We start from the raw sequence: 54,130 nt of genomic DNA, 5'->3' as shown, positions 1-54,130 counted from the left end.
CTTTCACTTGCCTCATTCCGGGGGGGACGCGTAGCCTTTCGCTAGCATCTGAAGCTGGCCAATGAAAGCGATCCGACCATGAAGGGCGCCCTTTTTGTTCTTACGATGTTCCTGTGCCTGCCGGGTGGGGCCCGGGCGGCGGATTGGGTCGCCTTCAACGATTACGACGGCGCAGGGGTCAGCAGCTGCCCCCTGCCCGCCGGCGGCGAGGACCCGTTCTTCTGCCTGTTCCTGACCTGCGCCGCCCCCGGCGCGCCGATGGAATGGATCGTGCGGTATCAGGGCACGGCCCTTGGCGAGGGCGCGTTGCCCATGACCCTGTCCGTCGATCACGGGCCCGGCCAGCGGATCGGGTTGCACAAACGCGACGAGGGGACGGGGGTGCAGGTCTACGCCGCACCTTTTGACCGCAAGGCCGAGGGGCTGTTGCTGGCCCGGCTGGCCAAGGGGCTGCGCGCCCGGCTGACACTGGGCGAAGGGGCGGGGGCGGTGACCCATGCGCTTGGCCTGCGCGGCTCGAACGCGGCGATTTCCCAGCTGGGCACGCTCTGCCCCGACCCGCTGGCCCAGGCGGCACCCGCCCCGGGTGCCGCGCCGGTGCCCTACCGGGCGCAGCCACCGGGCGAACCGGCGCCCTATAACCTGGGCGCGGCCGAGGTGCAGGCGCGGCTGATCGACCGCCCGCTGCGCTGGCGCAACGGTGGCGGCGAAAGCCGGATGCTGTTTCGCGGCGACGGCACGCTGGTCGGCTCGACAGCGCTGAACGGCAGCGAAACGGCCCTGTCGGGCAGCTGGCAGCTTGGCGCCGACGGGCAGCTGTGCTGGACCACCCATGCGGCGGGCTGTTTCCGGTTCCGCCAGACCCCGACGGGGCTGCGGGTGCTGCGCAGCGACGGCGGGCGCGCCCTGGATCTGGGGGCGGTGATCCTCGACCCGATGTAGACCCCGGCAGGGCGCATCAGGGCGGGAAAAACTGCGCCATTAACGCGGCGGCAAGGGGAATCCCTTATCGGCTGAACCGGTAAGGAGGGCCGCTGCCGTGCAGGTCTTGCAGATCGTTGTGATAGTCCTGGGCCTCGCCCTTGGCGGGCCCGTGGCGGCGCTTCTGTCGCTTCCGGCGGTGGATCACGGGCTGGTGCTGGTGATCTCGCCCCCCTGGGCCGACCGCGACGGGCAGATTGCCCGGGCGGGCGGGCGCGGGCTGGGCCCGCGCGACCGCCTGATGGGCAGCCTGGCCCAGGCCGACAGCCCCGGTTTCGGCCCCCGGCTGCGCGCCGCAGGCCCCTTTCTTGTCCTCGACGGACGCCGCCTTGCGTCCCTGTGCGGAGTAGCCGGATGACCCCGATGAAGACCGAGTTTCAGGACGCCCGCCACCGGGCCGCCACCCGGATCACCCTGCTCAGCTTTGCGCTGCTGCCGCTGACGCCGATCGCGGCGCTTTGGGCCGGGAACGGCTGGCTGCCGGTGACGCTGTTTGCCCTGGCGATGGCGGGGCTGGCGGCCCTGGGCCTGCGCGACAGCGCGGGCTGGACCGGGCGGGCGATGATCGGTCTGGGGCTGGTCGGCCAGGCCATGGCCTGTTCTGCCGCGCTGACCGGCCACCCCTGGCAAATGGACAGCCACATGCTCTATTTCGCGCTGCTGGCGGTCACCCTGTCGATGGCCGATGCCCGCGTCGTTCTGGTGGCGGCCCTGGCCATCGCGGTGCAGCACCTGGGGCTGAGCCTGGCCATGCCCGCGCTGATCTACCCCGAGGCCGACCTGATGCAGGCCCTGGGCCGCACCGCCCTGCACGGCGCGGTGGTGGCGCTGGAGGCGGCGGTGCTGATCCTGTCGATCCGCGAACGCCGCCTGCTGGATTCCCACGTGGCCGAGGCGACCGAGGCCAGCGCCCGGGCCCACAGGCGCGAACAGCAGATGCAGCAAGACGCGGTGCGGATGCAAGAACAGGTGGTGCACCAGCTGGGCGATGCCCTGACCCGGCTGGCGCGGCGCGACCTGTCGGTCTCGATCAGTACGGAATTCGACCCGTCCCACGACACGCTGCGCCAGAACTTCAACAATGCCATCAGTGAGTTGCGCGCCACGGTCCAGCAGGTGATCCGCAACGCCCGCTCGGTCTCGGAAGACGCCGATTCCATCGCCAATGCCTCGAATTCTCTGGCCCACCGGACCGAACGCCAGGCCCATTCGCTGCAAGAAACCGCCAATGCCATCCAGGAGATCAACCAGAACGTCCGCGCCACCGCCGAGGCGGCGCGCAGCGCCTCGGACGTTGCGGATGAGGCCCAGGCGCGCTCTGCCGCCTCGGACGAGGTGGTGCGCCGCACGGTCAATGCCATGGCGGCCATCGAATCCTCTTCGTCAGAGATCCACAAGATCATCCAGGTGATCGAGGATATCGCCTTTCAGACCAACCTTCTGGCCCTGAACGCCGGGGTCGAGGCCGCCCGCGCGGGCGAGGCCGGGCGCGGGTTCTCGGTCGTGGCCACCGAGGTGCGGGCCCTGGCGGCGCGGTCCTCGACCTCGGCGCGCGAAATCTCGGAACTGATCCAGAAATCCTCGGAACAGGTGCAATCGGGCGTCGCCCTGGTGAACGAGACCGGCGGCGCGCTGAAAAGCATCTCCGAGGCAGTCTCGGGCGTGGCCGAACTGGTGGCCCAGATCGCCTCCTCGGCGAATGAGCAATCGGGCTCCATCGCGCTGATCGACCAGACGATGAAGGAACTCGACCAGGTCACCCAGCAGAACGCCGCCATGTTCGAGGAAACCAACGCCGCCTCCTCGGCCCTGAACCGCGAGGCGGAAGAGCTGTCGACCCTGATGCTGCGCTTCCAGACCGGCGAGGAACAGTCATTGGAGGACGGCAGCATGGGCATCTTCGCCCCGCTGGACAGCGGCCCGGTGGCGGCGCCGAAGGCCGCCCCGCGCCCGGCGGCAAAACAGGCGGTCAATGCCCCATCCCCCGCGCCCGGCGACGACTGGGCCGAATTCTGACCTTGCACGCCCGCCCTCGCGCCTCCGTGAACCAGGCAGACGGCGCCGCGCCGCACGTACCGGGGGCACCAGATCCCGCCGCGCCGGGGCGACATCGGCCCGCACAAGGCTAAGGAAAAGACTGAAGGGCCAGACTCCTGCCAAGCGCAGGCCAGGGCACCGGACAGAAAAAAGCCCGGGCAAAGCCCGGGCCAGTCCAACAGGGAGGTACATATCAAACCCGGATATGTGCGGGTCGGTTCCCGGGAACCTTCCCCTTCCTACGCGGCACCGCCACAAGGAGAAAGTCCGGAATTCCTTACACCCCTGGCGCGATCACGCGACCAGCCGGTATCCGCCGCTTTCGGTGACCAGAAGACGGGCATTCGAGGGATCGGGCTCAATTTTCTGGCGCAAGCGATAGATATGCGTCTCCAGCGTGTGGGTGGTGACCCCGGCGTTATAGCCCCAGACCTCGTGCAGCAGCACATCGCGCGGCACCACGCTCTCGGTCGAGCGATAGAGGAATTTCAGGATATTGGTTTCCTTCTCGGTCAGCCGGATCTTCTTGTCGTCCTCGGTCACAAGCAGCTTCATCGACGGGCGGAAGCTGTAGGGCCCTAATTGGAACACCGCATCCTCGCTTTGCTCGTGCTGGCGCAGCTGCGCCCGGATGCGGGCCAGCAGGACGGGGAACTTGAAGGGCTTGGTGACGTAATCATTGGCGCCCGAGTCGAGGCCCAGGATCGTGTCGGCATCGCTGTCATGGCCGGTCAGCATCAGCACCGGGCTTTTGACCCCCTGCTTGCGCATCAACCGGCACAGCTCGCGCCCGTCGGTATCGGGCAGGCCCACGTCCAGGATGATCAGCTCGAAAAGGCCTTCCTTGACCTTCTGCATCCCCTCGGCGCCCGATCCGGCCTCGAAGACGTCGAAATCCTCGGTCATCACCAGCTGCTCGCTCAGCGCTTCGCGCAGATCGTCATCGTCATCGACCAGCAGGATCTTCTTCAGTTGTGCCATTGCGCGCGCCTCCGCTGCGTTTCATTCGTCTTGTCAGGCAGATGGAAGGCTCACGGCAGAGTGACAAGATTTGCTGCAAATTTCTCACGCATCCGTGTCCCCCCTGCGGGGATTGTTTCAAACCTCGGCAAGTCGGTCTATGACAGGCGCCACATCCAAGGAACCGCGGCATGAGTCTTACCCCCGACATCACCGAACGCCTGGCCCGCGCCCGGACCGACCTGCGCCTGGGGGTGCCGGTGGTACTGGCGGGTGCGGGCGGCGGCGCCCTGGTGCTGGCGGCGGAAACCCTGACGCCCGCCCGCCTGGCACAGATGCGCGCCCTGCCCGGCCAGGCCGAGCTGGCCCTGACCGCGCGCCGGGCCGAGACGCTGAAGGCGCGCCCCTATGACGGCGACCTGGCCCGCCTGCCCCTGCCCGAGGGCGCGGAAACCGGCTGGGTCCGGGCACTGGCCGATCCGGCCGACGATCTGCGCCACCCGATGAAGGGCCCGCTGATGGCCCGGCGCGCGGGCGACGCCACCCTGCACCGCATCGCGCTGAAGCTGGCGAAATCCGCCCGCCTGCTGCCCGCCGCCCTGCTCTCGCCGCTGGAGGCGCCCGAAGATCTGGCCCGCCAGCACAACCTGACCCTGCTCGGGGCCGAAGAGGCGGCGCAGCATCTCGACCGGTTCAGCCCGATGCGCCCCGTGGTCTCGGCCCGGCTGCCGATCGAGGTCTCCGAGGCCGGGCGGCTGCACATCTTCCGCCCCGAGGATGGTGGCGAGGAACATTACGCGGTGGAAATCGGCCGCCCGCCCCGCGACGAACCGGTGCTGGCGCGGCTGCATTCGGCCTGTTTCACCGGCGACGTGCTGGGCTCTCTGAAATGCGACTGCGGCCCGCAGCTGCACGCGGCGCTGGCCCAGATGGGCCGCCAGGGCGCGGGCGTGCTGCTCTACCTCAACCAGGAGGGGCGCGGCATCGGCCTGGCCAACAAGATGCGCGCCTATTCCCTTCAGGATCAGGGCTTCGACACGGTCGAGGCCAACCACCGCCTCGGCTTCGAGGATGACGAGCGCGACTTCCGCCTGGGCGCCGAACTGCTGCAACGGCTGGGCTTCTCCTCGGTGCGGCTGCTGACGAACAACCCGCGCAAGATCGCCATGATGCAGAAAAACGGGGTCGAGGTGACGGAACGGGTGGCGCTGAAAGTGGGCGAAAACGCCCATAACCGCGCCTACCTGGCCACCAAGGCGTCGAAATCCGGGCACCTGCTGTGACCGCCCCTGTCGCCCGGCTGACCCCCCAGGGCCTGCGGATCGGCCCACGCCTCTACCCCTGCGCCATCGGCCGTGGCGGGCTCAGCCAGGCGAAACGCGAAGGCGACGGCGCCACCCCCGTAGCCACCCTGCGCGTGGGCGAGCTGTGGTATCGCGCCGACCGCCTGGCCCGCCCCGCCCCCTGGGCGCGGCCCATCGGACCGGGCGATCTGTGGTGCGACGCCCCCAACCATCCGGCCTACAACCACCACGTCTGCGCCCCCTTCGCGCCCAGCCACGAAAGGCTGCGTCGTGCCGATCCGCTTTACGACCTGATCTTCGTGCTCGACTGGAACTGGCCCCGCGCCACGCCGGGGCGCGGCTCGGCCATCTTCCTGCACCAGTGGCGCCGCCCGCGCTACCCGACCGAGGGCTGCCTGGCCCTGCGCCGCGACCACCTGCACGCCCTGGCCCGCGCCCTGCCCCCCGGCGCCGCAATCGCCATACCGCCCCTCTCGGGCCTCTGACGCCCCACCGGACCAAAGCGCACCCCACCCTTGGCGGACTTTTCAGCCAGGGCGCGCTCAAGGCTTTGCCGAGCCCCGCCCCTCTCTTCTCATTGCCCAAAATATCCCGGGGGGAATTGAGCCGAAGGCGAAAGGGGGGCAGAGCCCCCGCCCCCTCCCTATCGCCCCGCACCACCCTTGCCAGACAGGGCGTTTTCCGCCAAACCCGACAGGACGAAACAAGGGGGCAGGAATGAGCCGTATCGACGCGAAATTCGCCGATCTGAAGGCGCAGGGGAAGAAGGGCTTTGTCGCCTACATCATGGCCGGGGATCCGGACGAGGCGCGTTCGCTCGCGGTGATGAAGGGGATGCCCGCCGCCGGTGTCGACGTGATCGAACTGGGCCTGCCCTTCACCGACCCGATGGCCGACGGCCCGACCATCCAGCTGGCCGGCCAACGCGCGCTGGAGGCGGGGATGACCCTGGACCGCACCCTGGCCATGGCCCGCGCCTTCCGCGAAGAGGACGACACGACCCCGATCGTCCTGATGGGCTATTACAACCCGATCTATTCGCGCGGCGTCGACACCTTCCTGAGCCAGGCCAAGGAGGCCGGGATCGACGGGCTGATCGTCGTCGACCTGCCTCCCGAAGAGGATGACGAGCTGTGCCTGCCCGCCCAGGCGCAGGGTCTGAACTTCATCCGCCTGGCCACGCCGACCACCGATGACAAGCGCCTGCCCAAGGTGCTGACCAATACCTCGGGCTTCGTCTACTACGTCTCGATCACCGGCATCACCGGCGCCGCCGAGGCCTCGGCCGATACGGTGGCGCCCGATGTGGCGCGGATCAAGGCGGGCACCGACCTGCCGGTCGTGGTGGGCTTCGGCGTCAAGACCCCCGAGACCGCAAAGAACATCGCCGGTGTCGCCGATGGCTGCGTCGTGGGCTCGGCCATCGTAACCGAGGTCGCCTCGGGCAAGCCGGTGGAAGAGGTCCTGGCCTTCATCAAGACCCTGGCCGACGGCGCCCATAGCGCCTGAGCGCCGCGCCGGGGCCACTGGCCCCGCGCCAGGCGGGCCGCCTGAGACAGACAGGCCCAAGACAGACCAAAGGCCGCCCCCGGGCGGCCTTTTGCGTTCTCTCCACCCTGTCCCGCGCCCCACCCCGTGTGGCGGGCGCACGGGCCTTAGCCGCAGGTGCAATACTGCTGATAGGACGGGCCTTCGGGGTTCAGATGGCGGCACAGCAACCCGTTGTCGACCACCTTGTTGCAGGCATCCAGCCCGCCCAGGACCAGCGGCCCCTGGGGGATCGTGCCCGGCACACGCGACGGCACACCCGGCGTGCCTGGATCGGGATTGCCCATGCCGCGGCGATACAGCTCCTGCATCTCGCTCAGCTGATCGAAGGTCAGAGCCGAGACCGACCGCGACAGTTCCTCATAGCGCAACAGCTCGGCGGGCGAGAGATCCAGCAGCGGGTCGCCGCCGCCCAGCTCCGCCACATTGCCCGACAGCGAGGTCAGCGGATTGCTCTCCAGCCGGTAGTCGTCGATGACAGACCGCGCCTCGATGGTCAGCTGCCCGGTGAACCCCACCCCCAGCGGACCGGCCGAGGTTTCCCGTTGGGCCCGCAGCACGGCGGTGCGCTGGTAGGGATCGACATCGTTGGAATGGATGGAATAGCCGGTGATCTCAGGCGGCAGGATGCTGCGCCCGGACAGGACGCCGACCGCGCCCATGGCCATGTTGCCGTAATCGTGCTGCGTGATGGCCGAGGTATCGACGCGCACGTCGAAGCCCTGGGGCACCAGCACATCAAGCCCGATCTGGGCCCGTGCCCCCCCGGCCAGGGTGCCGAAAACGGCCAGAGAAAGAATCAGAAGAAACGTCGAAAATCTATAAATCATCCCAGGCTTCCACAGCAGACACACAGACCACCGATGCCCGCCCCGGAGGCTGCCCCACCCCGAACGGGGGAACAGCCGGGCAGCCGGGCGACATCGGTCCTGGGCGAAGTCTAGCACGCCCGGATCGCCGGGTCAGCGCTGCAATGGCCCCGGGGGCACCCCCTAATTAGGTGAAAATAGATGGAAAACCGGCGGTTTTGCGCCCAAATGGCCGCCCCGGCGCCCGCCTCAGCCCTCGACCCGGGCCCGCGCCCAGCGTTGCGCCAGAAGCGAGCTGAGCAGCAGTTGCGACAGGTGGAACAGCATGGTCGGCAGCACGATGGCCCCCACCGTGGCCGCCGGGAACAGGGCCGAGGCAATGGGCAGGCCGCTGGCCAGGCTTTTGGTCGAGCCGCAGAACAGCAGCACGATCCGGTCCTCGCCGGGCAACCCGCAGCGCCGCCCCATCCCCGCCATCAGCCCGAAGGCCAGCGCCAGGAACAGCCAGACCACCGCCAGCAGGACCACAAGGCTGGCCGCCGGGATCTGCGTCCACAGCCCCGCCACAGTGCCCGCGCTAAAGGCGGAATAGACGATCAGCAGGATCGCGCCCCGGTCCACCAGCATTGTCAGCATCTTGTGCCGCGCCACGAAGCCGCCGATCCAGCGGCGCAGCAGCTGGCCCACCACGAAGGGCAGCACGATCTGCTGGCCAATCCGCACCACGGCGTCCAGCGACACGCCGCCGCCCTCCTGATGCAGCACCAGCGCCGCCAGAAGCGGCGTCAGCACCACCCCCACCATGTTGGACACAGAGGCGGCACAGATCGCCGCGGGCACATTGCCCCCGGCGATAGAGGTGAAGGCGATCGAGCTTTGCACCGTCGAGGGCAGGATGGCCAGGAACAGCAGGCCGGTCGACATCTCTTCGCCCAGCACCCCGCCGAACAGCGCCACCAGCAGCAGCCCCAGGGCGGGAAACAGCAGGTAGGTGGCGGCGAAGGTCAGCCCCTGAAGGCGCCAGTTCAGAAAGCCCGCCTTCACCGCGCCCGGATCCAGTTTCGCCCCGTAGAGGAAGAACAGCAGCGTCACCGCCCAATAGCTGGCATGGCGCAGCCCCTCGGCGGCGATGCCCCGTGCGGGCAGCAGGGCCCCGGCCAGCACCATGACGAAAAGCAGGATCATATAGCCGTCGACGCCGAAGCGTTTCAGATAGTGCACGTGCCGTCTCCCTGTGGTTCCGGCCTCGACTGCGGCATCGCGGCGGCGCTGTCAATCGCCACGCGCCCCCTCTGCGCCCCTGCGCGCCCCTGCTGCCTTGTCGCCCGCCCCGCAGATTGGTAAGAAAACCTGACCACCCACCCGGGAGCCTGCCCATGCCTGTCATCACCTGCATCGACGACCTGAAACGCCTGCACAAGCGGCGCACGCCCAAGATGTTCTACGACTACTGCGAAAGCGGCTCCTGGACCGAGCAGACCTTCCGCGAGAACACCACCGACTTTCAGCAGATCCGCCTGAAACAGCGGGTCGCGGTCGATATGTCGAACCGCAGCCTGGAGACCCGGATGATCGGCCAGAAGGTGGCCATGCCCGTGGCCCTGGCGCCCGTGGGCCTGACCGGGATGCAGCACGCCGATGGCGAGATCCTGGCGGCCCAGGCGGCCGAGAAGTTCGGCGTGCCCTTCACCCTGTCGACCATGTCGATCTGTTCCATCGAGGACGTGGCCGAGAACACCTCGACCCCCTTCTGGTTCCAGCTTTACACGATGAACGACCAGGACTACGTGCGCCGGCTGATCGAGCGCGCCAAGGCGGCGAACTGTTCGGCGCTGGTGATCACCCTGGATCTGCAAATCCTGGGCCAGCGGCACAAGGACCTGAAGAACGGCCTGTCCGCCCCGCCGAAACTGACACCCAAGACCCTGGCCGATCTGGCCACCCGCTGGTCCTGGGGCCTGAAGATGCTGCAAACCCAGCGGCGCAGCTTCGGCAATATCGTCGGCCATGTGGACGGGATCACCGATCCCTCGTCGCTGATGTCCTGGACCTCGGAACAGTTCGATCCGCGGCTGGACTGGAAGAAGATCGAGCAGATCAAGGAGATGTGGGGCGGCAAGGTGATCCTGAAGGGGATCCTCGACCCCGAGGATGCCAAGATGGCCGCCAAGGTGGGCTGCGACGCCATCCTGGTGTCGAACCACGGCGGCCGCCAGCAGGACGGCGCGCTGTCCTCGATCCGGGCGCTGGATCCGATCCTTCAGGCCGTGGGCGGCGAGGTCGAGGTGCATCTGGACAGCGGCATCCGCTCTGGCCAGGACGTGCTGAAGGCCGTGGCCATGGGCGCCACCGGCACCTTCATCGGCCGCGCCTTCGTGCATGGCCTGGGCGCCATGGGCCGCGAAGGGGTGACCAAGGCGCTGGAGGTGCTGGCCAAGGAGATGGACATCTCGATGGCCCTTTGCGGCAAGCGGCGGATCACCGACATGACCCGCGACGACCTGCTGATCCCCGAGGGCTTCTCGGGGCGCTGGACGGCCTGAGACCGCGCGCGGGGCGCAAGAAAAGGGGGGGCTCTGCCCCCCTTGAGCCTTCGGCTCAACTCCCCCCGGGATATTTTCGGCAATGAGAATCAGGGGGCCGAGGCGTTGACCCGGCGCTGGCGCGACGGGGGCCCAGGCGTGTTCAGCCCTGTTGCGCGGCGCGGATCACCTCGCAGGCGCGGGCGACGGCCTCTTCGATGCTCATCTCCGAGGTATCCAGCAGCACCGCATCGGCGGCGGGTTTCAGCGGCGCGGTGGCCCGCGCGCTGTCGCGGGCGTCGCGTTCGCGCAGATCGGCTAGCACCTCTTCCAGGGTGGTCACCGCCCCCTTGCCGACCAGCTCGCGCCAGCGTCGCTCGGCGCGGACGGAATCGCTGGCGGTCACGAAGAGCTTCACCTGGGCCTCGGGGCAGATCACCGTGCCGATGTCGCGCCCGTCCAGGACGGCGCCGCCCTGACGCTGGGCGAAGGCGCGCTGGAAATCCACCAGGGCGGCGCGCACCTCGGGGATGGCGGCCACCTCTGACGCGGCGCGGGCCACGTCGGGGCTGCGCAGGTCGTCGCGGTCGAGGTCGGTGGCCCGCAGGGCGCGGGCGGCCTCTAGCGGCGCCATGCCGTCCAGGCGGCGGGCGCCGGTGGCACGGTAGAGCAGCCCGGTATCCAGATGGGCCAGGCCGAAGATCCGCGCGACCTCTTTCGAAATCGTGCCCTTGCCGGCGGCGGCCGGCCCGTCAATGGCGATGGTGAAGCTCATGACCCTCTCCCGCATGGTGGAGCATCGTTCTAGCGGGGATGCGGGTATGAGGCCAGAGGGGGCGTCAGCGGTCGGCGGAAGGGCGTGCATGACGCAGGGCGCGCGCCCCGGCGCGGATCAGCAGCGCGGTCATCACCAGGGCCGAGACGGTCACGGACAGGGTCTTGGTGACGGTGGCGGCCTGCAAGGCCTGGAGCAGCGCACGGCTGGGCCATTCAGCGCTAAGCGCAAGGCGCACCATGAGGTTTTCGGCATAGTCGGCCAGCAGTCCCGTGGCCACGGGGATCAGCGCCAGGTGCAGCCAGCGGCCCGCCAGCTGCGCCCGGAACCCTGCCGCAAAGGCCCCGGCCAGCAGCGCCGGATAGATCAGGTCCATCAGGTGTTGCGGCCCGAGGTAGAGCGCGCGCTGATCGTCGGACAGCAGCGCCACGTAGCCCAGGGCATCGCGCACCGAATAGCCGAAGGGCCGCATGTCGAAGGGCGGCATGGTCGCCCCGTAAAGATGCGGGATGGTCCAGATGTGCATGGCGGCGAAGAGCGCCGCCGAGGCCGCAAGCAGGATCCAGAAGAGCCGCATCAGGCGGCTTCGAGCGTGGCGCCCAGCCCGGTCATCAGATCCATGAAGATGGGGAAAGAGGTGGCGATCGGCCCCGCGTCATCCACCGTCACAGGTGCCTGGGTCGACAGGCCCAGGCAGAGGAAGGACATGGCGATGCGGTGATCGAGGAAGGTTTCGCAGGTGAAGCCGCCGGGCACGTTGCCCGCGCCCATCCCGTCGACCTCCCACCAGTCCTCGCCGTCGCGCACCGTCACGCCATTGCCGCGCAGCCCCCGTGCCATGGCGTCGATCCGGTCGCTTTCCTTCACCCGCAGTTCCTTCACCCCGGTCATCCGGGTGGTGCCCGTGGCATTGGCGGCCACGACCGACAGCACCGGGTATTCGTCGATCATCGAGGCGGCGCGGGCAGGGGGCACGTCGATGCCCTGCATCGCCGGCGAGTAGCGGGCGCGCAGATCGGCCACCGGCTCGCCCCCCTCTTCGCGCAGGTTCTCGAAGGTCAGGTCGGCGCCCATCTCTTGCAGCGTGGTGAAAAGGCCTGCGCGGGTCGGGTTCAGCCCGATATTGGGCACCAGCACGTCCGAGCCCGGGGTGATCAGCGCGGCGCAGACCGGGAAGGCGGCCGAGGAGGGATCGCGCGGGACGACGATGGTCTGCGGCTTCAGCTCTGGCTGGCCGGTCAGGGTGATCACCCGGCCCTCGTCGGTCTCTTCGGTGGTGATCTGGGCGCCGAAACCGGCCAGCATCCGCTCGGTATGGTCGCGGGTGGCCTCTTTCTCGATCACCACGGTTTCGCCAGGGGTGTTCAGGCCGGCCAGCAGCACGGCGGATTTCACCTGGGCCGAGGGAACGGGGGTGGTATAGCGCACCGGCACCGGGTTTTCCGCGCCCACGAGCGTCAGCGGCAGGCGCCCGCCCGCGCGGCCCACAGCCCGCGTGCCAAAGAGGGCCAGCGGATCGGTGACCCGCGCCATGGGGCGCGAATTCAGCGAGGCATCGCCCGTGAAGGTGACCGAGATCGGGCAGGTGGCCACCGCCCCCATGATCAGCCGCACCCCGGTCCCCGAGTTGCCGCAGTCGATCACATGGTCGGGCTCGGCAAAGCCGCCGGTGCCCACCCCATGCACCCGCCAGTTGCCATCCCCGAGGTTTTCGACCGTGGCGCCGAAGCTTTGCATCGCCTTGGCGGTATCCAGCACGTCCTGGCCTTCCAGCAGGCCCGAGATATTGGTCTCTCCCACGGCCATGGCGCCGAAGATCAGCGCGCGGTGGCTGATGGATTTGTCGCCGGGCACATGGGCCTCGCCTTGCAGCGGGCCCGAGGCGCGGGCGGTCATCGGTTTGGGGGCACCGTGAGCGGACATGGGATCTCCTCGCATCTTGCGCCGGTCTGATAGCAGGGGGCGGGAAGCGGGTCACGCCAATTCAGAGGGTGCGGGGCGCACGGGGTCAGAAGGGCACGGGCGCCCCGTGCTGGTCGAAGAAACCGCCCGAGTCCTCCGGGGTCAGGCCCGCCAGCACGGCGATCAACCGTTCTGCGGCCTCTTCCGGGGCGACCGAGGGGTGGCGGCCCAGGTACTTGCGGGTCAGATCCGTGGCCACCGTGCCCGGATGCAGGGCCACGCAAGCCGCCCCGGGGTGCGTGCGCCCCAGCTCGACCGCGGCGCAGCGGATCACCTGGTTCAGCGCCGCCTTGGCCGCGCGGTAGCTGGTCCAGCCGCCCAGGCGGTTGTCGCCGATGGATCCCACCCGGGCCGACAGCGCGGCGAAGCGCGCGGGCCGGTCGCGGGGCAGAAGACGCGGGACGTGTTTCAGCACCAGGGCCGGGCCGATGCAGTTCAGCGCGAATTGCGCCGCCATCGCCGGGGCCGTGATCTGCGACAGGGCCTTTTCCGGGCCATGGGTACCGATCTGCAAGCCGCCGGTGGCGCAGAGGACCAGGTCGAAACCGGGATCGAGCGCGCCCAGGTGCGCGGCCACCGAGGCCTCGTCGGTCACCTTCAGCCCGTCCGCGCGGCGCGACAGGCGGGTGACCCGGGCGCCCGACCGCTCCAACGCGGTGGCCAGGGCCGCGCCGATCCCGCCCGAGGCGCCGATGATCAGGGCATTTTCCATGGCAGGGATACGCGCCCCGCCGCACGGCAGATCACTCGGCCCTTGCGATGCGTGGGGCGGACGGATACGTGATGTTATATAGTAACATGATTCGGGAGCCCCCCATGCCGCGTGACCATTCCACCCCTTCCTCCGATCCGCGCCTGCCGGTCACCGTGCTGTCGGGCTTTCTTGGCGCGGGCAAGACGACCCTGCTGAACGACGTGCTGAGCAATCGCGACGGGCGCCGCGTCGCCGTCATCGTCAACGACATGTCCGAGGTGAACATCGACGCCGACCTGGTGCGCGGCGGCGAGGCGGCGCTGAGCCATACCGAGGAAAAGCTGGTCGAGATGACCAACGGCTGCATCTGCTGCACCCTGCGCGACGATCTGCTGGCCGAGGTGCGCCGCCTGGCCGCCGAGGGCCGCTTTGACTACCTGCTGATCGAATCGACCGGCATTGCCGAGCCCCTGCCGGTCGCCGCCACCTTCGAGTTCCGCGACGAGGCCGGGGACAGCCTGTCGGACGTGGCGCGGCTGGATACCATGGTGACCGTGGTCGATACGGTGAACCTGCTGAACGACTATTCCAGCCATGATTTCATCCGCGACCGGGGCGAAAGCCTGGGCGAGGCGGACGACCGCACCCTGGTCGACCTGCTGGTCGATCAGATCGAGTTTGCCGATGTGGTGGTGCTGAACAAGGTCAGCGACGCGGGCCCCGACCGGCTGGCGGCGGCGCGGGCCATCGTCACCGCCCTGAACCCCGACGCGCAGATCCTGGAAACGGATTTCGGCCGGGTCGACCAGGGGCGGATCTTCGACACCGGGCTGTTTGATTTCGAGACGGCCCATGATCACCCCCTTTGGGCGAAAGAGCTTTACGGTTTCACCGACCATGTGCCCGAGACCGAGGAATACGGGGTCAGCAGCTTTGTCTACCGCGCCCGGCGGCCCTTCCACCCGGAACGCCTGCACGCTGTGCTGAACGGGCCGCTGCCGGGGGTGATCCGCGCCAAGGGGCATTTCTGGATCGCCACGCGGCCCGACTGGTTGGCCGAGTTCTCGCTGGCCGGCGCCCTTAGCCGCGTGGCGCCGCTTGGTCAGTGGTGGGCCACGGTGCCCGAGGCGCGGCGCCCCGATCACCCCCAGGCCCGCGCCTATCTGGCACAGCACTGGGCCGAGCCCTGGGGCGACCGCCGGCAGGAACTGGTCTTTATCGGTGCGGGCCTGGACCGGGCGGCGATCACCGCCGCGCTGGATAGCGCCCTGATGCCCGACGAGGGCTTCACGCCCGAAGACTGGGCGGGCCTGCCCGACCCCTTCCCCGGCTGGCGCCGGGCGGCGTGATGGGCGGGGGCGTAATACGCGCCGCGCGCGGCGCCAACCTGCGCTCGGCCCTGCCAAGACGGCGGCGCGGCGGCGATCCGATGGCCGAGTTCGACCGGCTGCCTGCGCCCCTGCGCGGCTGGCTGGCAGGCGCCGCCCTGCCCTGGTCCGCCCGCTCGGCCCGGCGCCTGTACCAGCGGGCGCTGCGCGAGGTCGGCGGCGACGAAACTGCGGCCCTGGCCCGGCTCAGCGCCGCCGAACACCGCCAGCTGCACCGAGACGCCCCGCGGATCTGGGGCGGGACGGGCGCCGGAATCCCGCCCAGAGCGGCCCCGGAGTCGCTTTTTCCTTGATTTACAGGCCCGGCTTGGCTAGTTCCGCCCGCGTCGACAGGCGTAAACGCCGCGCAACGAAGGATCGAGCAGGGGTCGGAACTTAACCGGCCCTCTTTGTTTTGCGGTGACCCAAATGACCAACCCCAAGACCGGCGGAGACAACCGCTCGGCCAGCATAGCGATATACGTTAGGACACCAGAGACCACATGGCTCAGAACACATCGATGGAGGAATTCGAAGCCCTCCTGAACGAAAGCTTCGAAATGGACACCCCGAACGAGGGTTCGGTTGTCAAAGGCAAGGTCATCGCGATCGAAGCGGGCCAAGCCATCATCGACGTCGGCTACAAGATGGAAGGCCGCGTTGATCTGAAAGAATTCGCGAACCCCGGTGAAGCGCCCGAGATCTCTGTCGGTGACGAGGTCGAAGTCTACCTGCGCGCCGCCGAGAACGCCCGTGGCGAAGCCGTCATCTCGCGCGAGATGGCCCGCCGCGAAGAAGCCTGGGACCGCCTGGAAAAAGCCTATGCCGACGACCAGCGCGTCGAAGGGGCGATCTTCGGTCGCGTCAAGGGCGGCTTCACCGTCGACCTGGGCGGTGCCGTGGCCTTCCTGCCCGGCTCCCAAGTCGATGTGCGCCCCGTGCGCGATGCCGGCCCGCTGATGGGTCTGAAGCAGCCGTTCCAGATCCTGAAGATGGACCGTCGCCGTGGCAACATCGTGGTGTCGCGTCGTGCGATCCTCGAAGAGTCCCGTGCCGAGCAGCGTGCCGAGGTCATCTCGAACCTGCAAGAAGGTCAGGCCGTGGAAGGCGTGGTCAAGAACATCACCGAGTACGGCGCCTTCGTCGACCTGGGCGGTGTGGACGGCCTGCTGCACGTCACCGACATGGCATGGCGCCGCGTCAACCACCCCTCCGAGATCCTGTCGATCGGCGAGACCGTCAAGGTCCAGGTCATCAAGATCAACAAGGAAACCCACCGTATCAGCCTGGGCATGAAGCAGCTTCAGGAAGATCCGTGGGATCTGGTTGCCGCCAAGTACCCGCTGTCTTCGGTGCACACCGGCCGCGTCACGAACATCACCGACTACGGTGCATTCGTCGAGCTGGAGCCCGGTGTCGAAGGTCTGGTTCACGTCTCGGAAATGTCCTGGACCAAGAAGAACGTGCACCCCGGCAAGATCGTCTCCACCTCGCAAGAGGTCGACGTCATGGTTCTGGAAATCGACCAGGCCAAGCGCCGCGTTTCGCTGGGTCTCAAGCAGACCATGCGCAACCCGTGGGAAGTCTTCTCTGAGACCCACCCCGAGGGCACCGTTGTCGAAGGCGAAGTCAAGAACATCACCGAATTCGGTCTGTTCGTCGGCCTGCCGGGCGACATCGACGGCATGGTTCACCTGTCCGACCTGTCGTGGGACGAGCGTGGCGAAGACGCCATCCAGAACTACCGCAAGGGCGACATGGTTCAGGCCGTGGTCTCCGAAGTCGACATCGACAAAGAGCGTATCTCGCTGTCGATCAAGAACGTCGGCGGCGACAAGTTCGCCGAAGCGGTTGGTGGCGTGAAGCGTGGCTCGGTCATCACCGTGGCCGTCACCGCCATCGAAGACGGCGGCATCGAAGTGGAATACGAAGGCATGAAGTCCTTCATCCGCCGCTCCGACCTGTCGCGTGACCGTGCCGAACAGCGCCCCGAGCGCTTCTCGGTCGGTGACCACGTCGACGTGCGCGTGACCAACGTGGACAGCAAGACCCGCCGTCTGGGCCTGTCCATCAAGGCCCGCGAGATCGCCGAAGAGAAAGAGGCCGTGGAACAGTACGGTTCCTCCGACTCCGGTGCATCGCTGGGCGACATCCTGGGTGCCGCGCTGAAGGGCGACGAGTAATCCCGGACCGCCCGTTTCGGGCGCGCCAAGATCACAGGAAAGGCCCCGTGCGCTGCGCGGGGCCTTTTCGCATTCCGGGGCGCGGGATCGCGGGGGTGGGGCGCAGAATCGCCTCCGGTCAATATCGGTTGCGAATCAATCCCTTGGCTGCGGTGCAGCATCGGTTGCCGCACCGCTTTGCCGGTGAAAGCGGCGCCATCGACGCGGGGAAACCCGCCCAAGGGCCGGATTTCTGCGGAAATTGCCCCGTGCTGACACGTGGTTGTTGTTCCCGTATCGCAGGAAAGCTCTTATATTCCCGGAACATGGTGTGAAAAAAAGACCATTGCTCGGGGAGATGTAATCAAATGATCCGCTCGGAATTGATCCAGAAAATCGCAGACGAGAATCCGCATCTCTATCAACGGGATGTAGAGCGGATCGTGAACACGATCTTCGAGGAGATCACCGAGGCCATGGCGCGCGGCAACCGCGTGGAACTGCGCGGCTTCGGCGCCTTCTCGGTCAAGAAGCGCGAGGCGCGCACCGGACGGAACCCGCGCACCGGGGATGCCGTCGAGGTCGAGGAAAAGCATGTGCCCTTCTTCAAGACCGGCAAGCTGCTGCGCGATCGCCTGAATGGGAATGCCGACGCATGAAATACATCCGCTACGCCATCTGGGCGGTGATCGCCATCGCGCTGGTCGCCGTCGCCCTGGGCAACCGCCAGCCGGTGGAACTGACCCTGCTGCCCGAGGGGCTGGCCGATATCTTTGCCTTCAATACCGGGATCACCCTGCCGCTTTATGCGGTGATCTTCGGCGGCATCGTCGTGGGCCTGCTGATCGGGTTCCTCTGGGAATGGATGCGCGAGCACAAGCACCGCGCCGAGGCGCGCCGCCAGTCGCGCGAGGCGCACAAGCTGAAGCGCGAGGTGAAGCGTCTGAAGGGCGAGAAACACGGCCAGGACGAGGTTCTGGCGCTTCTGGAATAACCCCCACGCTGGCGCCGAGACGCGCCGGGGTGTAGGACCGGACCGCCGGCGCCGCGCGCGCCCGGCGGTCTTTTCTTTTCGCCCGTCCGCCTGCGAGGTGCCCCATGCCCGTTCTTGTCCAGCCCAACCGCGCCCCCGCTGTCCGCGTGAAGATCTGCGGGCTGACCCGCCCCGCGGATGTCGAGGCCGCGGCCCAGGCAGGCGCGGTTTATGGCGGCTTCGTCTTCTTCCCGAAAAGCCCCCGCCACGTCGAGATCGACACCGCCCGCGCCCTGGCCCTTGCCGCGCCCCTGGGCCTGGCCAAGGTGGCGCTGATGGTGAACCCCGACGATGCGCTGGTGCAGGCGGTCAATGACGCGGTGCCCCTGGACATGATCCAGCTGCACGGCAAGGAAAGCCCCGAGCGGGTGGCCCAGGTGCGCGCCCTGACCGGCCTGCCGGTGATGAAGGCCGTGGGCGTGGCCGAGGTGGCCGACCTGGCGGCCCTGGCCGATTACGAAGAGGTGGCCGATCAGGTGCTGGTCGATGCCAAGGCGCCCAAGGGCGCCGATCTGCCCGGCGGCAACGGCCTCAGCTTCGACTGGCGGCTGATCGCCGGGCGCAGCTGGAAGGCGCCCTGGATGCTGGCCGGCGGGTTGACCCCCGACAATGTGGCCGAGGCGATCCGCCTGACCGGTGCGCGCCAGGTTGATGTCAGCTCTGGCGTGGAAAGCGCGCCGGGGGTGAAGGACGCCGGCAAGATCGCCGCCTTCACCGCCGCCGCCCTGGCCGCCGTCTGACGGCGCGCGCGCCGGGCGCTCAGACCACCGCGTCTTCCTGGAAACGGCGGATCCAGTCCTGGCCTTCGGCATCGGCGCCTTCGGCCTCGGCGTCGGCCTCGGGCGCCACGCGATCGGCGGCGGCGGGGTCCAGGCCCAGGTCTGACAGCAGCCCGGCCAGAACGGCCCTGGGATCGGCGACAAGGTCGTCATAGTCGAGAATCAGGGGCTCGATGCGCTCGGCCTCGAACCAGCCTTCCCAGGCCGCATCCATCTCGGCGAACTGCTCCATCTTTCCGGCGATCTCGGTCCGGTCATAGACCGGGATCGCCCCCTCTGCGGCGCCGTCGGTCTCGTTGCCATCGGCATCCTCGTACCAATAGCCGGTTTGCAGGGTGCGCAGCATCGACACCGCACGCCCCAGCAGGTCGGGGCGCCGCAGATAGATCACCCGGTGGCGGCCCAGCTCGGCGGCCATACGGGCGGCATCGTCGGGCAGGTCCGGTTGCAGGGCGTGCATGGCCTTGCGGAAGGTCGCCAGGCTGCTGGGTTGCAGGCGCAGGGCAAAGATGCCGTCGCGGGTGCCCTTGGCCCGGGCCAGCGCATAGCCCTCGCGCGCCACATCGCCCAGGGAGACCTCGCCGGGGATCTCGGCCTCCATGCTGTGCAGGCGCGCCCGCATCCCCGCGCCGCGCACATAGGCGCCGGGCCAGCCCGCCACGCCGGTTTCGCGCAGCATGTTGGTCAGCAGGGTCGCGCCGCTGCGCGGAGAGGAACACAGAATGTAGCTGTCGATCATCGAACCAACCTCGTCGCTGAAACATCACAAATCGTATGTTTCGCAACCTGAGGGGGGCTTGTGGCCGTTTTGTGGCAAACTGACCCGCAAGACAGCAGGCGCGCAGGCCAGGGCGAGGGAGGCGCCGGGCCGCCGGTGCGCCCCGGCGGATCCTCAGCTGACCGGGCGGGCGCCTTCGGTGCGGAACCGCTGGATCCACGCCGCGCTTTCGTCATCGCGCAGCTGGCGGGTCGAGGGCAGGATGCCGCGCGCCGCCGCCGGGTCCAGCCCGAGGAAGGACAGCACCCGCACCAGCGTGCCGTTCGGATCGGCGGCCAGCGCGTCATAGTCCAGCCGCAGCGGCGAAATGCCCTGGCTGGCGAACCAGTCATCCCAGGCGCGATCCATCGCCGCGAAGGCCGCGACCTGGGCGGCGATGGCGCGGGCGTCGTAAACGGGCCGGGCCGGGGGCGCCAGACGTTCGATCTCGGTCCCGTCGGCGCCCATGTGCCACAGCCCGCTTTGCTGGGCGCGCAGCAGCGACACGGCGCGGGCCACCAGATCGTCGCGGTGCAGATAGATCACCCGGGTGCGCCCCAGTTCCGCCTGAAGACGGGCGCCGTCATTGGGTTCCCCGGGGTGCAGCAGCCCCAGGGCCTGGCGGAAGGTGCCGAGGCTGTGGCCCTGAAGGCGCAGGGCAAAGATCCCGTCCCGGGTGCCCAGGTCGCGCGCGGCGGCACAGCAGCGCTGCGCCAGCTCCAGCGCGCCGATCTCGGCGGGGGCGGCCAGGTCCAGCGCCTCGGTCCAGGCGGTCAGGCTGGCGCCGTGCAGGTGCGATCCCGGCCAGCCTGCCACCCCGCTGTCGCGCAGCATCCGGGTCAAAAGGGTCGAGCCGCTGCGCGGCGAGGTACATATGATGTAGCTGTCAATCATCTTCATGTTGGTCGGGCTAGAGAGAGACTGCGACGATTTCATGACGGGCGGACGCTTCCGTAGCGAGCGCCAGGGGTGCGCGCGTGCCGTGCCCACCTGGGTTTGGGGCCTCTGCCCCCACCGGTCGCCGGCGGGCGACAAATGGGGAAGACAAGGGGGGGCTCTGCCCCCCTTGAGCCCTGACGGGCTCAATTCCCCCCGGGATATTTGGGGCAATGAGAAACATGGGCCGCGGTGCCCTTGGGCGGGCGGGGGCGCAACGGGCCTGAGGGGGCGCGACAGGGCTGTGATAACGGCCCTTTCACTTGCCCGGTGCAGGCCTTCCGGCTACATCAGGCGGGACCCGCAGCCCGGAGGAGCCATCCATGGACGATTTCATCAACAGCTTCATGACCGGCCCGGACGAGAAGGGGCGTTTCGGCCTGCATGGCGGACGCTTTGTCAGCGAGACCTTGATGCCGCTGATCCTCGACCTGGAGGCCGAGTACGAGAAGGCCAAGACCGACGACGATTTCTGGGCCGAGATGCGGGAACTCTGGACCCATTACGTGGGCCGGCCCTCGCCGCTGTATTTCGCCGAGCGGATGACCGAAGAGCTTGGCGGTGCCAAGATCTACATGAAGCGCGAAGAGCTGAACCATACCGGCGCGCATAAGATCAACAACGTGCTGGGCCAGATCCTGCTGGCGCGGCGCATGGGCAAGACCCGGATCATCGCCGAGACCGGCGCGGGCCAGCACGGGGTGGCCACCGCCACCGTCTGCGCCAAGTTCGGGCTGAAGTGCATCGTCTACATGGGTGCCCATGACGTGCGTCGCCAGGCGCCCAACGTCTTCCGGATGCGCCTGCTGGGCGCCGAGGTGGTGCCCGTGCAATCGGGCCGCGGCACCCTGAAGGACGCGATGAACGACGCGCTGCGCGACTGGGTGACCAACGTGCATGACACCTTCTATTGCATCGGCACCGTCGCGGGGCCGCACCCCTATCCGGCCATGGTCCGCGATTTCCAGTCCGTCATCGGCAAGGAGACCCGCTGGCAGCTGGAAGAGCAGGAAGGCAAGGGCCGCCTGCCCGACACCGTGGTCGCCGCCGTGGGCGGCGGGTCCAACGCCATGGGCCTCTTCTACCCCTTCCTGGACGACAAGTCGGTCAACATCATCGGCGTCGAGGCCGGCGGCAAGGGCGTGGATGACCGGATGGAGCATTGCGCCTCGCTGACCGGCGGGCGTCCGGGCGTGCTGCATGGCAACCGCACCTACCTGTTGCAGGACGAGGACGGGCAGATCCTGGAGGGCTATTCGATCTCGGCCGGTCTGGATTACCCCGGCATCGGCCCCGAGCATTCCTGGCTGCATGACATCGGCCGGGCGCAATATGTGCCAGTCACCGATACCGAGGCGCTGGAGGCCTTCCAGCTGTGCTGCCGCACCGAGGGCATCATCCCGGCGCTGGAAAGCAGCCATGCGGTGGCCCATGTGATGAAGATCGCGGGCGATCTGCCCAAGGACCACATCATCGTCATCAACCTGTCGGGGCGGGGCGACAAGGACATCTTCACCGTGGCCGATTACCTGGGCTTCGACATGTCCGACACCGGGTCGGTGGGCGAGGGCCGCAAGGTCGAGTGACAGGCCGCACTTCCGTCAGACGCAAAGGCCCCGCTCGCGCGGGGTCTTTTCATTTTCGGCCCTCGGCCAGGGCGCGGGCGATGTCGACCACGGCCTGTTCCGCGCGGCCCTCGTCCGGGGCATCGGTGAAGCAGGCCAGGGTCACCGGGCAGGCCAGGTCGGGGAAATGGTAGACGGCGTTGACGCAGAAGGGCCCGGCGCCGGAATGGCCAAAGACCCGGCCCAGGCCGGCGACCGTGCCCGCCATCAGCCCCAGCCCGTAGCCGCAGCTGGCCCAGGGGCGCCCGGGCAGCGGCCCGCCCAGGGGGGTGATCTGCCGCATCTGCGCCAGCGCGGCGCTGTCCAGCAGCGCGCCCTGGGCCAGCCCCGCCAGCAGGCGGGCGGCATCGCGCGCTGTGCCGATCAGGCTGCGGTGATAGACCCAATGGGGATGATAGGCGCGCGCGGCAGGCCAGTGCAGCGCGGCGCCCTGCTCGGGCCGGTCCCAGACTGTCACACTGTCGAGGCCAAGCGGCGCGCGGATCCGCGCCTGCACCAGATCGGCCAGGGGCGCGCCCGCCGTGGCCTCGATCCACTCGCGCAAATAGAGATAGCCCAGGTTGGAATAGAGCCAGCCCGCGCCGGGGGCGTAGGGGTGCCCCTGGGCCAGGGTCTCAGCCTCCAGCCGGTCGCGGGGCCAGGGCGGATCGCCCCGGGCTACGGCGGCATGATAGGCGGCAAGCGGGCCATAGTCGGGCAGCCCCGCCCGGTGACCCAGCAGCTGGCGCAGGGTGAAGGGCCGCCCGGGCAGGGCGTCGTCCAGACACAGCGCCGCCTCGGCCGCCTGTTGCAGAGCCAGGACCGCCAGGACAGTCTTGGAAAAGCTCCAATAGGGGAACAGGGCGCCGGGGGCCCCTGCGTTGCCCTCGGCCCCTGCCTCGGTGATCCAATGGGCGTGAAGCGTGGTCATCGGCACAGGGTCGGCGCGCGCGGCGGCACTGTCAATCCGCCTGCCCCCCCGGGCGCGGCGTCACGGGGGCCGCCCCCTTCCCTTTCCGCCCCGCTCTGGGCATGATCCCGGGCGACGACCTGCCAGCGGAGCCCAGATGAAGGCCAAGATACGCGAGCTTTACGAAGGCCACAGCGTGGCGGCGCATCGGTTCCGCTATTTGTTGCTGGGCTTCGACCTGGTGACGATCCTGTTTGTCATCGTCACCTCCTTCTTTCCCCATACCCGGGCGGTCGAGATCACCGATGCCATCTTCGGCGTGCTGATCCTGGGCGATTTCGCCGTGCGCCTGTGGCTGGAACGGCAGCCCTGGCGGCTGTTCCTGCGCCCGGCCACCTGGGCCGACCTGGCCGCCGTCCTGTCCTTCCTGGCGCCGATCGCGGGCGAGGGGCTGGGCTTTCTGCGGATCCTGCGCACCCTGCGGCTGCTGCACAGCTATCAGACCCTGCGCCGGTTGCGGCAGGATTTCACCACCTTCCGCGAATACGAGGATGTGGTGCTGGCCACCACCAACCTGGCGGTGTTCCTCTTCGTGATGACCGGGCTGATCTACGCCAGCCAATACGGCGTGAACCCCGAGATCCGCAACTATGCCGATGCCCTCTATTTCACGGTCACCACCCTGACCACGACCGGCTTCGGCGACATCACCCTGCAGGGCTCCTGGGGGCGGATGCTGGCGGTGGCGGTGATGATCTTCGGCGTCACCCTGTTCCTGCGCCTGTTGCAGGTGCTGTTCCGCCCCACCAAGGTGCGCCAGGAATGCGAGACCTGCGGTCTGGTGCTGCATGATGCCGATGCGGTGCATTGCAAGCATTGCGGCGCGCCGATCCATATCCGCACCGAAGGGCAGGTCTGAACCGGAGGGGCCAGGGAAAGGCGGGCGGCGGGGCTGTCCCCGCGCCGCCCGTGCCCGGGGTCAGCTGTCTTCGAGGATGGTCTCGAACCCTTCGAAGCTGGGCGGGCCCATCAGGGCGTCCTTGGTCTTGCTGTTGCCGGCGTTCTTGTGGGCATCGCGGAACTGCTCGGACTTGGTCCAGGCCTCGAAGGCCTCCTTGCTGTCCCAGACGGTATGCGAGGAATACAGGCGGTGATCCTCGGCCGCCGGGCCGCGCAGCATCCGGAATTCGACGAAGCCGGGCATTTCCTTCAGGCGGCTTTCGCGGCTGGCCCAGATGTCTTCAAAGGTGGCCTCATGGCCGGGGCGCACCTTGAATCGGTTCATGGCAATGAATTGCATGTCGCTGTCTTTCACTGATGTGGGGGAGGGCGGGCAGGACGCGACAGGGCGCCGGGCTGGCATCATCCGGGATATGGACCCAGTCCCGCCGTGGGGTCAAGGGGCCGAGACGACGCGCCCGGTCCTGGCCCCCCGGGGCCTCCGGCGCGCGCGCCTGCACCTTTCACCGGGCCGAAAATACTCGAAAGCTTCCTCGACCAACGGGCGCGCGGCCCGATCCGGCGCGCCTGCCCCGCAGGCAGCCCGCAAAACAAGGCGAAACCGCCAAAAGACGCTTTCCTTCACGCAGGAATCCCTGTAAGGGCGCGGGACTTGAACGCGGGTATACAGCCTTGGAGGATACCCGCCCCATTAGGAGAATACAAAATGGCTGGAGAAATTCCTGATCTCGTGGCCCAGGAACGTGCGGGGACGGGCAAGGGCGCCGCTCGCGCAGCACGTCGTGCTGGCATGGTTCCGGGTGTGGTTTACGGTGGCGACGCCGAGCCGCTGGCAATCGAACTGCCCTTCAACGATCTGCTGACGCGCCTGAAGAAAGGCCGCTTCCTGGCGACCCTGTTCAACCTGAAGGTTGAAGGCCAGGACGACGTCCGCGTGATCTGCCGCGGCGTGCAGCGCGACGTGGTCAAGGACCTGCCGACCCACGTCGATTTCATGCGCCTGCGTCGCACCACCCGCGTGAACCTGCACATCCCCGTCGAGTTCGTGAACCACGCGGCGGCCCCCGGCCTGAAGAAGGGCGGCGTGCTGACCGTGGTCCGTGCCGATGTCGACCTGTCGGTCATCGCCGGTGACATCCCCGATCACATCACCGTCGACCTGACCGGTGCCCAGATCGGTGACACCATCACCATCAGCCAGGTTACCCTGCCCGAAGGCGTGAAGCCGGTCATCGACCGCGACTTCGTCATCGCCAACATCACCGCCCCCTCCGGCCTGAAGTCCGCCGAGGACGAGGCTGAAGAGGGTGAAGAGGGCGGCGAGGAGTAATCCCGCCGGGCGCCCCAGGGCGCCCCTGCCGAAAGATCCGGGGCCGTCGCAGCGATGCGGCGGCCCTTTTGCTTTGGCCGGGGCCTCTGCGGGGTCTCCCGCCCCGCAACGGGCGGCGCTGGACCGGACCGGGCCAAGCAGCTACACCGCTGTCAGCAAACAGGAGGTCCCATGCAGCTTTTTGTCGGTCTCGGAAATCCCGGTGGCAAGTACGCCGGCAACCGTCACAATATCGGCTTCATGGCACTGGACCGGATCGCCGAAGACCACGGGTTCGGCCCCTGGAAGGGCAAGTTCCAGGGCGAGATCGCCGAGGGGATGCTGGGCCGCGAGAAGGTGCTGCTGCTGAAGCCCGCGACCTTCATGAACAACTCGGGCCAGTCCGTGGGCGAGGCGATGCGCTTTTACAAGCTGACCCCGGCCGATGTGACCGTCTTCCATGACGAGCTGGACCTGGCGCCGGGCAAGCTGCGGCTGAAACAGGGCGGCGGGCACGCGGGCCATAACGGGCTGCGCTCGATCCATCAGCATATCGGGCCCGAGTATCAGCGCGTGCGCATGGGCGTCGGCCACCCGGGCCACAAGGACAAGGTCGCCCCCTATGTGCTGGCGGATTTCGCCAAGGCCGATCAGGGCTGGCTGGACGACCTGCTGCGCGGCTGCACCGATGGCGCGCCCAGCCTGGCCGAGGGCGACGGGCCCCGCTTCCTCAACGCCGTGGCCCTGCGCGTGGCCCCGCCGCGCAACAAGGACAGGCCCGCCGCCCCTGCGGCGCCCGCGGGCAGCCAGGCCGCCGTGGCCCAGAAGGCACAGCAGATGAAGGCCAGCGCCGAGGCCCGCGACCGCCGCACCCCGCTGCAAAAGCTGAAGGACAAGTTCCGGTGACCGCCCCCGTCGCCCCCTGGCAGGATCATTTCGCCCATCAGGCCCGCTCTTGCGAGGGACTGGGCTCACCCTTCACCGCCCGCCTGCTGCGCCTGCTGGCCGCACGGATGCGCGGCGGGGCCGTGGCCTCGCGCATCGCCCGCTGGGCGCCCGAGGCCCTGGGCCCCGACGCCGTGGCCCTGCGCCTGGCGGGCGGGCTGCACGCCCTGGTGCTGATGCAGGCGGACCGGGCGCTGGCGGCGGTCTATCCGCCGCACCGCGCCGGGGACGAGGCCCTGTGGGAGGCGCTGGCCCCCGCGCTGAGGGCCCATCAGGCACATCTGCTGCACTGGCTCGACAGCGCGCCGCAAACCAATGAGATCCGCCGCTCGGCCGGTCTGATCCTGGCGGCGCAGCAGTTGGCGGTCCAGTTTCCCGGCCTGCCCCTGCGCCTGTCCGAACTGGGCGCCTCAGCGGGGCTGAACCTGCAATTCGACCGCTACGCGCTGCAAATCGGCGGCCAAAGCTGGGGGGCGACGGATCCGGTGCTGACCCTGACGCCGGACTGGGACGGCCCCCTGCCGCCCGCCGCCCCGGTGCAGGTGGCCGAGGCGCGGGGCGTCGACCTGAACCCGCTCGATCCCGGCGCGCCCGAGGATGTGCTGCGCCTGCGCAGCTACCTCTGGGCCGATCAGCCCGACCGCCGCGCCCGCCTCGACGCAGCCCTGGCGGTGGCGACCCCTCGCGTCGATCGCGGCGATGCCGCCGCCTGGCTGGCCGCGCGCCTGGCCCGGCCCGCCGAGGGACAGTTGCACCTCGTCTATCACACCATCGCCTGGCAGTATTTCCCCGAGGCCACCAAAACCGCCTGCCTGGCCAGCCTGGCCGAGGCCGGCGCCCGCGCCACCACCCGCGCCCCCCTGGCCCGGCTGGCCTTCGAGGCCGACGGCGCGGGCCCCGGCGCCGGGCTGACCCTGACCACCTGGGCCGAGGGCCGCGAGGAAACCCGCGCCCTGGGCCGGATGGATTTCCACGGCCGCTGGCTCACCGCCGTCTGAGGCCTCGCGAAGGGCCCCGCCCCCTGCTAGGCTGGCGCCCAGAGCAGCAGAAAGGCCGCACCAGATGGACAAGGACCCCGCAGTCAACGCGCTCGGCGGCGCATTGGAACCCTGTTCGACCCATCCGGTGACCGGTTTCTTCCGCGACGGCCACTGCAACACCTGCGCCCAGGATCAGGGCAGCCATACGGTCTGCGCGGTGATGACGGCAGAGTTCCTGGCCTATTCGAAATATGTCGGCAACGACCTCACCACGCCGATCCCCGAGTTCCAGTTCCCCGGGTTGCGCCCCGGCGACCGCTGGTGCCTCTGCGCCGCGCGCTTCCTGCAAGCCCATGACGAGGGCTGCGCGCCCCAGGTGCGGCTGGCCGCCACCCATATCCGCGCCCTGGAGGTCGTGCCGCTGGAGGTGCTGCGCCTCTACGACGCCGAAGGCTGACCGACCCGGCCCTGAAGGGCGCTCCGGCCCCACGGAAGCACGCCCGCCCATCCTGAAGGCTGAAAATACTCCGGGGGGAATTGCGTCGCAGACGCAAGGGGGGCAGCGCCCCCTGCCTTCCGACACCCGCCCCCACGGCCAAAAATGCGGCACCTGTCCCCCTGCGGCCACCCTGTGCAGGGATGCGCAGCCTGGGCTTTCCACACGATTTCAACCCCTTGCGCCACCGGTGCCGCCAAGACACCGGGCGGGCGCTATTGAACTTCCCCGTTCAGCTTCGCAGATGCAGGGCCAACAACACGCAATGACGGAGCCCCTCCCATGCTCAACGATGCCCTGACCTGGCGCTATGCCACCAAGAAGATGGACCCGACGAAAGCGGTCCCCGAAGAGAAGGTCGCCAAGATCGTCGAGGCGATCCAGATGGCCCCCACCTCTTCCGGCACCCAGCCTTTCGAGCTGTTCGTGGTCAAAAACCCCGAGATCCGCGCCCGGCTGCGCGCCGCCGCCTGGGATCAGGCGCAGCTGACCGATGGTTCGCACGTCCTGGTCTTCGCCGCCTGGGACAACTACACGCCCGAACGAATCGACGCGGTGCTGGCCCAGGCCGAGGCCGAACGCGGCACCAATCCCGGCCTTCAAGCCTATTACGAGCGGCTGAAATCCATGTACCTGCCGCGCCCGGCCGAGGTGAACCACGACCACGCCGCGCGCCAGGCCTATATCGCCCTGGGCTTCGCCCTGGCCGCCGCCGCCGAACTGCGGGTCGATTCCACCCCGATGGAAGGCTTCGATGCCGATCAGGTCGACGAGATCCTGGGCCTGAAGGAAAAGGGCCTGCACGCGGCGCTGATCCTGCCCCTGGGCTACCGCGATGAAACGGGCGGCGACTGGCTTCTGCCGATGAAGAAGGTCCGCAAACCGCTGGACGAACTGGTGCACGAGATCGCCTGACCCGGGGTCCCTTTCCGGGCCCGGATCCGCCCCCTGCCCCGGTCTTTCGCCGCAGCGCGGCAAGGCCCCGGCGGGGCGGATCCGATGATCTCTCAACCAATGGGCGGGGCGCAACCGTGGTTTTGCCCTTCCCAAGCCCCGGCTCTTCCGCTAAGGAAGTCGCATGATGACCCAGGCCCATATCCCCGCTGCTGCGCGCCCCCTTTCGGGCGCCGCTCTGCGTGCCGGTCTGCTTCTCCTACTCCGCCTCTGAGCGTGCCCGTTTGGCGCGACGTGCTCAGAGGACATGCCTTTCGCGCCGAGGCTTCAGGAGAATGAAAGAGAGATTCCAATGACTTCCACCATTATGCCCAGCGACGCAGGTCGCGTGCTTATCTTCGACACCACCCTTCGTGACGGCGAACAATCGCCCGGCGCGACCATGTCCCACGAGGAAAAGCTGGAGATTGCCCAGCTTCTGGACGAGATGGGCGTGGACATCATCGAGGCGGGCTTCCCGATCGCTTCCGAAGGCGATTTCAACGCCGTCAGCGAGATCGCCAAGAACGCGGTCAACTCGACGATCTGCGGCCTGAGCCGCGCCAATTTCAAGGATATCGACCGCTGCTGGGAGGCCGTGAAACACGCCCGCTCGCCGCGGATCCATACCTTCATCGGCACCTCGCCCCTGCACCGCGCCATTCCCAACCTGTCGATGGACGAGATGGCCGAGCGGATCCACGAGACGGTGACCCATGCCCGCAACCTTTGCGACAACGTGCAATGGTCGCCGATGGACGCGATCCGCACCGAGCATGACTATCTCTGCCGCGTGGTCGAGATCGCCATCAAGGCCGGGGCCACCACCATCAACATCCCCGACACCGTCGGCTACACCACGCCGCGCGAATCCGCCGACATCATCCGGATGCTGCTGGAACGCGTGCCGGGCGCCGATGAGGTGATCTTTGCCACCCATTGCCACAACGACCTTGGCATGGCGACGGCCAACAGCCTGGCGGCCGTCGAGGCGGGCGCGCGGCAGATCGAATGCACGATCAACGGGTTGGGCGAACGCGCCGGCAACACCGCCCTGGAAGAGGTGGTGATGGCCCTGAAGGTGCGCCATGACGTGATGCCCTACACCACCGGCGTGGACAGCACCAAGATCATGAACATCTCGCGCCGCGTCTCGGCTGTCTCGGGTTTCCCGGTGCAGTTCAACAAGGCCATCGTCGGCAAGAACGCCTTCGCGCACGAATCGGGCATCCACCAGGACGGGATGCTGAAGAACGCCGAGACCTTCGAGATCATGCGCCCCGAGGATGTGGGCCTGGCCGCCACCAACCTGGTGATGGGCAAGCACTCGGGCCGGGCCGCGCTGAAGGACAAGCTGCGCCAGCTTGGCGTCGAAGTGGCCGACAACCAGCTGATGGACATCTTCACCCGGTTCAAGGACCTCGCCGACCGCAAGAAGGAAGTCTATGACGACGACATCCTGGCCCTGGTCCGCGTCTCCGACGATGCCACGCCGGATCACCTTCAGCTGAAGGACCTCGTGGTGGTCTGCGGCACCGGCGGCCAGTCGGCCGACATGACGATGATCGTCGACGGCGTGGAAAAGACCGCCAAGACCACCGGCGACGGCCCGGTCGACGCGGCCTTCAACGCGGTGAAGGAAATCTTCCCGCATGACGCCAAGCTGGAGCTGTACCAGGTCAGCGCCGTGACCAAGGGCACCGACGCCCAGGCCACCGTTTCGGTCCGCCTGAACGAGGAAGGCCGCATCGTCACCGGCTCGAACGCCGATACCGACACCGTGGTGGCCAGCGTGAAGGCCTATATCCACGCGCTGAACCGGCTGATCGTGCGCCGCTCGAAGGTGGGCGCCGGGGCCGACACGCGCGAGATCAACTACAAGGACGCGGGCTGACCCCGCAGCAGCCCTTGTCGCGACAGACGAAAGCCCCGGACCGCGCGTCCGGGGCTTTTTCCTTGGGCCCGCCGGGTCTGCGGCAGGGCCGACAGATGGGCTGCGCGCTGACCCTCCGGGCGGTGCGACCCGCCGGAACGATCAGCGCGCAAGCAGACAGGGAAACCCGAGACCGAAGAAACAGGGCACTCGCCACCGTTCGGATCCCTCTGCTGCAACCCTGCGCAGCCCTTCTCAGGCGGGGCATCCATTCGGCAACGAATTGCGCAGGGGCGGGATTGCGAATTTGCGCAACTGTGGCGCGCAAGCCGCGCCCTGGTGTGAAAGTTGCGCAGGCCGCGCCCCAAGGGCCGGTGGCCCCTCAGCCGGTGACGACGCGGAACTCGGCCGGGGCGCTCTTTTCGATCACCACGCGGGCATTGGGCAGGTCGTTGCCCGCCACCTTGGCCCGCGCCTCGGCCTCGGGCAGGCCCAGGTCCAGCCAGCGGCGCATCAGCCGCGCCTCCAGCACCGGCAGCGGGCAGGACAGGGCGACGGTCAGGTCAAAGACCGGGCGCAGCGCGTCCCAGGGGGCGCGGTTCAGCAGCAGGTAGTTGCCCTCGACCAGCAGAACCCGGGTCTGCGCCGCGATGATCCGGGCCGAGCCGCGCGACAGGTCCAGCGCCCGATCGAAGACCGGCACCGTGACATCGCCTGCCCCGGGCGCGGCCAGGGCGGCCAGGGTGCGGGCGAAGCCGTCGGTATCGAAGGTCTCGGGCGCCCCCTTGCGGGGCCGCAGCCCGCGCGCCTCCAGCACCGCATTGTCGTAGTGAAAGCCGTCCATCGGCAGGATCTCGGTCGCCAGCCCGCGCGCCCGCAGGCTATCGCGCAGGGGCTCGACGATGGTCGACTTGCCCGCGCCGGGCGGCCCGGCCAGGGCCAGGATCAGCCGCGCATCGCGCGCCTCGGCCCGGGCCGCCACCTCTGCCGCCAGGGCGGCGGGGGTCAGCGTGACCGGCGCGGTCAATGCGCCGCCCGGGGACGGAAGAGGGGCGAGACGGCGCTCCAGGCCATCACCACCACGGCGCCGACCAAGAGGCCCACCACCCCGTCCAGCGCGGCGGTCGCCCCCCATTCGGTGGCCCCCTGCCAGCCCTCGGGCACGCCCGCGGCCGCGCCCAGGGCCAGGTGGTGAATCGTGTCATAGGGCCAGTGCCAGCCCAACTCGTGCAGCCCGTGCACGATGATCGACCCGCCGACCCAGATCATCGCCGCCGTGCCGACGATGGTCAGCAGCCGCAGCAGCGCCGGCATCCCGCGCACGATCATCCGGCCCAGCCAGCGGGTCACCCCCAACCGCCCGGAAGAGGCCATCAGCAGACCCAGGTCATCGGCCTTCACGATCACCGCCACGGCGCCATAGACCACCAGCGTGATGATCACCCCCGCCACCGCCAGCGCCCCGGCCTCCATCCAGAAGGTCAGATCGGGCGGCAGGGCCGACAGGGTGATGGTCATGATCTCGGCCGACAGGATGAAATCCGTCTTGATGGCGCCCTGCACCTTCTGCTCTTCTAGGCCGATCTCGCCATGGGTCTTCTTCTCGACCTGTTCGGCGACATCGTGGTGCGCCGGGCTGAGGACGTGCCAGATCTTCTCGGCGCCCTCGAACGACAGATATCCCCCGCCGATCATCAGCAGCGGATAGATCAGCATCGGCGCGAAGGCCGCCAGCAGCAGCGCCACCGGCAAGAGCAGCACCAGCTTGTTGAACAGCGACCCGCGGGCGATCTTCCACACGATGGGCAATTCGCGCTCGGCCGAGAAGCCTTGGACGTATTTCGGCGTCACCGCCGCATCGTCGATCAGCGCGCCGGTGGCCTTGGTCGAGGCCTTCACCGCCTGCCCCACCACGTCGTCCACCGACGAGGCCGCCACCTTGGCGATCGCCGCCACATCGTCGAGAAGTGCCAGAAGTCCGCTCATGCCCCATCCTTTCGGTGCTCTGCGCCGGAAGATAGCGCGCCCACCCCGCAGCACCACCGGAAAACGTCCGCAGCCCCGGCCCCGGCAGGCGCCCGCCCCGCGTGCCCCCTTGATAGACTGCCGAGAAACCTTGCGTTTTCCAAGGCTTGCCGATCATCTGGCGCATAGCCCCTCTGCACCGATGCGCCCTGTACGCCCCGGCGCCCAGCCCCTATCTGAAACGAGGGGAGCGCAACAACGGAGGCCCGAGATGCCGCAACACACCCCCGAGGGAATGGATCTGACCCTCAGAACCCTGGCCATGCCCGCCGATACCAACGCCGCGGGCGACATCTTCGGCGGTTGGGTGATGAGCCAGATGGACCTGGCCGCGGCGATCCGCGCCAATGAGCGTTGCAATGGCCGCACGGTGACCATCGCCGCCGATCAGATCATCTTCAAGAAGCCGGTGAAGGTGGGGGATACCCTGTGTGTCTACACCGCCGTCGACCATGTCGGGCGCACCTCGATGGTGATCCGCATCGAGGTCTGGGCCCGGCGCGCCTATTCCGCCCTGCGCGAGCATGTGACCGAGGCGAAGTTCACCATGGTCGCCGTGGATGACGCAGGCAAGGCGCGCCCCGTGGATGCCCCCGCCGGGGCCTGAGACAGGCCCGCGCGGTCACATCACCCGCGCCGGCACCCCCGCGACCTTGGCCCCCGGGGCCACGTCGCGGGTGACCACGGCCCCTGCGGCCACGATGGCCCCGTCGCCGATGGTCACGCCCCCCAGCACGATGGCCCCGGCGCCGATCCAGACATCGGCGCCCAGGGTGATGGGCCGGGCGATCTCTTGCCCCGCGCCGCGCAACTGCGGGTCGTGGTGGTGTTCGGGGCACAGCAGCTTCACCTGCGGACCCAGCATGGTGCGGGCGCCGATGCGCACCTCGGCGCAGTCCAGCACCACGCAGCCGCTGTTCATGTAGACCCCGGGCGCCAGATACAGGTTGAACCCGTAGGCACAGTGAAAGGGCGCCTCCAGAAAGGCCCCCTCGGCAGCGCCCAGCAGGTCGCGCAGCGCGGGCGCCATGGCGCCGCGCGCGTCGGGATCCAGGGTGTTATGCGCCCAGCAGGCGCGCCGAGCAGGGGCGCGCAGGGCGTCGATCTCGGGATCCATGCCGTCGTACCAGGTGCTGCCCGCGCGGAACTTCTCCAGCTCGCTACACCCGTCACCCGTTATCCCGTCGCCACTCATCCCGCCGCCTCTGCGAAAAGCGCCGTCAGCCGGGCGGCCTCTTCCTCGGTGCCGAAGGGCGTGTTCACCACGAACATCCCCGAGCCGACCATGCCGTGCCCTTCGCGGGCAGGGGGAAAGCGCACCTCGCTTTTCAGCACCTTGGGCAGGTCCAACCCCTCCAGCGCGCGCAGCATGGGCGCATGGCGGGCGTCGCGCAGGATCGGATACCAGATCGCCACCACGCCTACGTTCCAGACCCGGTGCAGCTTTTTCACGAAATCCGCCATGCGGTCGTATTCGCCCTTCACCTCATAGGCGGGATCCACCAGCAGCAGGCCCCGGCGCGGCTCTGGCGGGCAGATCGACAGGGCCATCTCATAGCCGTCCTGAAGATGCACCCGGGCCCGGCGCCCCATGGCGGCGCGCAGGGCGGCGCCTTCCTGGGGGTGCAGCTCTGCCAGGTGCAGGCTGTCGCCCGCGCGCAGCAACTCGGCCGCGATCAGGGGCGAGCCGGGATAGGCCCGCGCCCCATGGGCCGCGCGCACCCGCGCCAGCACCTGGCGATAGGGATGATCGGCGGGCAGGCGCGCCGCCAAACGGCCCACCCCCGCCGCCGCCTCGCCGGTCTTCAGCGCCTCGGCACTGTCCAGATCGTAAAGGGCGCGGCCCGAATGGGTTTCCAGATAGCTCAGCGGCTTGGGTTTTTCCGTCAGCCGCGCCAGCATCGCCGCCAGCAGGGCGTGCTTGTGCAGGTCGGCGGCATTTCCGGCGTGGTAGATGTGTTGATAGGACAGCATGTCCCCCGATACGACGCGGCCCGCCGCACGGCAATCCCCGGCGCGCCCCGCCGGACCCCGGCGCCGCCTTCGCGGGCATCACGACGAGATGATGGGTAGACACGGCAAAATGGCGCTTATTCGTGCAGGGGCGCCCCTTTCCACGCGCCCCGGCACTGAATATAAGGGCGAACGATCAGGACGTCGCCGGGGGCGTGACTCCTGCGGGGCCATCACTATCGGGACGCGACATGGGAATTTTTGACAAGATGCCGGGGCTCTTCTCCTCGGACATGGCGATCGACCTCGGCACGGCGAATACGCTGGTCTACGTGAAGGGCCGCGGCGTGATCCTGTCCGAACCCTCGGTGGTCGCCTATCACGTCAAGGACGGCGTGAAGAAGGTGCTGGCCGTGGGCGAGGATGCCAAGCTGATGCTGGGCCGGACGCCGGGCAGCATCGAGGCCATCCGCCCGATGCGCGAAGGCGTGATCGCCGATTTCGACGTCGCCGAAGAGATGATCAAGCACTTCATCCGCAAGGTACACAAGCGGTCTACCTTCTCGAAGCCGAAGATCATCGTCTGCGTCCCCCATGGCGCCACCCCGGTTGAGAAACGCGCGATCCGCCAGTCGGTCCTGTCGGCCGGGGCCCGCCGTGCGGGCCTGATCGCCGAACCCATCGCGGCGGCCATCGGCGCCGGGATGCCCATCACCGACCCCACCGGCAACATGGTTGTCGACATCGGCGGCGGCACCACCGAGGTGGCCGTTCTGTCGCTGGGCGACATCGTCTATGCCCGCTCGGTCCGCGTCGGCGGCGACCGGATGGACGAGGCGATCATCAGCTACCTGCGCCGCCAGCAGAACCTGTTGATCGGCGAATCGACCGCCGAGCGCATCAAGACCTCGATCGGCACCGCCCGGATGCCCGACGACGGGCGCGGCGCCTCGATGCAGGTGCGCGGTCGCGACCTGCTGAACGGTGTGCCCAAGGAAACCGAGATCACCCAGGCCCAGGTGGCCGAGGCGCTGGCCGAACCCGTGCAGCAGATCTGCGAAGCGGTGATGACCGCGCTTGAGGCCACGCCCCCGGACCTGGCCGCCGACATCGTCGACCGCGGCGTCATGCTGACCGGCGGCGGCGCCCTGCTGGGCGACCTGGACCTGGCCCTGCGCGAGCAGACCGGCCTGGGCGTGTCGATCGCTGACGAAAGCTTGAACTGCGTGGCTCTCGGCACCGGCAAGGCGCTGGAGTATGAAAAGCAGCTGCGCCACGCGATTGACTACGACAGCTGAGCGCCCGAAGCTGAGGACCTGACAACGGGCCTCGCACGGGCCGTTTCCCTGTCTTTCTGGGGGTCCATATGGCCAAGGACAGATCACAGGACGAGGACTATATCACCCCGCTCCGGCGGTTGATCCTGTCCGTGATCTTGCTGCTGCTGATCGCGATCTTCCTGGTCTGGCGCATCGACAGCCCGCGCGTCGAACGCTTCCGCGCCCAGGTGATCGACCGGGTGATGCCCTCGATGGACTGGGCCATGGCGCCGGTGACCGGCGCGGTGAACCTGGTGCGCGATTTCCAAAGCTACCAGCGCATCGTCGAACAGAACAACGAGCTGCGCCGCGAGTTGCAGCAGATGAAGGCCTGGAAAGAGGCCGCGCTTCAGCTGGAACAGGAAAACGCCCGACTGCTGGATCTGAACAACGTGCAGCTGGATCCGCGGCTGACCTATATCACCGGGGTGGTGATGGCCGATGCGGGCTCGCCCTACCGGCAGTCGGTGCTGCTGAACATCGGCGCCCGCGACGGCATCGTCGACGGCTGGGCGGCGATGGACGGGATCGGCCTGGTGGGCCGGATCTCGGGGGTTGGGGCGAAGATCAGCCGGGTGATCCTGCTGACCGACACCTCCTCGCGGCTGCCGGTGACGATCCAGCCCTCGGGCCAGACCGCCATGGTGATGGGCGACAATACCGCCGCCCCGGCGCTGGATTTCATCGAGGACAACGACCTTGTGCGCCCCGGCGACCGGGTGGTCAGTTCGGGCGACGGCGGGGTCTTCCCGGCGGGGCTCTTGGTTGGCCAGGTGGCCGAGGACAAGTCGGGCCGCCTGCGGGTGCGCCTGTCGGCGGATTACGAACGGCTGGAATTCCTGCGGGTGCTGCGCCACCTGGGCACCGAAGCCCTGAGCCAGCCGGGCGGCATGATCCTGCCCGGCGGCAGCGCCGCCCTGCCCCCCATGCCCGCCCCCGAAGAGGGCGCGGCAGCGCCCGAGGAGGGAGCCGCCCTGCCCGAGGCCCTGCCCATGGCCGCCGGAGGGGTCGATGGCTGACGCGATCCGCACCTCGGCCACCCGGCAATGGGCCCTGCGCGGCGCCTATGCGGCGCTGTGCCTGGGGCTGATCATGCTGTCGCTGCTGCCGCTGCAAACCGTGCCGCGCCTCTGGGCCGGGCCCGACCTTCTGCTGGGGCTGACCCTGGTCTGGTCGCTGCGCCGCCCGGAACTGGCACCGCTGCCGCTGATCGCCGCCATCTTCCTGCTGTCGGACCTGTTGCAGATGCGCCCGCCCGGCCTGATGGCCGCCATCGCCACCTATGTGATCTACCGCACGCAGCGCCGGGCCCGCACCATGCGCGACCGCACCTTCGCCACCGAATGGCTGACCGCCGCCGTGGCCGCCGCCTGCGTCCTGCTGGGCTACTGGCTGGCGCTTGGCCTGTTCTTCCTCGACAAGCCCCCCTTGCCCGTGACCCTGTCGCAGTTGGTCATGACCGCCCTTTTCCACCCGATCCTCGCCGCCCTTTCGGCCGCCTTCTTCGGCCTGCGCCGCGCGGCCCTGGGCGAGGTCGACAGCCTGGGACACCGGATATGAGCGCTCGTACCCCTCGCGATCAACAGGTCTCGGGCCGCCGCCTGACCCGCCGCGCCGCCCTGCTGGGGGGTGTGCAGCTTGGCTTCATGGGGCTTCTGGGCTGGCGGATGCGCCACCTTCAGGTCGACCAGGCCGACCAGTTCCGGATGCTGGCCGAGGAAAACCGCATCAACCTGCGCCTGATCCCGCCCGCACGGGGCGAGATCTTCGACCGCAACGGCATGGCCATTGCCCGCAACGAACCGGCCTACCGGATCACCATCGTGCGCGAGGATGCGGGCGATGTGGACAGCGTGTTGGCGCGGCTGTCGCAGCTGATCCCGCTGGACCCCGACGACCTGGAGCGCGCCCGGGCCGAGATGGACCGGTCCGCCCCCTTCCTGCCCATCACCCTGGCCGAGAGGGTCAGCTGGGAAGACGTCAGCAAGATCGCGGTCAACACCCCCGCCCTGCCCGGAATCACCCCGGATGTGGGCCTGTCGCGCTTCTACCCGCTGGGCCAGGATTTCGCCCATGTGGTGGGCTATGTGGGCCCCGTGTCCGACTACGACCTGTCGAAGATCGAAGACCCCGACCCGGTGCTGCGCATCCCGCGTTTCCAGATCGGCAAGGTGGGCCTTGAGGCGCGGATGGAAGACAACCTGCGCGGCTCGGCCGGCACCCGCCGGGTCGAGGTCAACGCCGTGGGCCGGGTGATGCGCGAGCTGGACCGCCAGGAAGGCCAGGCCGGGGCCAACCTGCAACTGACCACCGATGTGATGTTGCAGAACTACGTCCAGGCCCGCCTGGGCGAGGAAAGCGCGGCGGCGGTGGTGATCGACACCACCAATGGCGACCTGCTGGCCGTCGGCTCGGCCCCCAGTTTCGACCCCAACCTTTTCGTGCGCGGCATCTCGGTCAGCGACTACCGCGCCCTGACCCAGAACGATCACCGCCCGCTGGCGGCGAAATCGGTGCAGGGCATCTACCCGCCCGGCTCGACCTTCAAGATGGTGGTGGCCCTGGCGGCCCTGGAAGACGGGCAGCTGACCCCGGAAGAAACCTTCTGGTGCGGTGGCTACCTGGAGGTGGCGAACCGCCGCTTCCACTGCTGGAAACGCGGCGGCCACGGCCATGTGAACCTGGCCCAGTCCCTGCGCGAAAGCTGCGACGTCTTCTATTACGAGGTCGCCAGCCGCGTCGGCATCGAGAAGATCTCGGCCATGGCCAACCGGCTGGGCCTGGGCATCCGCCACGACCTGCCGCTGTCGGCGGTGGCCTCGGGGCTGGCGCCCACCAAGGCCTGGAAAAAGGAAGTGCGGGGCGAGGACTGGCTGATCGGCGACACGGTCAACGCCTCGATCGGCCAGGGATTCGTGCTGGCCTCGCCGCTGCAACTGGCGGTGATGACCGCGCGGGTGGCGACGGGGCGCATGGTCACGCCACGGCTGATCAAGTCGATCGACGGGGTCGAACAGCCCTCCGGCTCGGGCGAGAGCCTGGGGCTGAACCCGATGCATCTGAACTATGTGCGCAACGGCATGTACGAAGTGTCCAACAGCCGCAAGGGCACCGGCTATTCCAGCCGGATCATCGCCGAAGAGATGCGCATGGCGGGCAAGTCGGGCACCAGCCAGGTGCGCAACATCACCGCCGCCGAACGCGCGGCGGGGGTCACCTCGAACGACGATCTGCCCTGGGAACGGCGCGACCACGCCCTGTGGGTGGATTTCGCCCCCTATGACGACCCCAAGGTCGCCGTGGCGGTGGTGGTGGAACATGGCGGCGGCGGCTCGTCGGTGGCGGCGCCCATCGCCCGCGACATCACCCTACAGGCGCTGTACCAGGGCGATCCGCCGCTGGACGCCTACCCCGCCAAGGATCGCGACCGGATCGCCGCGCAGCAGGAACGCCTGCGCGCCCTGCGCCCCGATCTGGACCAGGACACGAAGAGCCGCGCATGAGTTATCTTGAATATGCCGTCAAGACGACGCCCACCGGCCTGCGCAAGGTGCTGTACCTGAACTGGCCGCTGGTGCTGCTGCTGACCGCCGTGGCCTCGGTGGGGTTCCTGATGCTCTATTCCGTCGCCGGTGGCAGCCTGTCGCCCTGGGCCGAACCGCAGATGAAGCGCTTCGCCATGGGCCTGGTCGGCATGTTCGTCATCGCCATGGTGCCGGTGTGGTTCTGGCGCAATGTCTCGGGCGTGGCCTATGGGCTGTCGCTGCTCTTGCTGCTTTATGTCGAGTTCTTCGGCCATGTGGGCATGGGCGCCCAGCGCTGGATCAACCTGGGCTTCATGCGGCTGCAACCCTCCGAGCTGATGAAGATCTCGCTGGTGATGTTCCTGGCCGCCTATTACGACTGGCTGCCGATGAAGAAGGTCAGCCACCCCCTGTGGGTGCTGATCCCGGTGCTGATCATCCTGTTGCCCACCTTCCTGGTGGTGAAACAGCCCGACCTGGGCACCGCGATCCTGCTGCTGACCGGCGGCGGGGCGGTGATGTTCCTGGCGGGCGTCCACTGGGCCTATTTCGCCAGCGTGATCACCGGCGCCGTGGGCCTGGTCTGGGCGGTGTTCCAAAGCCGGGGCACCGACTGGCAGCTGATCAAGGATTACCAGTTCCGCCGCATCGACACCTTCCTTGACCCCTCCAAGGACCAGCTGGGCGCGGGCTATCACATCACCCAGTCGAAGATCGCCCTGGGCTCGGGCGGCTGGACCGGGCGGGGCTATATGCAGGGCACGCAATCGCGGCTGAACTTCCTGCCCGAGAAACACACCGACTTCATCTTCACCACCCTGGCCGAGGAATTCGGCTTTGTCGGCTCGGTCTCGCTGCTGGCGCTTTATGCGCTGATCATGGTCTTCTGCGTCGGCTCGGCGATGAACAACCAGAACCGCTATGCCTCGCTGATGACCCTGGGCATCGCCACCACCTTCTTCCTGTTCTTCGCGGTGAACATGTCCATGGTGATGGGCCTGGCGCCGGTGGTGGGCGTGCCGCTGCCGCTGGTCAGCTATGGCGGCTCTGCCATGCTGGTGCTGATGCTGGCCTTCGGCCTGGTGCAAAGCGCCCATATCCACAAGCCACGCTAAGGGCCGCGCTGACGGCCCTCTCCAGGCGCCGCCGCCCCTACCAAAGCGCGCGAAACAAGGGGCGCGGGGCCGTCAAACCCCTTGCCCTGCGGGGGGGCATCGCCTATACGCCGCCTGTCCGGGGCCGGAATCGGCCAGCCGGACCTGTCCCTTGTGGCCCATGGCCCCGCGTCTTCGGTGCGGCCGGTCGGGACAGAGCAAGCAAACGGCGACCTGTACCTCCGCCGGGCTGCCCCTGATCCGATCAGGGCCGGGACCCGGACGAAGAGCGGAGCTCTGGGGCGGAAATGACCTTCGCGGACCAACCGCGAGCAGATAGGAGACATGCGATGGACCTGATCGCACAGCTGGAAGCGGAACAGATCGCTTCCCTGGGGAAATCCATCCCCGATTTCAAAGCCGGTGACACGATCCGTGTCGGCTACAAGGTGACCGAAGGCACGCGCACCCGTGTGCAGAACTACGAAGGCGTCTGCATCAGCCGCAAGAATGGTTCGGGCATTGCCGGTTCGTTCACCGTCCGCAAGATTTCCTTCGGTGAAGGCGTGGAACGTGTGTTCCCGCTCTACTCGACCAACATCGACAGCATCGAAGTTGTGCGCCGCGGCCGCGTCCGTCGCGCCAAGCTGTACTACCTGCGTTCGCGTCGCGGTAAATCCGCCCGTATCGCGGAAGTCACCAACTACAAACCCAAAGCCGAAGCGTAAGGAGCCGCGTCATGAAAAAGGATACCCATCCCGACTACCACTTCATCGACGTGAAGATGACCGACGGCACGATCATCAAGATGCGTTCGACCTGGGGCAAGGAAGGCGACACCATGTCGCTGGACATCGACCCGACCGTGCACCCGGCCTGGACCGGCGGCAACTCGCGCCTGCTGGACGCCGGCGGCCGCGTGTCGAAGTTCAAGAACAAATACGCCGGCCTGGGCTTCTGATCGCCCCCGCCTCGTTTGTTTTGGAAAGGGCTCGCCATCGGCGGGCCCTTTTCGCATTCCGCGCGCCCGGTCCTGCCGGACCCGGCGGCGTCCGGGACACCCCCGCCCCTTGCCCCCGTACCGCGCCGGGGCTAGGCCCGTCGGGCCAGTACCACGCGGACCGACCCGATGACCCCAGCCATCCTTGCCCTGACCCTGATCGCCGGTGCCCTGCTGTGGCTGCCCAGGCTGCGCCACTGGCCCACCTGGCGCGCCATGGTCACGCCGCTGGCCTCGATCATCGGCTCGGGCTTTCTGGTGCTGGGGCCGATCCTGGCCCATGGCTTCGGCGCCTGGGCGCCCGCGATGATGGCCCTGCTGTGCCTGGCCGCCTGGGGGTTCGGCGCCGCGATCCGGGCCAATATCGCCCGGCTGGGCGACAGGCCCGGCCCAGAACCCCGGATCGAGCAGCTGGCCTCGGCCCTGCTGGCCTTCGCCTATGTGATCTCGGTCGCCTATTACCTGAACCTCTTCGGCAGTTTCGCGGTCAAGCTGGGCCCCTGGCAGGGCGAGACCCCCGCGCGGCTGGTCACCTCGGCCATCTTCGTGCTGATCCTGGGGCTGGGCTACGGGCGCGGCTTTGCCATGCTAGAGCGCGCCGAATACCTGACCGTGACCCTGAAGCTGGCGATCATCGCCGGGCTGCTGACCGGGCTGGCGATCTTCTTTGCCGGGGCGGCGCAGACCGACGCCCTGTTCCTGCCGCAGGGCGCCGAGCAGGGCTGGGGCGCGCTGACCCTGGGCTTTGGCCTGCTGGTGACGGTGCAGGGGTTCGAAACCTCGCGCTACCTGGGCGACAGCTATGACGCGGGCACGCGCATCCGGTCCATGCGCCTGGCGCAGGGGGTGGCGACGGCCATCTATGTGGTCTACGTGCTGCTGCTGGTCTATGCCCACCATGTGCCCGCAGGCGCCCTAAGCGAGACCGCGGTGATCGACATGATGCGCGACGTCTCGCCCCTCTTGCCGCTGATGCTGATCGGGGCGGCCCTGGCGGCACAGTTCAGCGCGGCGGTAGCCGATACCGGCGGCTCTGGCGGGCTGATCGCAGAGCTGAGCGGCCAACGCATCAGCGCCCGCCAGGGCTATCTGGTGCTGTGCCTGGCGGGCCTTGCCCTGACCTGGAGCGCGGATGTCTTCCAGATCATCTCTTACGCCTCGCGGGCCTTTGCCCTGTACTACATGGTGCAGACGGTGATCGCCGCCCGCCATGGGCAGGGGCCGCGCCGCGCCCTGTGGATCGCCCTGGCCGCGCTGGCCGCCGCCATCGCCCTTTTCGGCCAGCCGGTCGAGGGCTGAGCCGCGCACCTGCAGCGCCCCTGCGACCCCCAGGATGCAGTTGCAGAGAAATCGGTTTTCCTTCCCAGCGAGATCTTGCCGTCCCCGCCCCCGATCCCGTATGCGGAAGGAAAGAACCCGCGCCGCCCGAGGGTCGGCGCCCCCTCTCTTCCCGGGAACGCAACGTGGCACATATCATCGTCGTCGGTAACGAAAAGGGCGGGGCGGGCAAGTCCACCGTCTCTATGCATATCGGCACCGCGCTGGCCCGCATGGGGCACCGCGTGCACGCGTTCGATTTCGACCTGCGCCAGCGCAGCTTTGCCCGCTATACGGCCAACCGCATGGAAACGCTGAAGAAAGCCGGGCTCGACCTGCCTTCGCCGAAATTCTGCGAACTGCCCGAGGTGGACGCCAGCACCCTGAAGCCGGGCGAGAACATCTTCGACGCCCAGCTGGCCCGCGCGATGGAGCTGCACGAGCCGCAGGCGGATTTCATCCTGATCGACTGCCCCGGCTCGCACACCCGCCTCAGCCAGAACGCCCATTCGCTGGCCGATACCCTGGTGACGCCGCTGAACGACAGTTTCGTCGATTTCGACCTGCTGGCGCGGATCGACAGCGAGGGCGAAAAAATCCTTGGCCCCTCGGTCTATTCCGAGATGGTCTGGGCGGCGCGGCAGCTGCGCGCCAAGGCCGGGCTGAAGCCCATCGACTGGGTCGTGCTGCGCAACCGCGTCGGCGCCCAGGCGATGACCAACAAGAAGAAGATGGAAGCGGCGATCGAGCGGCTGGCAAAGCGCATCGGTTTCCGTGTCGCGCCCGGCTTCTCCGAGCGGGTGATCTTCCGCGAGCTGTTCCCCAAGGGGCTGACCCTGCTCGACCTGAAGGACATGGGCGTTTCCAGCCTGAACATTTCCAACATCGCCGCGCGGCAGGAAATGCGCGACCTGATCAAGGCCCTGGATCTGCCCGGGGTGAAGGTCGACTTCTAAGTCCCGCGCGCGCCCCCGGAGCCCCGGAAAGGACGCAGACATGACCGACGCCACCCGCCCCTACCGCCTGATGGCGCTGAACAATGCCTGGGCCAATGCCCGGTTCTATCACGCCATGCGCGGCATGGGTCCGGTCGAGTTCCGGCAAAAGCGGCCCGGGTTCTTCCCCACGCTGCGGGCGACGATGAACCATATCCATACGGTGGATCTCTACTATATCGACGCGCTGACCGGCGGCGGCCAGGGCGCGGCGCTGCGCGACCGCGCCGAGACCCGCGACGTGCCGACCCTGGCCCAGGCCCAGGCCGACAGCGACGCCAGGCTTTGTGCCTTCTGCGACGCGCTGACCCCCGAGGGGCTGGCCGAGACGCGGATCACCGAGCGCGACAGCGGCCCGGTGCCCGAGCGGGTCGAGATGCTGTTGCTGCACCTCTTCCAGCACCAGATCCACCATCGCGGTCAGGCCCATGTGCAGCTGCAAACCACCGGCATCCTGCCGCCGCAGCTGGACGAGTTTTATCTGGACTACGACCGCGCCCCCTCAGCCCTGGACTACCTGGGCTAGACCCGCGCGGCGACGAGACCGCCCCGGGATCAGCCTGCGCGGCGCTGGCGCCAGCCGCGCCGCAGGGCGTCCAGCAGCAGGGTGGCCAGGAACAGCAGCGCGGCCAGGCAAACCATGGTCGGCCCCGTGGGCGTGTCGAACCACAGCGACCCTTGAAGCCCCCCAAGCGCCGAGACCGCGCCGATGCCGGCGGCAGTCAGGGCCATCCCCTCGGGCGTTCTGGCGAAGGGCCGCGCGGCGGCGGCCGGGATGATCAGCAGCGCCGCGATCAGCAACGAGCCCACGACCTTGATTGCCACCGCCACCACCAGCGCCAAGGCCACGGTCAGCACCAGCTGCTCGCGCCGGGGATCCAGCCCAGAGGCCTGGGCCAGATCGGGGTTCAGCGTCGCCGTCAGCAGCGCCTGCCAGCGCCAGGCCAGCAGCCCCAGCACCAGCACCGCGCCGCCCCAGATGATCGCCAGATCGCCCTTCGAGACCGCCAGGATGTCACCGAAAAGATAGGCCATCAGGTCGATCCGCACGCCCGACAGGAAAGACACCGCCACCAGGCCAAAGGCGATCGCCGAATGGGCCAGCACCCCCAGAAGCGTGTCCATGGCAAAGCCCCGTCCCGACAGGGTCGAGACCAGCGTGGCCATCAGCAGTGACACCACCAGCACGCCGGAAAAGACCGACAGGTCGAAGGCCAGGGCCAGGGCCACCCCCAGGATTGCCGCATGGGCCGTGGCATCGCCGAAATAGGCCATGCGCCGCCAGACCACCAGGCAGCCCAAGGGGCCCGCCGCCAGCGCCACCCCCAGCCCGGCCAGGGCCGCGCGCAGCAGGAAATCGTCAAGCATCGGGGGCCTCGTGTGCGTGGTCGTGGTCATGATCATGGCCGCAGCCATCGTCGTGATGGTGGTCATGTTGGTGACGGTACAGCGCCAGCGCCCCCTGGGTACCGGTGCCGAAAAGCGCGCGGTATTCCGGCGCGCTGGCCACATGTTCGGGCGCGCCTTCGCAACAGACGTGATGGTTCAGGCAGATCACCCGGTCGGACGCCGCCATCACCACGTGCAATTCATGGCTGACCATCAGCACCCCGCAGTTCAGCTCGGCCCGCAGCCGTTCGATCAGCCGGTAGAAGGCGGCAGAGCCGGGCTGGTCCAGCCCCTGGGTGGCCTCGTCGAGGATCAGCAGGTCGGGGCGGGTCAGCAGGGCCCGGGCCAGCAGCACGCGCTGGAACTGGCCGCCCGACAGATCCGACATCTGCCGCCCCTCCAGGCCCGCGCCGCCCGCATGGGCCAGGGCCTCGGTCGCCTCGGCATCGCTGACCCGGTTGGGCAGCGACAGGAAGCGGCGGACGCTCATCGGCAGGGTCGGGTCGATATGCAGCTTTTGCGGCACATAGCCGATGCGCAGCCCCGGCGCGCGGGTCACCTTGCCCCGGCGCAGCGGCAGGGCGCCGATGATCACCCGCATCAGGGTGGATTTGCCCGAGCCGTTCGGGCCGACGATGGTGACGATCTCGCCCCGGTCGATGCGCAGGTCGACGCCGCTCAGCACCTCTTGCCCGCCCAGGGCGGCATGGGCGCCGGTCAGGCAGATCAGCGGCGCGGCGCTCACGCAGCGGCGCCGCGGCAATTGGGGCACAGCCCCTCGGCCTCGACCACGGCCCGTTCGATGACAAAGCCCAGCTCGGCCGCGCTTTCGCCCAGGCGCCCCTGGCGCATGTCCAGCTCGGCCTCGGCCACCTTGTCGCAGCTGCGGCAGATCAGGAAGGCGGGCGCATGATGGGCGCCGGGACAGGTGCAGGCGACGAAGGCGTTCAGCCGCTCGATCTTGTGGGCGAAGCCGTTCTTCACCAGGAAATCCAGGGCGCGATAGGCCACGGGGGGCTGGCTGCCCAGCCCCTCTTCGCGCAGCCGGTCGAGGATGTCATAGGCGCCAAGCGCCCGGTGCCCCTCCAGCAACAGCTCCAGCACGCGGCGCCGCACCGGGGTAAACTGCAACCCCTGCTCACGGCAGCGTTCATCCACCAGGGCCACCCCGTCGCGGATACAGGCCCCGTGATCATGCTTTGCGAAACCGCTCGACTCCATCGCCGCCTCCTTGGAAACTCGGCTCCTTGATATGTTATAGAGTCTCCGCTATCAAGCCGGTCAATGTTACATTGTAACGATCCTGAGATAGGGTGAGATAGGTAGAGCGATGATCCTCAAAGAGTTGAACAGCGCGGCCCTGGCATTGGCCGCCTCGGCCGGTTGGGCCGCCGCGGAGGTGCCGCAGGTGGTGACCGATATTGCCCCGGTCCATTCCCTGGCGGCCATGGTGATGGGCGATCTGGGCGCCCCCGACCTGGTGCTGCCGCCCGGCGCCTCGCCCCATGGCTACGCGATGCGCCCCTCGGCGGCGCGGGCCCTGCAAGAGGCCGATCTGGTCTTCTGGGTGGGCGAGGCGCTGACCCCCTGGCTGGCGCGCCCGCTGACCACCCTGCCCGACCACGGCCAAACCGTGGAACTGATGGAGCTGCCCGGGGTCACCCACCTGGCCTTCCGCCAGGGCGCCGAGCTGGAGGTGCACCACCTGCCCGGGCAGGAAGAGGACCACGACCATGAGGAAGGGCACGACCACGAGGACGGGCATGATCACGACGACGGGCACGACGAGGATCACGCAGAGCACGACGAGCACGTCGTTGAACCGGGCCATGAGGGCCATGTGCACGAAGGGCTGGACCCGCACGGCTGGCTTGACCCGGAAAACGCCCGTGTCTGGCTGACGGGCATGGCCGAGGCCCTGGCCGCCGCCGACCCCGAGAACGCCGCCACCTACCGCGCCAATGCCGAGGCCGCCCGCGCCGATCTGGCCGCCCAAAGCGCCCGCATCGCCGAAGAGCTGGCCGCCGCGGCGCCGATCCGCTTTCTGGTCTATCACGACGCCTACCAGTATTTCGAAAACCGCTTCGACCTGACCTCTGCCGGGGCGGTCACCGACAGCGACGCCACCGCCCCCAGTGCGGCCCGGGTCGCCGCCCTGCGCGACAAGGTCAGCGCGGCCGGGGTCGATTGCCTGTTCACCGAGCCGCAGTTCGGCGCCGGGCTGGCGGGCAGCGTCTTCGAGGAAAGCGACGGCAAGCTGGTCGAGATCGACCCGCTGGGCAGCGCCCTGTCGGCGGGTCCCGACCTTTACCCGGCGCTGCTGGAGGGCATGGCCAAAAGCTTCCTCACCTGCAAAGGCTGAGCCAGGCCCACCCCCGCGGAGGGGGTCCTACAAATGAAACCGCCCGCAGGATGACCCACGGACGGTTTCCCCCCAACGGGGGCCCGGTCCGGCGCCGCGCCTCGCGCGCCGGACCGGGCGATCTGGGGCCTCAGGCCGCTTGCAGCGTCTTGGCTGCGGCCTGTGCCTTGGCCTCGGGCTCTACCTGCGGGGCCGCCTTGGCCTCGGCCGTCTCGACAAGGGCCGCGTGCAGAAGCGTGATCGCCTTGTCCTCGGCCTCTTGCGCCACCAGGAACTGCACATCGACGCTGCCCGGCACATGCTGCACGGCCAGGCATTTGACGCCCCCTTCGCGCAGCGCGGTCAGCCCGCGTTCTGTCACATCCAGCCCCGCCAGCGACCGGCCGATGGCCGAGACCAGACCCAGGCGGTTGATCTTCAGGCTGGCATTGGGGAAGGCGGCGGACAGATCCCGCTCGACCCGGCGGATCGTCTTCAGCGGCGCATCCAGGTAGTGGGTGATCGTGTTGGCGTTGGACGCCTTGGACACGATGCGCACCTTGTGGCGCGCCAGCACCTCGAGGATCGTCTGGTCGTAGCCCTTCACGCCGACCATGTCCTGTTCGAAGACCTCCAGCGCGACCACGCCCAGCCCGGTGACGATGTCGACCGTGGCGGTCTCGGCCTCGGCCTCGTCGATCAGGGTGCCCGGATCCTGCGGCTCAAAGGCATTGGCCACCCGCAGCGAGATCCCCGCCTTGCGCAGGATCTTGGCCGCCTTGGGGTGGATCGCCTCCATCCCCAGGTTCGACAGCTGGTCGGCCACGTCGTAGTTGGTATGGCCCAGCTTGCGCACCGCCTCGGCGCCGACCAGGTTCGGGTCGGCCGAGGACAGGTGGAATTCCTTGTGGATGATCGCCTCGCCCGCGCCGGTGATGGCGGCGATATTGGCAAAGGTCACCTCGGAATAGCCGCGGTCGAACTCGCGCATCAGGCCCTCGGTGCACTGGGCATAGCCGGTGACGATGGGCAGTTCGGTTGCGAAATCGACCTGGTCGAAGCCCGCCTTGATGCGCTCTTCCAGGGTCAGCTCGCTTTCATCGCGCCAGCCGCTGAGGTCCACCAGGCGTGCGTTCACGCCCGCGCGTTGCAGCATCAACACGGTGACGAAGGCCGAATGGCTCTCGCCCAGGCCCGAGAGCAGCTCTCGGATATCCATCATGTGGTCCGACAGGCGGAAGTGCCCGTAAGAGCACAGCCGTTGCAGGTCGAAGAGGCAGGAGCGCGCGCCCTCGATCCGTTCGCGCACAAACTCGTCGGCGGCGTGGATGTCGGCGGGATGCTCCAGCACGGCGCCGTGCGCCTCGCGCATCGCGGCGGCCACGTCCGACAGGGCGTCCAGCCAGCCATGGGCGTTGTCGTCGTTGGAGAACAGCGCATAGACACCGGGCTGGCCCGACTTCTTGTGCTCCAGCAGCAGGTTGGTGATGCCACCGAAGGCCGAGACGACGAAGACCCGACCATAGGGGTTGTCCGTATTCCCGATCAGCAGGCTGTCGCGCAGCTCGTGCACCTTCGACATCGAGGTGCCGCCGATCTTCTCAACAGTATGATTCGCAAGTGTCACTTGGGGGTCTCCCGGCCCTTGTCTCTGGCCGAGCTCCTTGATTTGGGGGGGAAGAAAGGGGGCCGGGGCCGCACGCCCCGGCCCGCGCCTTATGCGTCTTCCAGCGCGTAGGAACCGTCTTCGCGGTGCACCTCGTTGCCGGTGACCGGCGGGTTGAAGCAGCAGGCCATGACCAGCTCTTCGTCGGCGACCAGCGTATGCTTGTCATGCTCGTTCAGCGCGTACATCACGCCCGGCACGATCTCGTGGGTCTCGCCGGTGGCCAGGTCGGTGATCCGGCCCTTGCCCTTCATGCAGTAGACGCTTTCGAAGTGGTTCTTGTAGTGGAACGTATGCTCCGACCCGGCGTCCAGGAAGGTGATGTGGAAGGAAAAGCCCATGCCGTCGTCGGCCAGCAGCATCCGCACGCTGGTCCAGTTGGCGTCCGACACGACGCGGTCTTTTTCGTCCTTGGTGATCTTGTTGAAGTCGCGAACAATCATCGGGGTTACTCCGCTGCGATTTGCATCTGGTTCTGTTTGGCGGCGGCTTCGGCAAGGATCTTCAGACCCTTGCCGAAGGTCTCCACCGGCGTGGTGAGGGGGGCCAGCACCTTGACGACTTCGTCATGGGCGCCCGAGGTTTCAATGATCAGGCCCTGGCGGAAGGCCTCGGCGCAGATGTCACCCGCCAGCTCGCCCGAGCCGACGTCGACACCCATCATCATGCCACGGCCCTTGACGGTGGCCCCGGGAATCTCCTTGGCGATCTCGCGCAGGCTTTCGGCCAGGATCGCGGCCTTGGTCTCGATGTCCTTCTGGAAGGCGTCATCGCCCCAGAACTTCTCGATCGCCACGCGGGCGGTGACGAAGGCATGGGTGTTGCCGCGGAAGGTGCCGTTGTGTTCGGCGGGCTTCCAGACATCGTGCTGCGGGCGCACCAGCAGCGCGGCGAAGGGCAGGCCCATCCCCGACAGCGACTTGGCCATCGGCACCAGGTCCGGCTGCACGTCCATCTCTTCGAAAGAGAAGAAGGTGCCGGTGCGACCGATGCCCGCCTGGATGTCATCCAGGATCAGCAGCGCGCCGTGCTTCTTCGCAAGGCGGCCGATGCCTTCGATCCATTCCTTCGAGGCGGCGTTCAGACCGCCCTCGCCCTGCACAGGCTCCAGGATGAAGGCCGCGGGGGCGTCGATGCCCGAGCTGGGATTCTCCAGCATCTGTTCGATCAGCGCCAGGGTATCCACGTCCTCGCCAAAGGCGCCTTCATAGGGCATCCGGGTCACGCCGTGCAGGTCCATGCCCGCGCCGCCGCGCTTGCCCTCGTTGCCGGTGGCAGCCAGGGCGCCAAGGGTCATGCCATGGAAACCGTTGGTGAAGGCGATGATGTTGCTGCGCCCCGTCACCTTGCGCGCCAGCTTCATCGCCGCCTCGACGGCGTTGGTGCCCGTGGGGCCGACCATCATCACCTTATGATCCATGCCGCGCGGTTTCAGGATGTTCTCCTCGAAGCTTTGCAGGAAGGCCGACTTCGTCTCGGTGTACATATCCAGGCCATGGGCGATGCCATCATTGCTGATGTGCTCGATCAGCGCGGCCTTCATGTCGGGGTCGTTGTGGCCGTAGTTCAGCGAGGAGCAACCGGCGAGGAAGTCGATGTACTCGTGCCCTTCCGCGTCGGTCATGATCGACCCGCTGGCCTTGGTGAAGACGGTGTCGAAGCTGCGGCAATAGCTGCGCGCCTCGGACTCACGTCGTGCAAAAATCTCTTTGTCGGCTGTCGTGACAGTCGTCATGGGGTTACCTCTGGGGGTTCGATTTTGGGGGGGAGTAGGAGCGCGCAGGGGCTCAGGCGGCTTTGGCCGCCTCAGCCGCACCCGAGGCCAGGTCGATGGTGACCATGTGCTCGGTGTCGTGGTGACCGTTGAAGTGGTCATCCTCGGTGTAATGGGGCACGTCGCTCAGCGTGCCGCCCATGCGTTCGGTGAAGCGTCGGAACAGCGCCCAGGAGGCGGCGTTGTCCTCGGTGATCGTCGTCTTGATCCGGGTCACACCCAGACCATCGCGATTCACCAGATGCGACAGCATCTTGCCGCCCAGGCCCATACCGCGGGCCTCGGCCGAAACCGCCACCTGCCAGACAAACAGCGTACCGGGCTCGCTCGGGACCATATGGCCCGAGATCCAGCCGATCACGCCCTTCTCTGCCTCTTCCGCCAGCACGCAGGTGTCGGCGAAGTGATCGCATTGCACCAGGTTGCAGTACATCGAGTTCTCGTCGAGCGGTTTGCACGCGCGCACGAGCTCCCAGATGTCGGAGCCATCCTCGGAGGTGGGTTTCCGCAGGGTCAGGTTCGTCGGTCGAAGTGTTCCGCTTCCGTCAAGCATGTGTCTCGCACTCTTGTTGCTTCGCCAGTCAAAATAGATGCAGAGCGAGATATTTCAACCACTCAAAGTAATTTTCTTCCCCAGGCCTTGTTTATAAGGGCTCTCCCCTTGATTTGACCCAAGAAACACCGAATATGCTAAGCCATGCGTAGCAAAATTGACATGGATAAGCAAAGAATTGCCTTCCCCGGCTCAGAATGCGATCCTTTGAGGACTGCAAGATTGGGGCTGACGGGCATGGACCGCACAGATGACAGCCTGATCGCGCTACGGCGAATCCTGCGCGCGACAGAGCTTTTCGGGAAGGAACTGGCACAGGCCGCGGGCCTGTCCCCGGTGCAATTCCGCGTGCTGCAACTGGTGGCCGAGAAGGGGCTGACCACGCCCAAGGCGCTGTCGGTTCAGATGGGGGTCACCCAGGGCACCATCACCGCGCTGCTGGACAAGCTGCAAAGGCAGGGGATGCTGACCCGCGAGCGCTCTGAGGTGGACCGGCGGCAGATGAACATCGCCGTGACCGAGCTGGGCCGGGAAACCCTGGCCAATGCGCCCGACCCGCTGCAACAACGCTACGTGCGCAAGTTCGAATCGCTGGAAGATTGGGAGCAGGCCCAGCTGGTCGCCTCGCTGGAACGCGTGGCGACGATGCTGGATGCCGAGGATATGGATGCCTCGCCGGTGCTGGATACCGGCGATATCAAGGGGCGCCCGTCCTGAGACAGGCGCGCCGCGAGTTCAGCGCAGCGGAACGCTGACGCGGAACTGAAGGGTTTCCATGCCGGGGTTGGTGCCCGACAGCTCGGCGTTCGAGCGGTGGTCATAGAGCAGACCATAGCGCCAGCCGTTGCGCGCCTCGTAGCCCACTTCGATTCCCGAGCGGAATTCCACCACATGGCCCAGATCCGGGCCGTCGCCCTGGGCATAAAGGCCCGGCATCAGCGACAGTTGCACGTAAAGCTGATCCAGCTCGGCGGTCCAGGAAGCCCCCATGCCGATCCAGGCGTCGCCGTCATCGGTCACCGACAGGCCAAAGCTGGGCTGGAAGGGCCCGTACTTCGCGCCGAAGTCGTATTTCATGAAGATCTCGTTCGAGATGTGATCCTCCTGGAACAGCACCTGACCGGCACTGAACGACAGACGCTGCTCGGCCGGGGCCGGGGCCATGCAGCCCTGGGCGCCGCAATGGTTCAGACCCATGTCCGTCAGGCCAGCGGCCAGGAACAATACTGCCAGGGTTCCATCCATCGGTGATCTCTCCTCTTGCTGCCTAGGTGGTAGCGCAGCGCGGGCGCGCTGTCATCCTTTGACCGTCGCGTCAGAACAATTCGCGCAGCGCCGGATCCAGAACCAGGCGGAAATCGCCCGCGCGCACGCCCGGCACGCTGAACAGATGGGTCGGCCCCTTGGTCTTGCGTGCGCCTTCCAGCACCGGGCGGGCGCGCTCTGCCGCCTGGTCCGAGGGCACATCCGCTGCCTTGGCGAAACGGGCGGCCAGCTTTGCGCGGATCTCTTCGGCCTTGCGCCAACCGCGCAGGAAATTGCCCTGGTCGCGGGCGCTGCCCTCGGTCGCCTGGGCGGCGATGCGCATCCGCTCGGCGCGCCGTTCGGCCTGTTCGGCGGTGTTGAGAAAGCGCAGATGCAGCAGCGCCAGCTCGGGGCGCAGAGCGAAGGGCGCCTTGCAGCCATGCCCCCCCGCCGACAGCCGGGCCGGCGCCGTCAGGATGCCGGGCTTGGAATAGGACGCGCTGAGCAGCCCGCGCGGCACCTGCGCCAGGATCGGTCGGGCCGGATCCAGCAGATCCTCGGTTTCAGGTATCAGCTCATAGCCCGCGGGGGCGGTGACGGGCCCCAGGGGCGCCCGGGCCAGGTGCTCGGCCAGGCTTTCACCAGGGGTCAGCGAGATGATCAGCTCATCCACATCGCCCACGATCACCCGATCGTAATAGCGGGTCAGCCCCGAGGCCCAGTCCGACAGCATGTCCCAACGGGTTTCGTCGAAATTCTCGTCCGGGGGATCGCGGGGAATGGCGATGACGTTGCAGCCCTGGGCGATCTGCGCCACCTCTGCCTCGCCGCCATGACTGATCACATAGAGGGCCTCGCGTCCGAAGAGGGCCCCGTAATAGCGCACCCAGAGGTCGAGGAAGAAGGCGTCCTTCCAGACCATGGTGACACAGGCGGTCCTCATCGCGGCTCTCCGGCTTGATACATCGCCCAATCTGTTACGGGGCGCGCGGCGCGCTGGCAACCTTCGCGGCATCCGCCCGGGCAAGTGGCCCTGCGCCTTTGGCGCCGTCCCCGCAGGCCTTTCGCGGATCGCTTTGGTCGCGACGGCGCAGTGAGAGTGGGAGGCATGGGATTTGTTTGGGGCCCCAAACATGAAAACGCCCTGCGCTTTGGGCACAGGGCGTTTTGTATAGGTCTTACATCGTTTTGGATTTTTTCTAGGTCTGGCGGCGACTTACTCTCCCACGACTTAAGCCGCAGTACCATCAGCGCGACGGCACTTAACTTCCGGGTTCGGGAAGGGACCGGGTGTTTTGC

Annotated in this window: 58 protein-coding genes and 1 rRNA gene; 34 read left to right on the top strand and 25 right to left on the bottom strand. The window is 68.0% G+C overall.

What is annotated here, in order from left to right; translation table 11 throughout:
- The first annotated feature begins 78 nt into the window (after nt 1–78).
- The 3 genes from ACRARE_RS17455 (at nt 79) to ACRARE_RS17445 (ending at nt 2,997) form a co-directional block, all read left to right on the top strand.
- Nucleotides 79–942, top strand: coding sequence for a hypothetical protein (locus tag ACRARE_RS17455; RefSeq protein WP_432657747.1), 864 nt, complete (start codon nt 79–81; stop codon nt 940–942).
- Nucleotides 943–1,039: 97 nt separating this feature from the next.
- Complete coding sequence (locus ACRARE_RS17450; RefSeq protein WP_432657746.1) at nt 1,040–1,339, top strand: hypothetical protein; 300 nt, start codon at nt 1,040–1,042, stop codon at nt 1,337–1,339.
- Nucleotides 1,336–2,997, top strand: coding sequence for a methyl-accepting chemotaxis protein (locus ACRARE_RS17445; RefSeq protein WP_432657745.1), 1,662 nt, complete (start codon nt 1,336–1,338; stop codon nt 2,995–2,997). Before ACRARE_RS17450 ends, ACRARE_RS17445 begins: the two co-directional genes overlap by 4 nt.
- A 315-nt stretch (nt 2,998–3,312) precedes the next feature.
- Here ACRARE_RS17445 and ACRARE_RS17440 read toward each other — a convergent pair whose 3' ends face one another.
- Nucleotides 3,313–3,999: a response regulator transcription factor gene (locus ACRARE_RS17440; protein ID WP_432657744.1), complete on the bottom strand. Its 687-nt coding sequence runs from the start codon at nt 3,997–3,999 to the stop codon at nt 3,313–3,315.
- Between the two features lie 170 nt (nt 4,000–4,169).
- Between ACRARE_RS17440 and ribA the strand changes: the two genes are divergently transcribed.
- The 3 genes from ribA (at nt 4,170) to trpA (ending at nt 6,791) form a co-directional block, all read left to right on the top strand.
- A complete protein-coding gene (gene ribA / locus ACRARE_RS17435) occupies nt 4,170–5,261 on the top strand; it encodes a GTP cyclohydrolase II (protein WP_432657743.1) in 1,092 nt (363 codons plus the stop codon).
- Nucleotides 5,258–5,767 (top strand): L,D-transpeptidase family protein, encoded by a 510-nt coding sequence (locus ACRARE_RS17430; RefSeq protein ID WP_432657742.1) that lies wholly within the window; start codon nt 5,258–5,260, stop codon nt 5,765–5,767. Before ribA ends, ACRARE_RS17430 begins: the two co-directional genes overlap by 4 nt.
- Before the next feature lie 232 nt (nt 5,768–5,999).
- On the top strand, nt 6,000–6,791 hold the full coding sequence (gene trpA / locus ACRARE_RS17425; protein WP_432657741.1) for a tryptophan synthase subunit alpha: 792 nt from the start codon (nt 6,000–6,002) through the stop codon (nt 6,789–6,791).
- A 146-nt stretch (nt 6,792–6,937) separates the two neighbouring features.
- Here trpA and ACRARE_RS17420 read toward each other — a convergent pair whose 3' ends face one another.
- Together ACRARE_RS17420 and ACRARE_RS17415 are read right to left on the bottom strand one after the other, a co-directional pair.
- Entirely contained in the window at nt 6,938–7,660 is a 723-nt protein-coding gene (locus ACRARE_RS17420) for a hypothetical protein (RefSeq protein ID WP_432657740.1), read from the bottom strand.
- A 228-nt stretch (nt 7,661–7,888) separates the two neighbouring features.
- Nucleotides 7,889–8,860 carry a bile acid:sodium symporter family protein gene (locus ACRARE_RS17415; protein WP_432657739.1) on the bottom strand — a complete coding sequence of 324 codons (972 nt, stop codon included), beginning with the start codon at nt 8,858–8,860 and terminating at the stop codon, nt 7,889–7,891.
- Nucleotides 8,861–9,015: 155 nt separating this feature from the next.
- Between ACRARE_RS17415 and ACRARE_RS17410 the strand changes: the two genes are divergently transcribed.
- Nucleotides 9,016–10,182 carry an alpha-hydroxy acid oxidase gene (locus ACRARE_RS17410; RefSeq protein WP_432657738.1) on the top strand — a complete coding sequence of 389 codons (1,167 nt, stop codon included), beginning with the start codon at nt 9,016–9,018 and terminating at the stop codon, nt 10,180–10,182.
- A gap of 142 nt (nt 10,183–10,324) precedes the next feature.
- Here the strand turns inward: ACRARE_RS17410 and ACRARE_RS17405 are convergent, their stop codons facing one another.
- From ACRARE_RS17405 to ACRARE_RS17390, 4 genes are all read right to left on the bottom strand, one after another.
- A complete protein-coding gene (locus tag ACRARE_RS17405) occupies nt 10,325–10,936 on the bottom strand; it encodes a (d)CMP kinase (protein WP_432657737.1) in 612 nt (203 codons plus the stop codon).
- 64 nt (nt 10,937–11,000) lie between these two features.
- Nucleotides 11,001–11,513 carry a hypothetical protein gene (locus tag ACRARE_RS17400; RefSeq protein ID WP_432657736.1) on the bottom strand — a complete coding sequence of 171 codons (513 nt, stop codon included), beginning with the start codon at nt 11,511–11,513 and terminating at the stop codon, nt 11,001–11,003.
- Nucleotides 11,513–12,859, bottom strand: coding sequence for a 3-phosphoshikimate 1-carboxyvinyltransferase (gene aroA / locus ACRARE_RS17395; protein WP_432657735.1), 1,347 nt, complete (start codon nt 12,857–12,859; stop codon nt 11,513–11,515). The genes ACRARE_RS17400 and aroA overlap by 1 nt, the downstream gene beginning before the upstream one ends.
- 85 nt (nt 12,860–12,944) lie before the next feature.
- Entirely contained in the window at nt 12,945–13,610 is a 666-nt protein-coding gene (locus tag ACRARE_RS17390; protein WP_432657734.1) for an SDR family NAD(P)-dependent oxidoreductase, read from the bottom strand.
- A 104-nt stretch (nt 13,611–13,714) separates the two neighbouring features.
- Between ACRARE_RS17390 and ACRARE_RS17385 the strand changes: the two genes are divergently transcribed.
- The 6 genes from ACRARE_RS17385 (at nt 13,715) to ACRARE_RS17360 (ending at nt 18,894) form a co-directional block, all read left to right on the top strand.
- On the top strand, nt 13,715–14,941 hold the full coding sequence (locus ACRARE_RS17385; RefSeq protein WP_432657733.1) for a GTP-binding protein: 1,227 nt from the start codon (nt 13,715–13,717) through the stop codon (nt 14,939–14,941).
- Entirely contained in the window at nt 14,941–15,273 is a 333-nt protein-coding gene (locus ACRARE_RS17380) for a DUF6525 family protein (RefSeq protein WP_432657732.1), read from the top strand. Before ACRARE_RS17385 ends, ACRARE_RS17380 begins: the two co-directional genes overlap by 1 nt.
- A gap of 189 nt (nt 15,274–15,462) precedes the next feature.
- Nucleotides 15,463–17,142 carry a 30S ribosomal protein S1 gene (rpsA, locus tag ACRARE_RS17375; RefSeq protein ID WP_432657731.1) on the top strand — a complete coding sequence of 560 codons (1,680 nt, stop codon included), beginning with the start codon at nt 15,463–15,465 and terminating at the stop codon, nt 17,140–17,142.
- A 347-nt stretch (nt 17,143–17,489) separates the two neighbouring features.
- Entirely contained in the window at nt 17,490–17,780 is a 291-nt protein-coding gene (gene ihfB / locus ACRARE_RS17370; protein ID WP_432657730.1) for an integration host factor subunit beta, read from the top strand.
- Entirely contained in the window at nt 17,777–18,115 is a 339-nt protein-coding gene (locus ACRARE_RS17365; RefSeq protein ID WP_432657729.1) for a lipopolysaccharide assembly protein LapA domain-containing protein, read from the top strand. The genes ihfB and ACRARE_RS17365 overlap by 4 nt, the downstream gene beginning before the upstream one ends.
- A gap of 104 nt (nt 18,116–18,219) precedes the next feature.
- Complete coding sequence (locus ACRARE_RS17360) at nt 18,220–18,894, top strand: phosphoribosylanthranilate isomerase (RefSeq protein WP_432657728.1); 675 nt, start codon at nt 18,220–18,222, stop codon at nt 18,892–18,894.
- Nucleotides 18,895–18,913: 19 nt separating this feature from the next.
- Here ACRARE_RS17360 and ACRARE_RS17355 read toward each other — a convergent pair whose 3' ends face one another.
- Both ACRARE_RS17355 and ACRARE_RS17350 read right to left on the bottom strand, forming a co-directional pair.
- Nucleotides 18,914–19,672 (bottom strand): Stf0 family sulfotransferase, encoded by a 759-nt coding sequence (locus ACRARE_RS17355; protein ID WP_432657727.1) that lies wholly within the window; start codon nt 19,670–19,672, stop codon nt 18,914–18,916.
- A gap of 153 nt (nt 19,673–19,825) precedes the next feature.
- Nucleotides 19,826–20,590 carry a Stf0 family sulfotransferase gene (locus ACRARE_RS17350; RefSeq protein WP_432657726.1) on the bottom strand — a complete coding sequence of 255 codons (765 nt, stop codon included), beginning with the start codon at nt 20,588–20,590 and terminating at the stop codon, nt 19,826–19,828.
- A gap of 359 nt (nt 20,591–20,949) precedes the next feature.
- Between ACRARE_RS17350 and trpB the strand changes: the two genes are divergently transcribed.
- Entirely contained in the window at nt 20,950–22,212 is a 1,263-nt protein-coding gene (trpB, locus tag ACRARE_RS17345; protein WP_432657725.1) for a tryptophan synthase subunit beta, read from the top strand.
- A gap of 49 nt (nt 22,213–22,261) precedes the next feature.
- Here the strand turns inward: trpB and ACRARE_RS17340 are convergent, their stop codons facing one another.
- On the bottom strand, nt 22,262–23,161 hold the full coding sequence (locus tag ACRARE_RS17340) for a serine hydrolase domain-containing protein (protein ID WP_432657724.1): 900 nt from the start codon (nt 23,159–23,161) through the stop codon (nt 22,262–22,264).
- Between the two features lie 136 nt (nt 23,162–23,297).
- Here ACRARE_RS17340 and ACRARE_RS17335 point away from each other — a divergent pair, with 136 nt between their 5' ends.
- A complete protein-coding gene (locus ACRARE_RS17335) occupies nt 23,298–24,059 on the top strand; it encodes a potassium channel family protein (RefSeq protein WP_432657723.1) in 762 nt (253 codons plus the stop codon).
- 60 nt (nt 24,060–24,119) lie between these two features.
- On the opposite strand, the gene hmuQ is transcribed toward ACRARE_RS17335, so the two are convergent.
- On the bottom strand, nt 24,120–24,440 hold the full coding sequence (gene hmuQ / locus ACRARE_RS17330; RefSeq protein ID WP_432657722.1) for a heme-degrading protein HmuQ: 321 nt from the start codon (nt 24,438–24,440) through the stop codon (nt 24,120–24,122).
- Nucleotides 24,441–24,806: 366 nt separating this feature from the next.
- On the opposite strand from hmuQ, the gene ACRARE_RS17325 reads away from it, so the two are divergent.
- The 6 genes from ACRARE_RS17325 (at nt 24,807) to ACRARE_RS17300 (ending at nt 30,657) form a co-directional block, all read left to right on the top strand.
- The gene (locus ACRARE_RS17325; RefSeq protein WP_432657721.1) at nt 24,807–25,430 is read left to right on the top strand and encodes a 50S ribosomal protein L25/general stress protein Ctc; all 624 of its coding nucleotides are present in this window, start codon (nt 24,807–24,809) and stop codon (nt 25,428–25,430) included.
- A 171-nt stretch (nt 25,431–25,601) separates the two neighbouring features.
- Complete coding sequence (gene pth / locus ACRARE_RS17320) at nt 25,602–26,315, top strand: aminoacyl-tRNA hydrolase (RefSeq protein ID WP_432657720.1); 714 nt, start codon at nt 25,602–25,604, stop codon at nt 26,313–26,315.
- Nucleotides 26,312–27,352, top strand: coding sequence for a DUF2332 domain-containing protein (locus ACRARE_RS17315; RefSeq protein WP_432657719.1), 1,041 nt, complete (start codon nt 26,312–26,314; stop codon nt 27,350–27,352). The genes pth and ACRARE_RS17315 overlap by 4 nt, the downstream gene beginning before the upstream one ends.
- 64 nt (nt 27,353–27,416) lie before the next feature.
- Complete coding sequence (locus ACRARE_RS17310) at nt 27,417–27,791, top strand: DUF2237 family protein (protein ID WP_432657718.1); 375 nt, start codon at nt 27,417–27,419, stop codon at nt 27,789–27,791.
- 321 nt (nt 27,792–28,112) lie between these two features.
- Nucleotides 28,113–28,745, top strand: a complete 633-nt coding sequence (locus tag ACRARE_RS17305; RefSeq protein WP_432657717.1) for an NAD(P)H-dependent oxidoreductase — start codon at nt 28,113–28,115, stop codon at nt 28,743–28,745.
- 331 nt (nt 28,746–29,076) lie between these two features.
- The gene (locus tag ACRARE_RS17300) at nt 29,077–30,657 is read left to right on the top strand and encodes a 2-isopropylmalate synthase (protein ID WP_432657716.1); all 1,581 of its coding nucleotides are present in this window, start codon (nt 29,077–29,079) and stop codon (nt 30,655–30,657) included.
- 361 nt (nt 30,658–31,018) lie between these two features.
- On the opposite strand, the gene ACRARE_RS17295 is transcribed toward ACRARE_RS17300, so the two are convergent.
- The gene (locus ACRARE_RS17295) at nt 31,019–31,663 is read right to left on the bottom strand and encodes a nucleoside/nucleotide kinase family protein (RefSeq protein WP_432657715.1); all 645 of its coding nucleotides are present in this window, start codon (nt 31,661–31,663) and stop codon (nt 31,019–31,021) included.
- Nucleotides 31,660–32,622, bottom strand: coding sequence for a DUF808 domain-containing protein (locus ACRARE_RS17290; RefSeq protein ID WP_432657714.1), 963 nt, complete (start codon nt 32,620–32,622; stop codon nt 31,660–31,662). Before ACRARE_RS17290 ends, ACRARE_RS17295 begins: the two co-directional genes overlap by 4 nt.
- Nucleotides 32,623–32,872: 250 nt before the next feature.
- Here ACRARE_RS17290 and ACRARE_RS17285 point away from each other — a divergent pair, with 250 nt between their 5' ends.
- Entirely contained in the window at nt 32,873–33,268 is a 396-nt protein-coding gene (locus ACRARE_RS17285; protein ID WP_432657713.1) for an acyl-CoA thioesterase, read from the top strand.
- A 15-nt stretch (nt 33,269–33,283) separates the two neighbouring features.
- On the opposite strand, the gene ACRARE_RS17280 is transcribed toward ACRARE_RS17285, so the two are convergent.
- Complete coding sequence (locus ACRARE_RS17280) at nt 33,284–33,856, bottom strand: sugar O-acetyltransferase (RefSeq protein WP_432657712.1); 573 nt, start codon at nt 33,854–33,856, stop codon at nt 33,284–33,286.
- The gene (locus ACRARE_RS17275) at nt 33,853–34,635 is read right to left on the bottom strand and encodes a 23S rRNA (adenine(2030)-N(6))-methyltransferase RlmJ (protein WP_432657711.1); all 783 of its coding nucleotides are present in this window, start codon (nt 34,633–34,635) and stop codon (nt 33,853–33,855) included. Before ACRARE_RS17275 ends, ACRARE_RS17280 begins: the two co-directional genes overlap by 4 nt.
- 230 nt (nt 34,636–34,865) lie before the next feature.
- Here ACRARE_RS17275 and ACRARE_RS17270 point away from each other — a divergent pair, with 230 nt between their 5' ends.
- From ACRARE_RS17270 to ACRARE_RS17225, 10 genes are all read left to right on the top strand, one after another.
- The gene (locus ACRARE_RS17270; protein ID WP_085889242.1) at nt 34,866–35,912 is read left to right on the top strand and encodes a rod shape-determining protein; all 1,047 of its coding nucleotides are present in this window, start codon (nt 34,866–34,868) and stop codon (nt 35,910–35,912) included.
- A gap of 68 nt (nt 35,913–35,980) precedes the next feature.
- Nucleotides 35,981–36,952, top strand: coding sequence for a rod shape-determining protein MreC (gene mreC, locus ACRARE_RS17265; RefSeq protein ID WP_432657710.1), 972 nt, complete (start codon nt 35,981–35,983; stop codon nt 36,950–36,952).
- Nucleotides 36,945–37,493 (top strand): rod shape-determining protein MreD, encoded by a 549-nt coding sequence (locus tag ACRARE_RS17260; RefSeq protein WP_432657709.1) that lies wholly within the window; start codon nt 36,945–36,947, stop codon nt 37,491–37,493. The genes mreC and ACRARE_RS17260 overlap by 8 nt, the downstream gene beginning before the upstream one ends.
- Entirely contained in the window at nt 37,490–39,436 is a 1,947-nt protein-coding gene (mrdA, locus tag ACRARE_RS17255) for a penicillin-binding protein 2 (protein WP_432657708.1), read from the top strand. Before ACRARE_RS17260 ends, mrdA begins: the two co-directional genes overlap by 4 nt.
- Complete coding sequence (gene rodA, locus ACRARE_RS17250; RefSeq protein WP_432657707.1) at nt 39,433–40,572, top strand: rod shape-determining protein RodA; 1,140 nt, start codon at nt 39,433–39,435, stop codon at nt 40,570–40,572. The genes mrdA and rodA overlap by 4 nt, the downstream gene beginning before the upstream one ends.
- Nucleotides 40,573–40,901: 329 nt before the next feature.
- Complete coding sequence (rplS, locus tag ACRARE_RS17245; RefSeq protein ID WP_432657706.1) at nt 40,902–41,279, top strand: 50S ribosomal protein L19; 378 nt, start codon at nt 40,902–40,904, stop codon at nt 41,277–41,279.
- Between the two features lie 11 nt (nt 41,280–41,290).
- Nucleotides 41,291–41,512 (top strand): 50S ribosomal protein L31, encoded by a 222-nt coding sequence (rpmE, locus tag ACRARE_RS17240; RefSeq protein ID WP_432657705.1) that lies wholly within the window; start codon nt 41,291–41,293, stop codon nt 41,510–41,512.
- Between the two features lie 168 nt (nt 41,513–41,680).
- The gene (locus ACRARE_RS17235) at nt 41,681–42,850 is read left to right on the top strand and encodes an Aq_097 family APC-type transporter (protein WP_432657704.1); all 1,170 of its coding nucleotides are present in this window, start codon (nt 41,681–41,683) and stop codon (nt 42,848–42,850) included.
- A gap of 164 nt (nt 42,851–43,014) precedes the next feature.
- Nucleotides 43,015–43,824 carry a division plane positioning ATPase MipZ gene (locus ACRARE_RS17230; protein WP_432657703.1) on the top strand — a complete coding sequence of 270 codons (810 nt, stop codon included), beginning with the start codon at nt 43,015–43,017 and terminating at the stop codon, nt 43,822–43,824.
- Nucleotides 43,825–43,864: 40 nt separating this feature from the next.
- Nucleotides 43,865–44,389, top strand: a complete 525-nt coding sequence (locus ACRARE_RS17225; RefSeq protein ID WP_432657702.1) for a DinB family protein — start codon at nt 43,865–43,867, stop codon at nt 44,387–44,389.
- Nucleotides 44,390–44,418: 29 nt separating this feature from the next.
- Here the strand turns inward: ACRARE_RS17225 and ACRARE_RS17220 are convergent, their stop codons facing one another.
- The 3 genes from ACRARE_RS17220 to ACRARE_RS17210 are packed head-to-tail and all read right to left on the bottom strand — an operon-like array spanning nt 44,419 to nt 46,473.
- A complete protein-coding gene (locus tag ACRARE_RS17220) occupies nt 44,419–45,231 on the bottom strand; it encodes a metal ABC transporter permease (RefSeq protein ID WP_432657701.1) in 813 nt (270 codons plus the stop codon).
- Entirely contained in the window at nt 45,224–45,997 is a 774-nt protein-coding gene (locus ACRARE_RS17215; protein ID WP_432657700.1) for a metal ABC transporter ATP-binding protein, read from the bottom strand. Before ACRARE_RS17215 ends, ACRARE_RS17220 begins: the two co-directional genes overlap by 8 nt.
- Nucleotides 45,994–46,473, bottom strand: a complete 480-nt coding sequence (locus ACRARE_RS17210; RefSeq protein WP_432657699.1) for a Fur family transcriptional regulator — start codon at nt 46,471–46,473, stop codon at nt 45,994–45,996. Before ACRARE_RS17210 ends, ACRARE_RS17215 begins: the two co-directional genes overlap by 4 nt.
- A gap of 109 nt (nt 46,474–46,582) precedes the next feature.
- Between ACRARE_RS17210 and ACRARE_RS17205 the strand changes: the two genes are divergently transcribed.
- Nucleotides 46,583–47,614: a zinc ABC transporter substrate-binding protein gene (locus ACRARE_RS17205; RefSeq protein WP_432657698.1), complete on the top strand. Its 1,032-nt coding sequence runs from the start codon at nt 46,583–46,585 to the stop codon at nt 47,612–47,614.
- Nucleotides 47,615–47,744: 130 nt separating this feature from the next.
- Here the strand turns inward: ACRARE_RS17205 and ACRARE_RS17200 are convergent, their stop codons facing one another.
- The 4 genes from ACRARE_RS17200 to ectA all read right to left on the bottom strand — a co-directional run bounded on the left by ACRARE_RS17200 (nt 47,745) and on the right by ectA (nt 51,586).
- Nucleotides 47,745–49,220: an aspartate kinase gene (locus ACRARE_RS17200; protein WP_432657697.1), complete on the bottom strand. Its 1,476-nt coding sequence runs from the start codon at nt 49,218–49,220 to the stop codon at nt 47,745–47,747.
- Nucleotides 49,221–49,309: 89 nt separating this feature from the next.
- A complete protein-coding gene (locus ACRARE_RS17195) occupies nt 49,310–49,702 on the bottom strand; it encodes an ectoine synthase (protein ID WP_085889257.1) in 393 nt (130 codons plus the stop codon).
- A 5-nt stretch (nt 49,703–49,707) separates the two neighbouring features.
- On the bottom strand, nt 49,708–50,994 hold the full coding sequence (ectB, locus tag ACRARE_RS17190; RefSeq protein ID WP_432657696.1) for a diaminobutyrate--2-oxoglutarate transaminase: 1,287 nt from the start codon (nt 50,992–50,994) through the stop codon (nt 49,708–49,710).
- A gap of 52 nt (nt 50,995–51,046) precedes the next feature.
- On the bottom strand, nt 51,047–51,586 hold the full coding sequence (gene ectA, locus ACRARE_RS17185) for a diaminobutyrate acetyltransferase (protein ID WP_432657695.1): 540 nt from the start codon (nt 51,584–51,586) through the stop codon (nt 51,047–51,049).
- Between the two features lie 237 nt (nt 51,587–51,823).
- Here ectA and ACRARE_RS17180 point away from each other — a divergent pair, with 237 nt between their 5' ends.
- Nucleotides 51,824–52,303: a MarR family winged helix-turn-helix transcriptional regulator gene (locus tag ACRARE_RS17180; protein ID WP_432657694.1), complete on the top strand. Its 480-nt coding sequence runs from the start codon at nt 51,824–51,826 to the stop codon at nt 52,301–52,303.
- Between the two features lie 18 nt (nt 52,304–52,321).
- Here ACRARE_RS17180 and ACRARE_RS17175 read toward each other — a convergent pair whose 3' ends face one another.
- From ACRARE_RS17175 to rrf, 3 genes are all read right to left on the bottom strand, one after another.
- Nucleotides 52,322–52,831, bottom strand: a complete 510-nt coding sequence (locus tag ACRARE_RS17175; RefSeq protein ID WP_432657693.1) for an acyloxyacyl hydrolase — start codon at nt 52,829–52,831, stop codon at nt 52,322–52,324.
- Between the two features lie 70 nt (nt 52,832–52,901).
- Nucleotides 52,902–53,774, bottom strand: coding sequence for a glycosyltransferase family 2 protein (locus ACRARE_RS17170; RefSeq protein WP_432657692.1), 873 nt, complete (start codon nt 53,772–53,774; stop codon nt 52,902–52,904).
- A gap of 260 nt (nt 53,775–54,034) precedes the next feature.
- Nucleotides 54,035–54,130 (bottom strand): 5S ribosomal RNA (rrf, locus tag ACRARE_RS17165); the annotation flags it as partial.

Source organism: Pseudooceanicola aquaeponti (genome assembly GCF_050897975.1).
In the GTDB taxonomy this organism is placed as follows: domain Bacteria; phylum Pseudomonadota; class Alphaproteobacteria; order Rhodobacterales; family Rhodobacteraceae; genus Pseudooceanicola.
The sequence above is the reverse complement of the archived record's forward strand: the minus strand, read 5'-3'. Positions and strand labels throughout refer to the sequence as shown.

Bases quoted from the DNA above. Each gene is read 5' to 3' on its own strand.
- ACRARE_RS17365 (WP_432657729.1), top strand. From the start codon at position 17,777: ATGAAATACATCCGCTACGCCATCTGGGCGGTGATCGCCATCGCGCTG.
- ACRARE_RS17220 (WP_432657701.1), bottom strand. From the start codon at position 45,231: ATGCTTGACGATTTCCTGCTGCGCGCGGCCCTGGCCGGGCTGGGGGTG.
- rplS (WP_432657706.1), top strand. From the start codon at position 40,902: ATGGACCTGATCGCACAGCTGGAAGCGGAACAGATCGCTTCCCTGGGG.
- mreC (WP_432657710.1), top strand. From the start codon at position 35,981: ATGGCCAAGGACAGATCACAGGACGAGGACTATATCACCCCGCTCCGG.
- rodA (WP_432657707.1), top strand. From the start codon at position 39,433: ATGAGTTATCTTGAATATGCCGTCAAGACGACGCCCACCGGCCTGCGC.
- ACRARE_RS17325 (WP_432657721.1), top strand. From the start codon at position 24,807: ATGGCTGGAGAAATTCCTGATCTCGTGGCCCAGGAACGTGCGGGGACG.
- ACRARE_RS17210 (WP_432657699.1), bottom strand. From the start codon at position 46,473: ATGGAGTCGAGCGGTTTCGCAAAGCATGATCACGGGGCCTGTATCCGC.
- pth (WP_432657720.1), top strand. From the start codon at position 25,602: ATGCAGCTTTTTGTCGGTCTCGGAAATCCCGGTGGCAAGTACGCCGGC.
- ACRARE_RS17410 (WP_432657738.1), top strand. From the start codon at position 9,016: ATGCCTGTCATCACCTGCATCGACGACCTGAAACGCCTGCACAAGCGG.
- ACRARE_RS17195 (WP_085889257.1), bottom strand. From the start codon at position 49,702: ATGATTGTTCGCGACTTCAACAAGATCACCAAGGACGAAAAAGACCGC.
- ACRARE_RS17405 (WP_432657737.1), bottom strand. From the start codon at position 10,936: ATGAGCTTCACCATCGCCATTGACGGGCCGGCCGCCGCCGGCAAGGGC.
- ACRARE_RS17335 (WP_432657723.1), top strand. From the start codon at position 23,298: ATGAAGGCCAAGATACGCGAGCTTTACGAAGGCCACAGCGTGGCGGCG.
- ACRARE_RS17280 (WP_432657712.1), bottom strand. From the start codon at position 33,856: ATGAGTGGCGACGGGATAACGGGTGACGGGTGTAGCGAGCTGGAGAAG.
- rpmE (WP_432657705.1), top strand. From the start codon at position 41,291: ATGAAAAAGGATACCCATCCCGACTACCACTTCATCGACGTGAAGATG.
- ACRARE_RS17380 (WP_432657732.1), top strand. From the start codon at position 14,941: ATGGGCGGGGGCGTAATACGCGCCGCGCGCGGCGCCAACCTGCGCTCG.
- ACRARE_RS17285 (WP_432657713.1), top strand. From the start codon at position 32,873: ATGCCGCAACACACCCCCGAGGGAATGGATCTGACCCTCAGAACCCTG.
- ACRARE_RS17445 (WP_432657745.1), top strand. From the start codon at position 1,336: ATGACCCCGATGAAGACCGAGTTTCAGGACGCCCGCCACCGGGCCGCC.
- ACRARE_RS17400 (WP_432657736.1), bottom strand. From the start codon at position 11,513: ATGCGGCTCTTCTGGATCCTGCTTGCGGCCTCGGCGGCGCTCTTCGCC.
- trpB (WP_432657725.1), top strand. From the start codon at position 20,950: ATGGACGATTTCATCAACAGCTTCATGACCGGCCCGGACGAGAAGGGG.
- ACRARE_RS17225 (WP_432657702.1), top strand. From the start codon at position 43,865: ATGACCGACGCCACCCGCCCCTACCGCCTGATGGCGCTGAACAATGCC.
- ribA (WP_432657743.1), top strand. From the start codon at position 4,170: ATGAGTCTTACCCCCGACATCACCGAACGCCTGGCCCGCGCCCGGACC.
- ACRARE_RS17205 (WP_432657698.1), top strand. From the start codon at position 46,583: ATGATCCTCAAAGAGTTGAACAGCGCGGCCCTGGCATTGGCCGCCTCG.
- rpsA (WP_432657731.1), top strand. From the start codon at position 15,463: ATGGCTCAGAACACATCGATGGAGGAATTCGAAGCCCTCCTGAACGAA.
- ectB (WP_432657696.1), bottom strand. From the start codon at position 50,994: ATGACGACTGTCACGACAGCCGACAAAGAGATTTTTGCACGACGTGAG.
- ACRARE_RS17170 (WP_432657692.1), bottom strand. From the start codon at position 53,774: ATGAGGACCGCCTGTGTCACCATGGTCTGGAAGGACGCCTTCTTCCTC.
- ACRARE_RS17360 (WP_432657728.1), top strand. From the start codon at position 18,220: ATGCCCGTTCTTGTCCAGCCCAACCGCGCCCCCGCTGTCCGCGTGAAG.
- ACRARE_RS17180 (WP_432657694.1), top strand. From the start codon at position 51,824: ATGGACCGCACAGATGACAGCCTGATCGCGCTACGGCGAATCCTGCGC.
- ACRARE_RS17385 (WP_432657733.1), top strand. From the start codon at position 13,715: ATGCCGCGTGACCATTCCACCCCTTCCTCCGATCCGCGCCTGCCGGTC.
- ACRARE_RS17260 (WP_432657709.1), top strand. From the start codon at position 36,945: ATGGCTGACGCGATCCGCACCTCGGCCACCCGGCAATGGGCCCTGCGC.
- ACRARE_RS17290 (WP_432657714.1), bottom strand. From the start codon at position 32,622: ATGAGCGGACTTCTGGCACTTCTCGACGATGTGGCGGCGATCGCCAAG.
- ACRARE_RS17440 (WP_432657744.1), bottom strand. From the start codon at position 3,999: ATGGCACAACTGAAGAAGATCCTGCTGGTCGATGACGATGACGATCTG.
- ACRARE_RS17350 (WP_432657726.1), bottom strand. From the start codon at position 20,590: ATGAAGATGATTGACAGCTACATCATATGTACCTCGCCGCGCAGCGGC.
- ACRARE_RS17300 (WP_432657716.1), top strand. From the start codon at position 29,077: ATGACTTCCACCATTATGCCCAGCGACGCAGGTCGCGTGCTTATCTTC.
- ACRARE_RS17390 (WP_432657734.1), bottom strand. From the start codon at position 13,610: ATGGAAAATGCCCTGATCATCGGCGCCTCGGGCGGGATCGGCGCGGCC.
- ACRARE_RS17275 (WP_432657711.1), bottom strand. From the start codon at position 34,635: ATGCTGTCCTATCAACACATCTACCACGCCGGAAATGCCGCCGACCTG.
- ACRARE_RS17455 (WP_432657747.1), top strand. From the start codon at position 79: ATGAAGGGCGCCCTTTTTGTTCTTACGATGTTCCTGTGCCTGCCGGGT.
- trpA (WP_432657741.1), top strand. From the start codon at position 6,000: ATGAGCCGTATCGACGCGAAATTCGCCGATCTGAAGGCGCAGGGGAAG.
- ACRARE_RS17355 (WP_432657727.1), bottom strand. From the start codon at position 19,672: ATGATCGACAGCTACATTCTGTGTTCCTCTCCGCGCAGCGGCGCGACC.
- hmuQ (WP_432657722.1), bottom strand. From the start codon at position 24,440: ATGCAATTCATTGCCATGAACCGATTCAAGGTGCGCCCCGGCCATGAG.
- ihfB (WP_432657730.1), top strand. From the start codon at position 17,490: ATGATCCGCTCGGAATTGATCCAGAAAATCGCAGACGAGAATCCGCAT.
- ACRARE_RS17235 (WP_432657704.1), top strand. From the start codon at position 41,681: ATGACCCCAGCCATCCTTGCCCTGACCCTGATCGCCGGTGCCCTGCTG.
- ACRARE_RS17420 (WP_432657740.1), bottom strand. From the start codon at position 7,660: ATGATTTATAGATTTTCGACGTTTCTTCTGATTCTTTCTCTGGCCGTT.
- aroA (WP_432657735.1), bottom strand. From the start codon at position 12,859: ATGTCCGCTCACGGTGCCCCCAAACCGATGACCGCCCGCGCCTCGGGC.
- ACRARE_RS17270 (WP_085889242.1), top strand. From the start codon at position 34,866: ATGGGAATTTTTGACAAGATGCCGGGGCTCTTCTCCTCGGACATGGCG.
- ACRARE_RS17340 (WP_432657724.1), bottom strand. From the start codon at position 23,161: ATGACCACGCTTCACGCCCATTGGATCACCGAGGCAGGGGCCGAGGGC.
- ectA (WP_432657695.1), bottom strand. From the start codon at position 51,586: ATGCTTGACGGAAGCGGAACACTTCGACCGACGAACCTGACCCTGCGG.
- ACRARE_RS17175 (WP_432657693.1), bottom strand. From the start codon at position 52,831: ATGGATGGAACCCTGGCAGTATTGTTCCTGGCCGCTGGCCTGACGGAC.
- ACRARE_RS17310 (WP_432657718.1), top strand. From the start codon at position 27,417: ATGGACAAGGACCCCGCAGTCAACGCGCTCGGCGGCGCATTGGAACCC.
- mrdA (WP_432657708.1), top strand. From the start codon at position 37,490: ATGAGCGCTCGTACCCCTCGCGATCAACAGGTCTCGGGCCGCCGCCTG.
- ACRARE_RS17305 (WP_432657717.1), top strand. From the start codon at position 28,113: ATGCTCAACGATGCCCTGACCTGGCGCTATGCCACCAAGAAGATGGAC.